A 55,970-nucleotide genomic window follows, 5' to 3' on the forward strand; every position below is an offset into this window, starting at 1 on the left:
ATCCCGCCAATGGCGGCCGGGTCGCGCAGCAGGTCGCTCATCAGCGCTGCCTGGATGTTGCGCAACACCGGCACGCGCAGCCCGTATTCAGGCACGGCGTCGACGATGAACTCAATGGCGTCCTTGTGGTTGAGCAACATGATCGCATCGACATCGTCACCGGGTGATCGCCCTCGGGCAAACAGCGCGCGGGTGTCTAGCAGGCTTTTGCGGTTGCCCTCCAGGCGCGAGGAGTGCCAGGAGAGGTCGATCAGCAACTCTTGGAGGACCGTGCGCGCATAGGTACCCGCGGGCTGCTGCCCTCGGGCGCGGCCCTGTTCGAAGAGGCTTTGCGCAAGCTTGGCGGGGAGCAAGCTGCTGTGGTTGGGTAGGTAGCGTTCGACGAATTCACGTTGATAACCGACTGGCTCACGGGCCCCCAAAGGGGCTTGTAGGGTGATCAGCCGCTCTTGGGCAGCAGCACCGTAAGCGAATGCTCTGCCGGTGGCAGGCGTATTGCCCGCCAACAGATAACGCGTGGAACGGCCAGCGCCGGTGATCAGCAACTGGCCACTTTCAACCAAGGCAGCCAACGCCCGGTTCAGCGTGGGCCTGCTGGCGCCAAGGCCGTTGGCGAGCTCGCCGGCGCTTTGCTCGCCTTGCGCTTCAAGCTGCCGGATAACCTGCTGAGAAAGCTTTGAATCCGGCATGGCAGTGCCCCGATGAGAAGAAAGCCAAAACTTATCACTTTCTTATCAGTAAACGATAATAATCTTATCGTAATCTTATCAAATCTTCTCATCGGCACCCTGGAGCGTGCCATGCCGGCAGCTTTTAGCCCGCCACCTTACTCATCAAAAACGCCAAAAACTGCTGCAACGTCATCTTCTGCCCGTTGAAATCGACCTGGCCGTTCTCATAGTGCAAGTCAGAGCGAATGTCGTTGCCCTCAACCCGCGCCACGCCTTGCAGGGTGGCCAGGGTCGCAACCAGGTTGGCCTGGCCTTCGGCGTTGCGGGCCAGGGCGGCGGCGTCGGTTTCGCCCTGCAGTTGGCCTTGCAGGGTGGTGAGGTCCTGAATGGTCAGCTTTGAGAGCACCAGTTTGGCGTCGAGCCGGCTGACCAGTTGCTGCGCCAGCAGCAGTGGCGGTTGTTCCATGTCGGCCGGTTTGGCGAGGTCAAGCACCAGGCTCAGGTGGCTTTCACCGTTGGCGGTTTTCAGCCCGAGGTTTTCCAGCGCGATGTGCGGCTGGCCGGCGAGCAGGCGCATGCCGCTGGCCTGCAGCTGTAGTTGCTCGGCCTGGGTCAGTTGCGGGTTGTACGGCACACCGGCAGCCGCGGCGGCCTGGGCTTGTGGCTCGATGGTTTCGCGGTAGACCTTCGCCAAGTCGGCGGCGGCGCCGGCGTCGATGTTGGAGAACACCCAGCGCATCTGCGCGCTGCCTGCCGCAGCACCGCCCACGCGGACATCCGGCAGGGTGTAGTCGGTACTGCCCTTGAGCTTGCCGCCCTCTTCTTCAAGGCTGCCCACGCCGAGGAAGCCGTTCAGCTCCAGGGCCGGCTTGTTCGGCATCTGCAGCAGTGCCTTGGTGATTTTCACGCTGCTGTTGCCCAGGTAGAAGCTCGACTGGCCCTTCAGGCCGCCGCTGTTGAGCACCACGCCGCCCAACTGCAAGTGCGCTTCGCCTTCGCGGTTGTGGAAGGCCGCTTCGAGGTTGTCGAGGGTACCGCTCACGTGCAGTTCGCGGCCGTCCTGGGTGCCTTTGACCTGCACGTTCAGGCCGCTGAACGCGCCGCTGCTCTGGGCGTCGCTCCACTGCAGCGGCAACGCTTGCAGGCCGGCTTCGAGAGATTGGTCGTAGCCCAGGGTGGCTTGGCCGGTCACCGGCGCCACGCCTTGGGTGAGGTCGAACCAGCCTTGCAGTTCGCGGCTGTTCTGCAGGGCGAACTGGCTGCTGGCCATGACCGGCAGCAGGTGCAGGGTTTTCACCCGCGACCAGGGGAACGGCCCGTGTTCGATGTGCTCGGCCACGTTCAGGGTGGTGCGCTGGCCGCCAAACAACTGCGGGCTTTGCACGGTGACTTCATAGCGGGCATCGCTGGAGAACAACTGCCGGTCGAACGAAGCCAGGGCCACTTGCGCGCTACGCCCCTGGCCAGCCAGAGACACCGCCAACTGCTGGTTGAGGTCGACCAGCTGCTCACGCAGCAGGGGTTCGATGCGGGTGCCGGTGTACCAGGCGCCGCCGGTGATGGCGGCGCCGGCAATGATGATCACGGCAGCGCCGAGGGTTGCGATCTTGTTCATACAGCGTGGGGTCCTTAAGCGTTTGGCTTCCGTAGCACGTGGCCGTGCTGATTAACCTGTTTGCTGCGCTGGGTCAATGGTGGCCGTACCGGCCACGGCACACTCTGTCACCCAGGCCGTTGCACGTTTGCAGCAGCCGCTCACCCCGCGGCGCGGCGCAACCGCCCTGGCCGGGGCCTTCAGCGCACTGGCCCGGCGCTTGCTCTCATGGCAGGGCGTCAAGACGCGCGTTTTTTCCACAACAAGACTGTTAAGGAAAGACCCATGACTAAAACAATGAAAGCCGCCGTCGTCCATGCTTTTGGCCAACCCCTGCAGATTCGCGAGGTGGCGGTGCCCACCCCGGCCGCCGGGCAAGTACTGGTCAAGGTCGCTGCCTCCGGCGTTTGCCATACCGACCTGCATGCGGCCGACGGGGACTGGCCGGTCAAACCCAACCCACCGTTCATTCCCGGCCATGAAGGCGTTGGGCATGTGGTGGCGGTGGGCGCTGGGGTGACCCACGTGAAAGAAGGCGACCGCGTGGGCGTGCCATGGCTGTACTCAGCCTGTGGCCACTGCGAACACTGCCTGGGGGGTTGGGAAACCCTCTGTGAAAGCCAGCAGAACACCGGCTACTCGGTGAACGGCGGCTTTGCCGAATACACCCTCGCCGATGCCGGTTACGTCGGCAAGCTGCCAGCCAACGTAGGCTTCGTCGAAATCGCGCCGATCCTCTGCGCTGGGGTCACGGTGTACAAGGGCCTGAAGATGACCGACACCCGCCCGGGCCAGTGGGTGGTGATTTCCGGCATCGGCGGGCTGGGCCACATGGCCGTGCAGTACGCCCGCGCCATGGGCCTGAACGTGGCCGCGGTCGACATCGACGACGGCAAGCTGGCCCTGGCCCGCCGCCTCGGCGCGGAGGTCACGGTCAACGCCCGTGAGCTGGACCCGGCCAAGTACCTCAAGGAGCAGATCGGTGGCGCCCATGGCGCGCTGGTCACCGCGGTGTCGCCAAAAGCCTTCGAGCAGGCCATGGGCATGACCCGCCGTGGCGGCACCATCGCCCTGAACGGCCTGCCGCCGGGGGACTTCCCGCTGTCGATCTTCGACATGGTGCTCAACGGCACCACCGTGCGCGGCTCGATCGTCGGCACCCGCCAGGACCTGCAAGAGGCCTTGGACTTCGCCGGCGAAGGCAAGGTCAAGGCCACCGTGGCCAGCGACAAGCTGGAGAACATCAACGCGGTGTTCGACAAGATGCGCGCCGGCCAGATCGAAGGCCGCATCGTGATCGACATGGAGCAGTAAGCGCGGCTCAGTGCCGTACCCGGAACCGCTCCACTTCCTGGCGCAGGCCCTGCGCCAGGCTCTCCAACTCTTGCGCCGTCACGGCCAGCTCACTGACCACCTCGCGCTGCTCGCTGTTGACCTGGGCGATGCTTTGCAGGTTGCCGCTGAGCACCGTGGCGGTGGCGCTCTGCTGCTGGGTAGCGGTGGCAATGCTTGCGAATTGCTCCCCTGCCGCGCGGCTTTGCTGGTCGATGTTCGACAACGCCGCCGCCACCTTGGCGTTGCGCTCCAGCCCCTCGCGCATCAATGAATTGCCCTGTTCCATCGTTTGCACCGCTTGCGCGCTCTGCTGCTGGATGTTGTCGATCATCTGGGAGATTTCATCGGTGGCCTGGCGGGTGCGCGAGGCCAGGCTGCGCACCTCGTCGGCGACCACGGCAAAGCCGCGGCCCTGCTCGCCGGCACGGGCCGCTTCGATCGCCGCGTTGAGCGCCAGCAGGTTGGTTTGCTCGGCGATCGAGGTGATCACGCTGACGATACCGCCGATCTCCTGGGAGCGCTGGCCAAGGGCGTCGATCACCTTGGCGGTTTCGCCCAGGGCCGCGGCGATCTGCTCGAGGGAGCTGGAGGCTTGGTCCATCGACGCGCGGCCCACTTGGGTGTGCTGCATGTTGTCGCGGGCCATGCGCTCGGTGCTGAGCATGTTGTCGGCGATGTGCTGGGAGGTGGCGCTGAATTCTTCAACGGCGCCGGCCATGCTGGTGATCTCGCCGGATTGCTGCTCCATGCCGGCGTAAGCGCCCCCGGAAAGCCCGTTGAGGGCGCCGGCGCGGTGGTTCACCTGCTCGGCGGCGTCGCGAATATGCTGGACCATCCCGGCCAGGGCCTCGCCCATCTGGTTGAAGGCGTTGCCCAGTTGGGCGATCTCATCGTTGCCGTGGGTGCGCGAGCGCGCGCTGAGGTCCCCGGCGCCCAGGGCTTGTGCTTGCGCCACCAGGCCAGCCAGCGGCGCCAGGCGCCGGCGCAGCAGCCACATGGCCATGCCCACGGCGATCAACGTCGCCACCAGGCTGCCGATCACCAGGCGCGTGCCCACGGCCCAGGTCACGTCGGTCATTTCTGCCTCGGGCATGCTCGCCACCACCCGCCACGGCCCTTGGGCAAACGGCACGGCCAGCGAGTAGAACACCTGGCTGCCGTCGTTCCAGAAGCCGCCATCGGCCGCCGCCAGGGCCGGCTGAATGGCCTCCACCGCCTGGTCCGCGGCCTTGACCCCGAACGGCGGCACCAGCCAGTGGTTCTGCGCGTCGAGCAGCGCCAGCGAGCCACTGGTGCCGATGCGGAACTGCCGCAGCTTGGCAAACTGCGCGGCCTGCGCCTCGGTGTAGTCAAAGCCCACGAACAGCACCGCGATCACCTGGCCGCGGGCGTCGCGCACGGGGGTGTACTGGGTCATGTAGTTGCGCCCGAACAGCACCGCGGCGCCCACATAGCTCTGCCCGCCAAGCAGGCGCTGGTAGGCCGGGTGGGCGTGGTCGAGCTGGGTGCCGATGGCGCGGCTGCCATCCTGTTTGGTCAGCGAGGTGCTAATGCGCACGAACTCATCGCCGCTGCGCACGAACACCGTGGCCACGCCTTCGGTCATCTTGCGAAAGTCATCGACCTCGCGGGTGTCGTTGTTGAGCAGCGCCTCGCCGAGCAGCAGGCCCGGAGTATTCACCCCGGCCACGGCTACAGGCTGTTCCGGCTGCAGCGCAAGGCCGGCGGCGAAGCGCGATTCAAACAGCCCGCTGAGGCGCTGGGTGCTGATGCGCAGGGTGTTCTGAAAGGTGTCGAGCTGGTCGGCGAGCAGCCGCGCCTCGCTGGCCATGTGGTCTTCACGGGTGGCGAGGTTGGCGCTGTTCAGCGAACGCAGGGCAAGGGCAGTACTAAGGCTGATCACCACGATCAGAATGGCGGCCAAGGCAAGGCCCAGCTGTGAGGCGATGCGAGCTCGGGGCTGAGTCACGGGAACGGGCTCCTGTCCAGATGCCGGCCTCGGGGCCGGTCTGGTATACGGTAAAAAATAGGTGTAGCGCACAAGGCTGCAAAGGGTGTGTCGGCCGCGCTCGGCAATACCTGAGTCGCGCCCTGCGGCATTAGATTGCCACTACTGGAGGATGTTCACCTCCGGCAACACGGTGGCGGCAACTTCTTGTTGCAAAAATTCACTGAGGCGCTGCAACCGCTCACTTCCCGGGCGGGTGCGCGGCCATACCAGGTAGTAGGTTTCGCCGCTGGCCACGGCGGTCGGCCAGGGCAGCGCCAGGCGCCCTTGGGCGACGTCTTCGGTGACCATCATCAGGTCGCCGATCGACACCCCATAGCCTCGCGCGGCGGCGATCATACCCATTTCGAGCGTATCGAACACCTGCCCGCCCTGCAGCGGCACCTGCTCGGTCAGGCCCATGCGCTTGAGCCAGTGGCGCCAGTCGCGGCGGTCCGGGGTGGGGTGCAGCAGCTCGACGCTGGCCAATTGCGCCGCGCCCCACGGCGGTTGCTCGGCCAGCGCCGGGGCGCCCACCGGGATCAACAGCTCCGGGAACAGCGGGGTGGCTTCCCAGTCCGCCGGGAAGTGCCCGGTGGAGAGCAGCACCGCGCAATCGAACGGCTCGTCGTGGAAGTCCACATGGTCGATGTCCATCCAGGCGCTGGTGAGCTGCACCTCGTTGCCGCTCTGCAGTTGGCGGAAGCGGCTGAGCCGCGCCAACAGCCAGCGCATGGTCAGGGTGGGCGGGGCCTTCATGCGCAGCTCGCCGTGCTCGCCGAGCAACACCGCGCAGGCCCGCTCCAGCGAACCGAAGCCATCGCGCACGCCCGGCAGTAGCGTGCGCGCCGCTTCGGTCAGGCGCAGCTGGCGGCCGCTGCGCAGGAACAGCCGGCAGGCGAAGAAGGTTTCCAGCGTGCGGATGTGCCGGCTGACCGCGCTCTGGGTGATCGCCAGCTCCTCGGCGGCACGGGTGAACGAGCTGTGCCGGGCGGCAGCTTCAAAGGCGCGCAGTGCATACAACGGCGGTAAATGGCGTGGCATCGGCGGCTCCCGGGGTGGCGCATGCATGATTAATACTCATGCCATGCATCGCTATTATCCTTTTGTGCGGGGGCTTGGCAAGGCGCACACTGCCTTCCTCCCAGCCCTGCCCAGTTGATCAGAAACCACGACCATGGCCGCCTCCAAGACCCGCACCGAACTCCTCGCCCTGCTGCGCCTGGCCGGGCCGCTGATCGCCTCGCAACTGGCGCACATGCTGATGGTGCTCACAGACACACTGATGATGGCCCGGCTCAGCCCGCAGGCGCTGGCCGGCGGCGGCCTGGGCGCGGCGTGCTACACCTTCGTGTCGATCTTCTGCTTCGGCGTGATCGCCGCGGTCGGCACCCTGGTCGCCAACCGCCATGGCGCCGCCGACGATGCCGGCGCCGCGCGCCTGGCGCGGGCCGGGTTGTGGCTGGGCTGGATGCTCGGGGTGGTGGGCGCGGTGCTGCTGTGGAACCTCGGCCCGTTGCTGCTGCGGCTGGGCCAAACGGCCGAGAACGTGGCCTTCGCTGAACAATTTTTGCTCATGCTGCCGCTGGCCCTGCCCGGCGCGATGACCTTCATGGCCTTGCGCGGTTTTACCAGCGCGGTGGGCAAGGCCGGGCCGGTGATGGTCATCAGCCTGCTGGCAGCGGGGGCTAACGCGGTACTGAACCTGGCGCTGATCGACGGCTGGTTCGGCCTGCCGCATTTGGGCCTGAAAGGCATCGGGCTGGTCACCGCGGTGGTGTCCACCGGCATGGCGGCCACCCTGGCGCTGTACATCGGTGCCGCCCAGGCCTACCACGCCTACCCGCTGCGCGCCGGGCTCGGCCGGCCAGACTGGGCCAGCCTGGCCGAGCTGTGGCGGTTGGGCCTGCCGATCGGCGGCACCTACGCGGTGGAAATCGGCCTGTTCGCCTTCGCCGCGCTGTGCATGGGCACCATGGGCAGCACCCAGTTGGCGGCGCACCAGATCGCCCTGCAGGTGGTGTCGGTGGCGTTCATGGTGCCAGTGGGGCTCAGCTACGCGGTCACGCTGCGGGTCAGCCGCCATCACGGCGCCGGCGACCTGCGCCAAGCGCGCCGCGCCGGGCGGGTCGGCATCGGCTTCGGCGCGCTGGTGATGCTGTGTTTTTCGCTGTTGTTCTGGGCCGCGCCAGAGGCGGTGATCGGGCTGTTCATCAACGCCCATGACCCCGCCTTCACCCCGGTGTTCACCCTGGCCGTGCAACTGCTGGCGGTGGCTGCCTGGTTCGAGCTGTTCGACGGCACCCAGACCATCGCCATGGGCGCGATCCGCGGTTTGAAAGACAGCCGCCTGACCTTCCTGATCGGCCTGGGCTGCTACTGGCTGATCGGCGCGCCGATCGCCTGGGTGCTGGCCTTCCAGGCCGGCTGGGGCCCGCTGGGGGTGTGGTGGGGCTTGGCCGCCGGGCTGGCCTGCGCGGCCAGCACCTTGACGCTGGGCTTCGAGTGGCGGGTCAACCGGTTGCGGCGTGCTGGCGCTGCTGCAAAAACCCCAGCAACGCCGCCATCGGCAACGGCCTGCTGATCAGGTAGCCCTGCACCTGGTCGCAGCCAAAGCCACGCAGTTGGTCCATCTGCGCCTGGGTTTCGACGCCTTCGGCGACCACTTCCAAGTGCAGGTTATGGGCCAGGTTGACCATCGCATGCACCAGTTGGCGGTTTTCTTCGCGGTCGTCCATGCCAGCGACAAAGCTTTTGTCGATCTTCAGCAAAGCGATCGGCAGGCTGTTGAGGTGCACGAACGATGAAAACCCGGTGCCGAAATCATCCAGGGAGAAGCGCACACCCAACTGGCCGAGCACGTCCATGGTGTGGCGCACCAGGTCGTTGCGGCGCATCACCGCGGTTTCGGTGAGTTCGAACTCCAGCCAGCTGGCATCGATGCCGCGCTCTTTGATCAGCCGGCTGAGGGTAGACAACAGCTGGCTGTCCTGGAACTGGCGGAACGACAGGTTGACCGCCATGTGCAGCGGCGCCAGGCCGGCGGCGGTGAGGTTTTGCATGTCTTGCAGGGCGCGCGAGATCACCCAGTAGCCCAGCGGCACGATCAGCCCGCTTTGCTCGGCCAGCGGCACGAACTCGCTCGGCGGCAGCAGGCCGCGCTCGGCATGGCGCCAGCGCACCAGGGCCTCGAGGCCGACCACTTCGCCGGTGCACAGGTGCAGGCGCGGCTGGTAGTGCAGTTCCAGTTCATCGCGGCGCAGCGCCCGGCGCAGCTCGCTTTCGAGGTCGGCCAGGCTGCGCGCGTTGCGATTGATGCGCTCGTTGAACACATGGTACGTGCAGCCCTGGATGCCCTTGGCCTGCTGCATGGCGATGTGCGCGTGCCACATCAGCGGGTCCGCGCCGGCCTTGGCGCGGCCGTGGGCCACGCCCAGGCTGCAGCCGATCAACAGGCTTTCGCCGTCGATCCAGTACGGCTCGCCCATGGCCTCGACGATCCGCTCGGCCAGGCGCTCGGCGCGCTCAGGGTCGCCGCGGGTGTCGAGCAGCAGGGCGAATTCGTCACTGCCCAGCCGCGCCAGGTGGTCACCGGGCTCCAACTGCGCCTTGAGCCGCGCCACCACTTGCAGGATCAAGCGGTCGCCGGCCTGGTGGCCGAGCGAGTCGTTGGCGTGGCGGAAGTTGTCGAGGTCGAGGTGGCCCAGCGCCAGGCCGCGGCCTTCGGTGCTGGCCAGGCGCCCGGCAAGCAGGGTTTGAAAGCCCTGGCGGTTGGCGATGCCGGTGAGCGGGTCTTCTTCGGCCAGGCGCTGCAGGGTGCTTTCGAGCGAGGCGCGCTCGCGCACATGGCGCAGGCAGCGGCGCAGGGTGTCGGGGCTAAGGGTACTGCGCACCAACCAGTCGCTGGCGCCCTGCGGCGGCTCGGCGGGTTCGTCTTCGAGCAGCAGCACCTGGGCCATCTGGCAGTTGAGGTCTGCCGGCTGCAAGCCGGGGGTGGTCAGCAGCACCGCCTGGCGATCGTGTTCGAACAGGCTGCTGACCACCGCCCAGTTCGGGGCGCTGATCAACACAAAAGCGTCGCCCAAAGGCGCCAGGCACTCATGCAACGTTGCAGCCCAGACCGCCTGCTCGGCCAACAACAACAGGCGGGTAGGTTCTAGCGGCGTAGCCACGCAAGCTCCTTAGCATTCAGTACTGGCGGGTAGAGGGTCCCGGGCCCAGGCGAAAACGCTTGAATGATAATGATTTTCGATAGCGGCTGAAAAGAAAATTTCTAACCGAATGAAAAACTTCCGCTCGCATCCTGAGGCAAAGTAACAAAACGGGCAAATTTTGTTACACGATCTTTTGCGCTACGTCAGGTGGGCGCGGCAAGCGGCCCGGACCCTGTTAAAATGCGCGGCCTTTTTACTGGTCAGAATCCCCCATGTCGCGACTCAACCCCCGGCAGCAGGAAGCCGTGAACTACGTCGGCGGCCCGCTGCTGGTACTGGCCGGCGCAGGCTCCGGCAAAACCAGCGTGATCACCCGCAAGATCGCCCATTTGATCCAGCAGTGTGGCATCCGCGCCCAGTACATCGTGGCCATGACCTTCACCAACAAGGCCGCGCGCGAGATGAAAGAGCGCGTCGGCACCCTGCTGCGTGGCGGCGAGGGGCGCGGGCTGACGGTCTGCACCTTCCACAACCTGGGCCTGAACATCATCCGCAAGGAACACGCGCGGCTGGGCTACAAGCCGGGGTTTTCGATCTTCGATGAGTCCGACATCAAAAGCCTGCTGACCGACATCATGCAGAAGGAGTACTCGGGCGACGACGGGGCCGACGAGATCAAGCACATGATCGGCACCTGGAAGAACGACCTGATCCTCCCTGAGCAGGCCCTGGCCGAAGCGCGCAACCCACGCGAGCAAACCGCGGCGATCGTTTACGCGCACTACCAGCGCACCTTGCGCGCGTTCAACGCAGTGGATTTCGACGACCTGATCCTGCAGCCGGTGAAGCTGTTCCAGGAACACGCCGACGTGCTCGAACGCTGGCAGAACCGCGTGCGCTACCTGCTGGTAGACGAATACCAAGACACCAACGCCAGCCAGTACCTGTTGGTCAAGCTGCTGATCGGCATGCGCCACCAGTTCACCGTGGTCGGCGACGACGACCAGTCGATCTACGCCTGGCGCGGTGCGCGGCCTGAAAACCTCATGCTGCTCAAAGACGACTACCCCTCGCTCAAGGTGGTGATGCTCGAGCAGAACTACCGCTCGACCAGCCGCATCCTGCGCTGCGCCAACACGCTGATCGCCAATAACCCCCACGCGTTCGAAAAACAACTGTGGAGCGAGATGGGCCACGGCGATGAAATCCGTGTGATCCGCTGCCGCAACGAAGAAGCCGAAGCCGAGCGGGTGGCGATGGAAATCCTCACCTTGCACCTGCGTACCGAGCGCCCGTACAAGGATTTCGCCATCCTCTACCGCGGCAACTACCAGGCCAAGCTGATCGAGCTCAAGCTGCAGCACCACCAGGTGCCCTACCGGCTCAGCGGCGGCACCAGCTTCTTTGCTCGGCAGGAAGTCAAAGACCTGATGAGCTACCTGCGCCTGCTGGTCAACCCGGACGACGACAACGCCTTCCTGCGGGTGATCAACGTGCCGCGCCGGGAGATCGGCTCGGCCACCCTCGAGAAACTCGGCAACTACGCCACCGAGCGAGAAGTGTCGATGTACGGCGCCTGCGATGAACTCGGCCTGGCCCAGCACCTCGATGCGCGCTTCGTCGACCGCCTGCAGCGCTTCAAGCGCTGGATGGACAACGTGCGCCAACAGGTGGCCACCAGCGAGCCGATCCAGGCCCTGCGCAGCATGGTGATGGACATCGACTACGAAAACTGGATTCGCCAGAACAGCTCCAGCGACAAGGCCGCCGAGTACCGCATCAGCAACGTGTGGTTCCTGATCGAGGCGCTGAAGAACACCCTGGAGAAAGACGAAGACGGCGAGATGACCATCGAGGACGCCATCGGCAAGCTGGTGTTGCGCGACATGCTCGAACGCCAGCAAGAGGAAGAAGAAGGCGCCGACGGCGTGCAGATGATGACCCTGCACGCCTCCAAGGGCCTGGAATTCCCCTACGTGTTCATCATGGGCATGGAGGAAGAAATCCTCCCGCACCGCTCCAGCATCGAAGCCGACACCATCGAGGAAGAACGCCGCCTGGCCTACGTGGGCATCACCCGCGCCCGGCAAACCCTGGCGTTCACCTTCGCGGCCAAGCGCAAGCAGTACGGTGAAATCATCGACTGCCTGCCCAGCCGTTTTCTAGACGAACTGCCGCCTGACGACCTCGCTTGGGAAGGCCAGGAAGACGCCCCGGTCGAGGTCAAGGCGGCCCGTGGCAACAACGCACTGGCCGACATCCGTGCCATGCTCAAGCGCTGAATTCGAGGGCTTACCGTGCTCGCACTGCAAGAAAAAATCCGTGAAGAAGGCATCGTGCTCTCCGAGCAGGTGCTCAAGGTCGATGCCTTCCTCAACCACCAGATCGACCCGGCGCTGATGCAGGCCATCGGCGATGAGTTCGCCCGCCGCTTCGAGGGCCAGGGCGTGACCAAGATCGTCACCCTCGAAGCCTCCGGCATTGCCCCGGCGGTGATGGCCGGGCTGAAGATGAACGTGCCGGTGATCTTCGCCCGCAAGCACGCCTCACTCACCCTCACGGAAAACCTGCTCACCGCCGAGGTGTATTCGTTCACCAAGCAGGTGAGCAACAAGGTGGCGGTGTCGCCTCGCCACCTGGCGGCCCATGACCATGTGCTGATCATCGACGACTTCCTGGCCAACGGCCGCGCCGCGCAAGCGCTGATTTCGATCATCCAGCAGGCCGGCGCGAGCATCGCCGGGCTGGGGATCGTGATCGAGAAGTCGTTCCAGAGTGGCCGCGCCGAGCTGGATGCCCAGGGGTACCGGGTGGAATCGCTGGCCCGGGTGGGGTCTTTGGCGGGGGGGAAGGTTGAGTTTATTGAGTGATTGAGGGGCCCATCGCCCGGCACAGCCGGCCTCCCACGGGTTCTATGCTGCCTCGTAATTCAGGTACTTACACAGATCTGGTGGGAGGCCGTGGTCCGGCACTCCGGCTGTGCCGGGCGAAGGGCCCTGAAGCTCATGCACAAAATCAGCAGCGCTCACAGATTGATTCCCTCCGGGCCTTCCCTCACTGCGTCAAAAACACCAACGGCTCCGCCGGCCGCGTTGCCTGCAACGCCGCCAACAGCAGCCGCTGGTACAACTCCTCGCGCAACCCATGGGCCTGCATCAACTGCATGCGCTGCAGGTGTTCGGGGTACAGGTTTGGTTCCGGCGCATCCAACGCGGCCTTGCCCAGGTCGAGCAACTCAGTGAGGTGGAACTTGCTCTTCAGCCAGTTCAGCGCCCGTAGCAGGTCCCGCTCCACCGTGGTGAAGTCACTGCCCAGCGGGTACTCCGGAAACAACTGCGGATGGCGGGCGCGCACCGCCTCCAAGCGTTCCGGGGTGTTCTCGGCATAGCGCCGGTCGAGGCGAAAATCACGCGGCAGCTTGCCGGCCATTTGCGCTTGGTCGATCAGCGCCGGCTGGAAGCGTGAGTCGGCGATGTTCACCAGCGCCTCGATCACCTGGGCGTCGGTTTTGCCGCGCAGGTCGGCGATGCCGTACTCGGTGATGACCAGGTCCCGCAGATGCCGGGGGATGGTGCAGTGGCCGTATTCCCAGACGATGTTCGAACTCACCGCCCCGCCGCTTTCGCGCCAGCTGCGCAGCGCCAGCAGCGAGCGCGCGCCCTCCAGCGCGTGGCCTTGCACCACGAAGTTGTACTGCCCACCGACGCCGCTGAGCACCTGGCCGCCTTCCAGTTGGTCGGCCACCGCCGCGCCCAGCAGCGTGGCTTTCACCGCCGTGTTGAAAAACCGCGCGTGCTGGCGCTGCAGGCGTTTGAGCGGCTCATCGCCGTACAGCTCGTTGATGAAGCTGATGGCGGTCATGTCGAACTGCCCGCGCACCTCCAGCGGCATCTCCCGCAGGCGCTCATAGAAGCGCCGCGGGCCGAGGAAGAACCCACCGTGCACCAGCACCCCGCCGGGCACGCTTTCGCCGGCATTGGCCCGCGCCTGATGCTCGGCCTCGGCGTGCACCCGGCGGCGCAACACGCCGGCTTCGGCCAGCACCAGCAGGCCGTTCACGAACATTTCACTGCAGCCGTAGAGGCCCTGGGTGAACGGCGCGGTGCCGCCTTCACGGGCGATCAGCGCTGGGGCGAGGTCCAGCTCATCGAGCAACGCCAAGTAGGCATGGTTATTCGCCTGGCGCGCCAACAATGCCGCGGTAAGGGCATCGCCCATAGCGCCGATGCCGATCTGCAAGGTGCCGCCGTCGCGCACCAGGGTGCTGGCGTACAGGCCGATGAAGTGGTCCTGGCTGCCCACCGGCATGTTCGGGGTGGAAAACAGCGTGCTGCGCTCGGGCTCATCGATCACCAGGTCGAACTGCTCGTGCGCCACTTCGGCCGAGCCGGGCATGTAGGGCAGTTGCTCGTGCACCTGGCCCAGCACCAGCACCGCTTCCCCCGCCGCGCGGCGTTTGCCCAGGCGCGGCAGCAGGTCGAGGGTGAGGTCCGGGTTGCAACTGAGGCTGAACTGCCCGGGCCGTGAGGGCGCCTCGGCGATCAACTGCGCCACCAGGTTCAGCCCGCGGGCGTCGATGTCGCGCGCGGCGTGGCTGTAGTTGCTGCTCACGTAGCTCTGCTGGGCGGTGGCGCAGCCGACCAGCGCCCCGGGCTGCATGAAAAACTGCTCTACCGCGACGTTGGCGGGCAGTTCGTTACGGCGCAGGTCGGCGAGAAAATCCAGCTCCGGGTAATCGCCGTACACCTCTTCAACGAAGGGTTCGAGAAACCGTTTGTGCAGGCCGTCGCCCAGTGGCGGGCGGCCCAGCACCAGGGCGGTGTAGATCGTCAGTTGGCGGCTGGGGAGGGTTTTCAGGCGCGCATACAGCGCGTTAACGAAGCGGTTGGGCTTGCCCAGGCCCAGCGGCAGGCCCATCTGGATGTGGTTGGGCAGGCGTTCCAGCACTGCGTCTACCGCGTGGTCTATCGAGCAGCGTTCCACCGGCTGAGCTCCATTCGGGGTGGTGATGGAGGTTGGACCGGGGGTGGGGGTGGTTGTTCAGCGCTTAGAAATTCGCCGGCGTCGCCGCGCTGATCAACCGCGCTGGCGCCTCGAAGGGGTTCCTGAAGCGGTGCGGCCGGGTGCTTTCGAAGTAGTAGCTGTCGCCCACCTCGAGCACGAAGGTTTCCAGCCCTACGGTCAACTCCAGCCGGCCTTCGATGAGGATGCCGGTTTCCTCGCCGTCATGGGCGAGCATGTCGGCGCCGGTGTCGGCCCCTGGCGGGTAGGTTTCGGTCAAAAAGGAAATCGCCCGGCCGGTGTGGGCCTTGCCGACCAGCTTCATGGTCACCGCGCCGTCGGAGATGTCGATCAGCTCGTTGGCCTTGTAGACGATCTGGGCGGTGTTGTGGGTTTCGAGCTCTTCGGAGAAAAACTCGACCATCGACATGGGAATGCCGCCCAAAACCTTGCGCAAGGAGCTGATCGAAGGGCTAACGCTGTTTTTTTCGATCATCGAGATGGTGCTGTTGGTCACCCCGGCGCGTTTGGCGAGCTCGCGTTGGGACAGGCCTTTGAGCTTGCGGATGGCTTGCAGGCGTTCACCGACGTCCAATGGGGGGCTCCGAGGTGTTGTTGTTCGAGCAGGTATGATGGCAACCCTGTTCGGTATTTACAACAAAGCACCCCGGCGGCGGCTCAACCCTGGTAAACGAGCGGCACCCGGCGCAAGTTACAAAATATCTGGTAGGGGATGGTGCCAGCGGCGCTGGCCACGTCGCTGGCCAGCACCTGGCGGCCCCACAGCTCGACCGGGCTGCCGACCTGGGCGGCGGGTACATCGGTGAGGTCAATGCAGAGCATGTCCATCGACACCCGGCCCAGCAGGCGGCTGCGTTGGCCGGCGACCATCACCGGGGTGCCGGTGGGGGCGTGGCGCGGGTAACCGTCGGCGTAGCCCATGGCCACAACGCCCACGCGCATCGGTTTGTCGGTTATGAAGGCAGCACCGTAGCCCACCGGCTCGCCAGCCTCCAGCTGTTGCACGCAGATCACCTTCGACTCCAGGCTCATCACCGGCTTGAGCTGCGCGGCATTGGCCTGGGGGGCGTCGAACGGCGTGGCGCCGTAGAGCATGATGCCCGGGCGCACCCAGTCGCTGGGCACCTGTGGCCAGCCCAGCACCGCGGGCGAATTGCGCAGGCTCACCGGTGCCTGCAGGCCTTCGGTGGCGGCCTTGAACACCGCCACTTGGTCAAGGCTGGCGGGGCTGCCGGGTTCGTCGGCGCGGGCGAAGTGGCTCATCATCACCACCTCGCTGGCCTTGCCGCTGGCCTTCAGCCGGTTGAACGCAGCGGCGTAATCGCGTGGCGGCAGGCCCACCCGGTGCATGCCCGAGTCGAGCTTGAGCCACACCTGGATCGGCCGGCCGAGGCTGGCCTGTTCGATCGCCTCCAGTTGCCACAACGAGTGCACCACCGTCCACAGCCGGTGCTCGACGATCAGCGCCAGCTCGCTGGCCTCGAAGAAGCCCTCGAGCAGCAGGATCGGCCCCTGAATGCCGGCGGCGCGCAGCTCCAGCGCTTCTTCGATGCAGGCCACGGCAAAACCGTCGGCGTCTTGTTGCAGGGCCTGGGCGCAACGCACCGCGCCGTGGCCGTAAGCGTCGGCCTTGATCACCGCCAACGCGCGGGCGCAGGACAGTTCACGGGCGAGGCGGTAGTTGTCACGCAGGGCTTGCAGGTCGATCAGGGCACGGGCTGGGCGCATGAAAATCTTCTTGAACGCAGGTTACGGGTACGGGCTCAGGAACGGGAGTGCGACGGCTGGGCTTTACCGCCCTCACCTTGCGCGGCCGGCCGCGGTTGCTGGCCATAGCGGAAGATGTCGAGGCCCTCGGCGCTGATCTGCGGCGCCTTGCGCGCGATCAGGTCGGCCAGCAGCCGCCCGGAACCACAGGCCATCGTCCAGCCGAGGGTGCCGTGGCCGGTGTTGAGGAACAGGTTGCGGTACGGCGTGGCACCGACGATCGGCGTGCCATCGGGGGTGGTCGGGCGCAGGCCGGTCCAGAAGGTCGCTTCCTGCAGGTTCCCGCCGCGAGGATAAAGGTCGTTGACGATCATCTCCAGCGTTTCCCGGCGGCGCGGGTTGAGGCTGAGGTCGAAACCGGCGATTTCGGCCATGCCGCCCACGCGGATACGGTTGTCGAAGCGGGTGATGGCGACCTTGTAGGTTTCATCGAGGATGGTCGAGGCCGGCGCCATGGCGGCGTCGACGATCGGGATGGTCATTGAGTAGCCCTTGAGCGGGTACACCGGCGCCTTGATGCCCAGCGGCTTGAGCAACTGTGGCGAGTAGCTGCCCAGCGCCAGCACGTAGCGGTCGGCGGTTTCCAGCTTGCCGTCGATGACCACGCCATTGATGCGATCGCCAGCGAAGTCCAGGCGCTCGATGGTTTGCCCGAAGCGGAACTGCACACCCAGGCCGCGGCACAGTTCGGCCAGGCGGGTGGTGAACATCTGGCAGTCGCCGGTTTGATCATTCGGCAGGCGCAGGGCGCCGGCGAGCAGGTCGCCGGTGGCGGCCAGGGCCGGCTCGACGCGGGCGATGCCGGCGCGGTCGAGCACTTCGAAGGGCACGCCCTCACGCTCGAGCACGGCGATGTCCTTGGCGGCGTTGTCGAGCTGCTCCTGGGTGCGGAACAGCTGGGTGGTGCCCAGCGCGCGGCCTTCGTAGCTGATGCCGGTGTCGGCGCGCAGCTCGTCGAGGCAGTCGCGGCTGTATTCGGACAAGCGCACCATGCGCTCTTTGTTCACCGCGTAGCGGCTGGCGGTGCAGTTGCGCAGCATCTGCGCCATCCAGACGTATTGGTCGAGGCTGCCGGTGGCCTTGATCGCCAACGGCGCATGGCGCTGCAGCAACCACTTCATGGCCTTGAGCGGGATGCCCGGGGCGGCCCAGGGCGAGGCGTAGCCTGGCGACACCTGGCCGGCGTTGGCGAAGCTGGTTTCCATGGCCACACCGTCCTGGCGGTCGACCACCACCACTTCGTAGCCCTGGCGGGCCAGATAATACGCACTGGTGGTGCCAATCACACCACTGCCCAATACCAGCACACGCATACTCACCCCTTGCACGGCCTGGCGTGCGGAAAAGTCTGATAACCCATTCGATGGCGGCAGTATAAAAAGCGCAGCGCAGTGCTATTCACTATATAAGCAGCTATATTTGGCGATAATTCTCGGCCAAAATGGCTTTTTCGGAGGGGCATCGCCTATGAGAACCCAGCATCAGAGCAAACGGGAACTCGATAAGATCGACCGCAACATCTTGCGCCTGTTGCAGGCCGATGGTCGGTTGTCGTTCACCGAGCTGGGCGAGAAGGTCGGCCTGTCGACCACCCCCTGCACCGAGCGGGTTCGCCGGCTCGAGCGCGAGGGCATCATCATGGGCTACTACGCCCGGCTCAACCCGCAGCACCTCAAGGGTAGCCTGTTGGTGTTCGTCGAGATCAGCCTCGACTACAAATCTGGTGACACTTTCGAAGACTTCCGCCGCGCGGTGCTCAAGCTGCCCCATGTGCTGGAGTGCCACCTGGTCTCGGGCGACTTCGATTACCTGGTGAAGGCGCGGATTTCCGAGATGGCGTCGTACCGCAAGCTGCTGGGCGACATCCTCCTGAAGCTGCCCCATGTGCGGGAATCGAAGAGCTACATCGTCATGGAAGAGGTCAAGGAAAGCCTTAACCTGCCGGTTCCGGACTGATCACGGGTTGCCCCGTGGCAGGCCGCGCGCTTAAGCTCCGTTAAATTTTACAAACACCTACAGGATGTACCCATGAGCGCCCCGCTCGCGGCGAACTCGCACGCAGCCTCTTATTACGCCGCCAGTGCCGGCCCCCTGCCCCAGTACCCCACGCTGCAAGGTGAGGAACAGGCCGATGTGTGCATCATCGGCGGCGGCTTCACCGGTTTGAACACCGCCATCGAGCTGGCCGAGCGTGGCCTGCGGGTGGTGTTGCTCGAGGGCCGGCGCATCGGCTGGGGCGCCAGCGGCCGCAACGGCGGCCAGTTGATCCGCGGCGTGGGCCATGAGCTGGAGCAGTTCGAAGGCGTGCTGGGTAAAGAGGGCGTGACCGAACTCCAGCGCATGGGCCTCGAGGCCGTGGGCATCGTGCGCCAGCGCATCCAGCGCTACGCCATCGACTGCGACCTGGTGTGGGGCTATTGCGACCTGGCCAACCGCGCCCAGGAGTACGACGCCTTCGCCGGCGAACTGTGCGGCCTGCGCCAGTTGGGCTACGAGCAGGACATGCGCCTGGTGCCGCCCGAGGAGTTGCCGGGTTTGATTGCCTCCAATGCCTATGCCGGGGCACTGTTCGACGGCGGCTCCGGCCACCTGCACCCACTCAAGCTGGCCTTGGGCGAGGCCAACGCCGCCAGCCAGTTGGGGGTGCGGTTGTTCGAGCAGTCGATGGTCACGCGCATCGAGCACGGCGCCAGCGTGCGCGTGCACACCGCCGCCGGCGTGGTCGCCGCCCAGCACCTGGTGGTGGCCTGCAACGCCTACCTGGGCGACCTGGAGCCGCACCTGGCGGGCAAGGTGCTGCCGGCCGGCAGCTACATCATCGCCACCGAGCCGCTGGGGGCCGAACGCGCCCAAGCGCTGTTGCCGCAGAACACGGCGATGTGCGACCAGAAGCTGATCGTCGATTACTTCCGCCTCTCGGCCGACCACCGCCTGCTGTTCGGCGGCGCCTGCCACTACTCCGGGCGTGACCCGAAAGACATCGCCGCCTACATGCGGCCGAAGATGCTGCAGGTGTTCCCGCAACTGGCGGGCGTGGCGATCGGCTTCCACTGGGCTGGGATGATTGGCATCGGCGCCAACCGGCTGCCGCAGATCGGCCGGCTGGGCAAGCACAGCAACGTGTATTACGCCCAGGCCTACGCCGGCCACGGCCTGAACGCCACCCACCTGGCGGCAAGGCTGGTGGCCGAAGCCATCGCCGGCCAGGCCGGTGGGGGCTTCGACCTGTTCGCCAAGGTGCCGCACATCACCTTCCCAGGGGGCCGCTACCTGCGCTCGCCATTACTGGCGCTTGGGATGCTGTGGCATCGGTTCAAGGCGTTGGGCTAGGTTTTTTACCGGCCCTCACTCCCGCCAAAACGGCTTACCCCCCTCACCCACCGCATCGGCGCGGCTCAGGCCCAGGTCCTTGAGCTGCTCCGGCCCCAGCTGCAGCAATTGTTGCCGGGTGCGCCAGCGGTGCACCCAGCGGCCCAGCCAGCTCAGCCCGGGCGGGCCTTCGGCGGCCGGGGTTACCACCTGAACGCGCGGCCGCGCCAGTTCCTGGTTGTGCAGCCTTGCGTGCAACTCGCCTACCTGGGCCATGGTGCTTCCCTCCAACGCTGATCTGTATGGAAAGCAATCATGGTTTTTTTAAACAATTTGATACAGACTCACCCAGACGGGATATTCACCATACAGATGCCGCCTCGCGCCGCCTGTATGGTCAAAAAATGCCTCATCTGTATGGGAGCCTGCCTGCATGACCCTTTACGTTCACCTCGCCCAACTGCTGGGCGAGCGCATCGAGCAAGGCCTGTACCGCCCCGGCGACCGCCTGCCGTCGGTGCGCGCGCTGAGCGCTGAGCATGGGGTCAGCCTGAGCACCGTGCAGCAGGCCTACCGGGTGCTGGAAGACAACGGCCTGGCCGCGCCACGGCCCAAGTCGGGCTTTTTCGTGGCCGAGGGCAAGGCGCTGCCCGAGCTGCCCGCGGTGAGCCAGGCCACCCAGCGGCCGGTGGATATTTCCCAGTGGGACCAGGTGGTGGAGATGGTCCGCGAGGCACCGAACAAACAGATGGTCGCGCTGGGCCGCGGCATGCCCGACGTCAGCAGCCCGACCCTGAAGCCGCTGCTGCGCAGCCTGGCGCGGTTGAGCCGGCGCCAAGACATGCCCGGCCTGTATTACGACACCCTGCAAGGCAACCGCGCCCTGCGCGAGCAGGTGGCGCGCCTGCAGGTGGACTCCGGCTGCCGCCTGAGCGCGGATGACCTGCTGATCACCGCCGGCTGCCACGAGGCGCTGTCGTGCAGCGTGCGCGCCATCTGCCAGCCCGGCGACATCGTTGCGGTCGACTCGCCGAGCTTCTTCGGCTCGATGCAAACCCTGCAGGGCCTGGGCCTGAAGGCGCTGGAAATCCCCACCGACCCGCTCACCGGCATCAGTGTGCAAGCCCTGGAACTGGCGCTGGAGCAGTGGCCGATCAAGGTGATCCAGCTCAACCCCAACTGCAATAACCCGTTCGGCTACATCATGCCGGAGGCCAACAAGCGCGCCCTGCTCACCCTCGCCCAGCGCTACGACGTGGCGATCATCGAAGACGACGTGTACGGCGAGCTGGCCTATGACTACCCACGCCCGCGCACGATCAAATCCTTCGACAGCGATGGCCGCGTGCTGCTGTGCAGTTCGTTCTCGAAAACCCTGGCGCCTGGCCTGCGCATCGGCTGGGTGGCCCCTGGGCGCTACCTGGAACGGGTGGCCCACATGAAGTACATCGGCAGCGGCTGCACCGCGCCGCAGGCGCAACTGGCGATCGCCGACTTCATCAGCGCCGGCCACTACGACCCCCACGTGCGGCGCATGCGCCACCAGTACCAGCAGGGCCGCGATGAGATGACCGCCTGGGTGCGCCGTTACTTCCCTGCTGGCACCCGTGTCAGCCGCCCGCGCGGCGGCTTCATGCTGTGGCTGGAGCTGCCCGAGCACTTCGACTCGGTCGCCCTGAACCAGGCGCTGAAGGGCCAGAACGTGCAGATTGCGGTGGGTAGTATCTTTTCTGCCTCAGGCAAATACCGCAATTGCCTGCGGATGAACTTCGCCTCGCGGCCCACCGCGCAGATCGAAGACGCCGTGCGCAAGGTCGGCCAGGCGGCGGCGCGCTTGCTTGAAAGCGCCGCGGCCGGGTAACTTGCGGGCCGTTTCGCTGTCACACGCCCACCCAGCCAAGGCGAGCCCCCGCGTGAAACTCCTGACGCCCCTACTGCTGCTGCTCGCGCTGCTCTCCGGCTGCGCCAGCCAACCCGGCCCCCGGCAGGCCAGCGAGATGATCCCGGCGCAGCAATCGAGCCTGGGCCGGTCGATCTTCGCCGCCTCCGACGCCCACGGTGGGCAGTCCGGCTTTTACCTGTTATCGGGCAGCGGCTCGGCGTTCCGCGCGCGCGCCGAATTGATCCGTAACGCCCAGACCAGCATCGACCTGCAGTACTACATCGTGCACGACGGGCTGAGCACCCGCGCGCTGCTCGATGAGCTGATCAAGGCCGCCGACCGCGGCGTGCGGGTGCGTATTCTGCTCGACGACACCACCAGCGATGGCCTCGACGACCTGCTCGCCACCGTGGCCAGCCACCCGCGCATTCAGATCCGCCTGTTCAACCCGCTGCACCTGGGGCGCGGCAGCGGCATCACCCGTGGCGTGGGCCGGCTGATGAACCTCAGCCAGCAACACCGGCGCATGCACAACAAGCTGTGGGTGGTCGACGGCAGCGCGGCGATCGTCGGCGGGCGCAACCTGGGCGATGAATACTTCGACGCCGAGCCGAACTTGAACTTCACCGACATCGACTTGCTGGGCATGGGCCCGGTGGCCCGGGAACTGGGCTATAGCTTCGACCAGTACTGGAACAGCCGCCTCAGCCGGCCGATCGGCGAGGTGTACGGCGAGGCCGGCGGCAAGGCGCTGGAGAACCTGCGCCAGACCCTGCGGGCCTCGTTGGCCGAAGCGAGCGTAAAGCGCAAGGCGCTGTATGAGCGGCTGATGCGCTACCAGCAACAACCGCAACTGGCGACCTGGCGCAGCCAATTGATCTGGGCCCACAGCCGGGTGCTGTGGGACGCCCCGAGCAAGATCCTCTCTCAGGGCGAGCCAGACCCACACCTGCTGCTGACCACCCAGTTGGCCCCCGAGCTGCTGGCGGTCAACCACGAGCTGATGTTGGTGTCGGCGTACTTCGTGCCGCGGGAAACCGGCCTGTTGTACCTCACCGGCCGGGCCGATGCCGGGGTGCACGTCAGCTTGCTGACCAACGCCCTGGAAGCCACCGACGTGCCCGCGGTGCATGGCGGCTACGCGCCCTACCGCAAGGCCCTGCTCGAACACGGCGTGCAGTTGTACGAGCTGCGCCGCCAGCCGGGCGACAACAACGCCTTCCGCCTGCCGCTGCACGGCAACTCGGACTCCAGCCTGCACAGCAAGGCGATCATCCTAGACCAGCGCAAGGTGTTCCTCGGCTCGTTCAACTTCGACCCACGCTCGGTGCTGTGGAACACCGAGGTCGGCGTGCTGGTCGACAGCCCGGCGCTGGCCCAGGCCACCCGCGCCCTGGCCCTGCAAGGCATGGCGCCGGGGCGCAGCTACCAGGTGAAAATCGAGGGCGGCCAGTTGGTGTGGGTGACCGAAGACAACGGCCAGATGCACACCCTCAGCCGCGAACCTGGAGGCTGGTGGCGGCGCCTCAACGCCTGGGTGAGTAAGGCGGTGGGGCTGGAGAAAATGCTTTAGGCCACCTGGCCCACCGGCCGCGCCCGCGCCAACAACACCAGCACGAACGCGCCCACGGCCATCATCCACGGCAGCGCATGGCCGCTGACCCACTGGCTGCCGGCGCCGGCCACCAGCGGCCCCACCAGGCAACCCACGCCCCACAGTTGCGCCACATGGGCATTGGCGCGCACCAGCTCGTCGTCGCGAAAGCGCTCGCCGATCAGCACCAGCGACAGGGTGAACAGCCCGCCAGCGCTGGCGCCGAACAGCACCCACACCGGCCAGATCAACACGCTGTGCAGCAGCACCGGCACCAGCACGCTGGTGACCATCAGGGTGGCCGCGCAACCGAGGAACAGCCCGCCGCGGGAGATACGGTCCGCCAGCGCGCCGATCGGCAGTTGCAACAGCGCATCGCCCACCACCACCGCGCTGACCATGTACAGCGCCATCGAGGTCGAGAAACCCTGCTGCACGCAGTACACCGGCAGCAGGGTCAGGATCAGCGCCTCGAAGCCGGCGAACAGGGCGATCGCCCAGGCAATCATCGGCATGCGCTGGCAGAAACCGAACAGGTCGGCGAAGGTCACCCGCGAAGCCTCGGTACTGGGCGCGCCGCTACGGCCCACCAGCAACAGCGGCGCGGCCAGCAGCAACGCCGTGGCCAGCCAGAAGCCGTAGTCATGGGCGGTGCCGATGGCCCCCAGCAACAGTGGCCCGGCCAGTTGGCTGAGGGCATAGCTGCTGCCGTACAGCGCCACCAGGCGGCCGCGCCAGTGCTCGACCACCAGGGTGTTGATCCAGCTTTCGCCGAGGATGAACACGATGGTGAGGATGCTGCCGATCATCAGCCGCAGCAGCACCCACACCGGGTAATAGGGCAGCAGCGCGAGCAGGCCGATGGCCAGGGCACCGCCGGCCAGGCAACCACGCATCAAGGCGGCGGTGCCGAAACGTGCCGCCAGCCGGCTGGCCATCGACGCGCCAAGCAGCACGCCCACCGCCGGCATTGCGGCCATGACGCCGATGGCGAAGGGGCCGTAGCCCCAAGCCTCGAGGCGCAGGGATACCAAGGGCATGCTCATGCCCAACGCCAGGCCGACGCTCAACACCGACGCCAGCACGGCGAAATAGGTACCCCAACGCATGTATGAATTCCGCTTTTTGCCAGTATTTGAAGGCCCTTCGCCCGGTACAGCGGTAATGCTGTTCACTTAAGCAATCAGAGCGCGAAGTCGAGGTTCAAAAGCCCTGGTCTCTCCCGGAGGTTTTACCAAGCGCATGAGCTGACTGGCCCATCGCCCGGCACAGCCGGCCTCCCACCAGATTTGTGTAAGTGCTTGATTTACGCGGCAACACAGAGCTGGTGGGAGGCCGGCTGTGCCGGGCGATGGGCCCTCAGGCCAAACCTACAGCTTGATCCAGGTCGCCTTCAGCTCGGTGTACTTGTCGAAGGCGTGCAGCGACTTGTCACGGCCGTTGCCCGACTGCTTGAAGCCGCCGAACGGCGCGGTCATGTCGCCGCCGTCGTACTGGTTGACCCACACGCTGCCCGCGCGCAGCGCCTTGGCGGCCAGGTGCGCCTTGGAGATGTCCGAGCTCCACACCGCCGCGGCCAGGCCGTACTGGGTGTCGTTGGCGATGGCGATGGCTTCGTCGAAGGTGTCGAACTCGATCACCGACAGCACTGGGCCGAAGATCTCTTCCTTGGCGATGCGCATGGCGTTGTTCACGCCCGCGAAAATGGTCGGCTCAACGTAAGTGCCGCCGGTCTCCTGCAGGATGCGCTTGCCGCCCACCAGCAGCTCGGCGCCGTCGCTATGGCCGGCCTCGATGTAAGACAGCACGGTGTTCATCTGCTGGCTATCGACCAGCGCGCCGACGGTGGTGGCAGGGTCCAGCGGGTTACCCGGGGCCCAGCCCTTGAGCGCCTCGACCACCATCGGCAGGAAGCGCGCCTTGATCGAACGCTCGACCAGCAGGCGGGAACCGGCGGTGCAGACCTCGCCCTGGTTGAAGGCGATGGCGCTGGCGGCAGCCTCGGCGGCGGCCTGCAGGTCAGGGGCGTCGGCGAACACGATGTTCGGGCTTTTGCCACCGGCCTCGAGCCACACGCGCTTCATGTTCGACTCGCCCGAATACACCAGCAGCTGCTTGGCGATCTTGGTCGAACCGGTGAACACCACGGTGTCGACGTCCATGTGCAGGGCCAGGGCCTTGCCCACGGTGTGGCCGTAGCCGGGCAGCACGTTGAGCACGCCCTTCGGCAGGCCGGCTTCCACCGCCAGTTGGGCGATGCGAATGGCGGTCAGCGGAGATTTTTCCGAAGGCTTGAGCACTACTGAGTTGCCGGTGGCCAGCGCCGGGCCGAGCTTCCAGCAGGCCATCATCAGCGGGAAGTTCCACGGTACGATGGCGGCGACCACGCCGACCGGCTCGCGGGTGACCAGGCCGAGCTGGTTATGCGGGGTGGCCGCCACTTCGTCGTAGAGTTTATCGATGGCCTCGCCGCTCCAGGCCAGGGCGTTGGCCGAGCCCGCCACGTCGATGTTCAGCGAGTCACTGATCGGCTTGCCCATGTCGAGGGTTTCGAGCAGGGCGAGTTCTTCGGCGTGCTCACGCAGCAGCGCGGCGAAGCGGATCAGCGTAGCCTTGCGCTTGGCCGGGGCTTGGCGCGACCAGGTGCCGGCTTCGAACACCTGGCGGGCATTGGCCACGGCAAGGTTGGCGTCTGCTTCATCGCAACTGGCGACGGTGGCCAGCAGCCGGCCGTCGACCGGGCTCAGGCATTCGAACACGGCCTTGGCGGCGGCGTCCTGGTATTGCCCGTTGATGAAGGCGCGGCCTTCGATCTTCAGCTGGGTAGCACGTTGTTCCCAATCGGCGCGGGTCAGGGTGGCCATCGCAGGAGTCTCCTTGTGTAGGTGCGAACCGTGGCAGTTTCAAGCTGACACAGCTTAGTCGATCTACCCTAATGCACAGCCCTTGAGTTATCAATATATTTGACACTCGATAGATGAAAACCTTCGGGTGTATGATTTATTAAACACTGGAGCCCCACCGATGAACGTCAGCAGCCTTATCGATTTCGCCGCCAACACCCCCGCGCCCGAGCGCTACCTGCCCACGGCGGAGAAAATCCTCGCCGGGCAACCCGAGCAAACCGTGTACAACCACTATTCCAGCCCCCAGGGCGAGTTCTCCGCCGGGGTGTGGGAGGGTGAAGTGGGCCAGTGGCAGGTGAACTACACCGAACACGAATATTGCGAAATCGTGCAGGGCGTGTCGGTGATCCGCGACCAGGACGGCAATGCGCGCACGGTGCGGGCGGGCGACCGTTTCGTGATCCCGGCGGGTTTCAGGGGCACCTGGGAGGTGCTGGAGGCGTGCCGCAAGGTGTACGTGATCTACGAGCCCAAGTAACCGCGGGCAAACGCCGGAAACAAAAAACCCGCTCAGGTGAGCGGGTTCTTCGTGGTAGCCAGGATCAATTACTTGATCTTGCCTTCCTTGTAGATCACGTGCTTACGAACGACCGGATCGTACTTCTTGATTTCGATCTTGTCGGGGGTAGTACGCTTGTTCTTGTCGGTGGTGTAGAAGTGGCCAGTACCGGCGCTCGACACCAAACGGATCAATTCACGCATGATTTACTCCCTTAGAACTTCACGCCAGCGCGGCGCATGTCGACCAGAACGGCCTCGATGCCACGCTTGTCGATGATACGCATGCCTTTAGCGGAAACGCGCAGGCGCACGAAACGCTTCTCGGACTCGACCCAGAAGCGATGATGCTGCAGGTTCGGCAGGAAACGACGACGGGTTTTGTTGTTTGCGTGGGAAATGTTGTTCCCGGTTACCGGACCCTTACCGGTAACTTGACAGACTCTCGACATGCCTCAGCCCTCTAAACCACATGCCCAACCCGGCATGGGTTGGCCGCTTGATCTCTCTCAATCATTGGCGCCAAGGCGCCGTAATCCGGGGGCCGAAACAGGCTCGCCACCTGCGCGAACGCGGTGGTCCCGGAAAAGAGCGCTGCTTTATACCAGAAACCCCCCAGCACAACAACAGCGAGCACCGCGGAAAACTTAAGCGCAGCGCCCGCGGTCCATGCCTGGGCGGGTTCGGCGCGCCTGACCATTCGTCGCCAAAAAAACCCGGCTGCCCGTGGCCAATTCCGGCAAACCGCACTACGGTAGAGGTTTTCCCCAGACTGCACCGGCAGATGGCCACACCTTTGCCCCCTCAAGGACCCTTACGCCCATGCGCTACGCGACCGTGCCCCTGCTGCTGGCCACCCTGGCCCTTCCGCTGCTGGCCCAGGCCAAGCCACTGACCGTTTGCACCGAGGCCAGCCCGGAAGGCTTCGACGTGGTGCAGTTCAACTCGCTGACCACCACCAACGCCTCGGCCGACGTGCTGATGAACCGCCTGGTCGATTACGACGCCAGCGCTGGCAAGCTGGTCCCAAGCCTGGCCGAAAGCTGGAACATTTCCGCCGATGGCACCGTGTACACCTTCAAGCTGCGCGGCAATGTGGCCTTCCACAGCACCGATTACTTCAAGCCCAGCCGGCCGCTCAACGCCGAAGACGTACTACTGAGCTTCCAGCGCATGCTCGACCCAGCCAACCCCTGGCACAAAGTCGCCCAGAGCGGCTTCCCCCATGCCCAGTCGATGCAATTGCCCAGCCTGATCAAAGCCATCGACGCGCCAGACCCGATGACCGTGCGCTTTACCCTGGCACACCCGGACGCCACCTTCCTGGCCACCCTGAGCATGGGCTTCGCCTCGATCTACTCCGCCGAGTACGCCGCCCAACTGCTGGCCGCCGGCACCCCAGACAAACTCAACAGCCAGCCGATCGGCACCGGGCCGTTCGTGTTCGGCCGTTACCAGAAAGACGCGATCATCCGCTACAAGGCCAACCCGGCGTACTTTGCCGGCAAACCGGCGGTCGACCCGCTGATCTTCGCCATCACCACCGACCCGACCGTGCGCCTGCAACGGCTGAAGGCCGGCGAGTGCCAGATCGCCCTGTCGCCCAAGCCACAAGACATCGCCGCCGCCCAGGGCGACAGCCACCTCAAGCTCGTGCAAACGCCGGCCTTCATGACCGCCTTCGTGGCCCTGAACAGCCAGCACCCACCGCTGGACAAACCCGAGGTGCGCCAGGCGATCAACCTGGCCTTCGACAAGGCCAGCTACCTCAAGGCGGTGTTCGAGGGCACCGCGCAGCCGGCCAGTGGCATCTACCCACCCAACACCTGGGGCTACGCCAAAGACCTTCCCGGCTACCCCTACGACCCGGCCAAGGCCCGCGAACTGCTGGCCAAGGCCGGCTTGAAGGGCGGCTTCAGCACCACGATCTGGACCCGCCCCAGCGGCAGCCTGCTCAACCCCAACCCGGCCCTTGGCGCGCAAATGCTCCAGGCCGACCTCGCCAAGGTCGGCATCAAGGCCGACATCCGTACCATTGAGTGGGGCGAGCTGATCCGCCGCGGCAAGGCCGGCGAGCACGACCTGCTGTTCATGGGCTGGTCGGGCGACAACGGCGACCCGGATAACTTCCTCACCCCGCAGTTCAGCTGCGCGGCGGTGCAATCGGGGACCAACTTCGCCCGCTACTGCGACCCCGCGCTCGATAAACTCATCAGCAGCGGCAAAACCACCGCCGCCCAGGCCGATCGCGCCAAGCTGTACCACCAGGCGCAGGCGTTGATCCAGCAGCAAGCGCTGTGGCTGCCGCTGGCGCACCCGGTGGCGGCGGTGCTCACCCGCAGCAACGTCGAGGGCTACCAGCCGAGCCCGTTCGGCCGCCAGGACCTGACCAAGGTCAAGGTCGACTGAGGCTCACAACAGGCCCTGGTCACGCATCGACAGCGGCTCGCCATCGCCGACGATGAAGTGGTCGAGCAGCTTGACGTCGATGAACGCCAGGGCGTCGCGGATCTGCCGGGTCAGGGCGAGGTCCGCGGGGCTGGGGTCGGTGACACCCGAAGGGTGGTTGTGGCAAAGGATCAAACCCGCGGCGTTGTGCGCCAGGGTGCGCTTGATCACCTGCCGCGGGTACACGCTGGCGCTGTCGATGGTGCCGTCGAACAGCGCCTCGTAGGCCAGCACCCGGTGCCGGGCATCGAGAAACAAACAGGCAAACCGTTCGTGGGGTTCGTGGCGCAGCTTGGCCTTGAGAAAGGCCCGCACGCAGGCCGGGTCGGCCAGCACATCGCGCAGGCCCAGCGGCGTGGCCAGGTGCCGCCTGGCCATTTCCAGCACCGCCTGCAGTTGCGCATACTTCGCCTCGCCCAGGCCGCGCTCGGCGCAAAAGCTCTGGGCGTCGGCCTCGAGCAGGCCGCGCAGGCCGCCAAAGCGCGTGAGCAGGTCACGGGCGAGGTCCACCGCGCTGCGCCCGGGCAGGCCGGTGCGCAAAAAGATGGCCAGCAATTCGGCGTCTGACAACACCGCCACACCGTGCATGAGCAACTTCTCCCGCGGGCGCTCCGCCGCGGGCCAATCCCTGATCGCCATGGTACCTCCTTGTACCCCTGGGTGCCGCGCTGTTGCGCGCCTTGTGCTGTGGTATCTTAGCGGAACATTTTCCCCGCTGCCGGTGCCGGCGCGGCCCACTCAAACGATCCAAGGCAGGCCTATGCAGCGGCTGTATCGGAAACGCATCGTACTTGGCGTGGGCGGTGGCATTGCCGCCTACAAAAGCGCCGAACTGGTACGGCGCCTCCTCGACCATGGCGCCGAGGTGCGCGTGGTCATGACCCGCGGCGGCAGTGAGTTCATCACCCCACTGACCCTCCAAGCGCTCTCTGGCCACCCGGTGCACCTCGACCTGCTCGACCCAGCCGCCGAAGCGGCCATGGGGCACATCGAGCTGGCCAAATGGGCCGACCTGGTGCTGGTCGCCCCGGCCACCGCAGACCTGATGGCGCGCCTGGCCCAAGGCCTGGCCAATGACCTGCTGACCACCCTGGTGCTGGCGACCGACGCGACCGTGGCGCTGGCCCCGGCGATGAACCAGGCGATGTGGCGCGACCCTGCCACCCAGGCCAACCTCGAGGTGCTGCAACGGCGCGGCTTCAAGCTGTTCGGCCCGGCCGCCGGCAGCCAGGCCTGCGGCGACGTGGGCCTGGGGCGCATGCTCGAGCCCACCGAGCTGGCGCTGTGCGCCGCCGAGTGTTTCCAGCGCCAGGCGCTGACCGGCAAAACCGTGCTGATCACCGCCGGGCCGACCCAGGAAAACATCGACCCAGTGCGCTACATCACCAACCACAGCTCCGGCAAGATGGGCTTTGCCCTGGCCGAGGCCGCGGCCGAGGCCGGTGCCCGCGTGACGCTGGTCACCGGCCCGGTGCACCTGCCCACCCCTGACCGAGTACAGCGGGTCGATGTGGTCAGCGCCCGCGACATGCTCGCCGCCTGCGAAGCGGCCATGCCCTGCGACATTTTCATCGCCTCCGCGGCCGTGGCCGACTACCGCCCGGAAGTCGTCGCCGCGCAAAAGCTCAAGAAAGACCCAAACAGCGGCGACGGCCTGCTGCTGCAGATGGTGCGCAACCCCGACATCCTCGCCACCGTCGCGCGCCGCGCCGACCGCCCCTTCAGCGTCGGCTTCGCCGCTGAAACCGAACACCTGCTCGACTACGCTGCACGCAAGCTCAAGGACAAAAACCTCGACCTGATCGTCGCCAACGATGTGGCCAACCCCAGCATCGGCTTCAACAGCGAAGAGAACGCCTGCAGTGTGATCGACCGCGAGCTGAACACCAGCGTGTTCGCCCAAAGCAGCAAGGGCAAGATCGCCCGCCAACTGATCACCTTCATCGCCGACCGTATTCACCCAGCCGGATAACCCATGCACGCACTGCAAGCCAAAGTCCTCGACCCCCGCCTGGGCAGCGAATTCCCGCTGCCGGCCTACGCCACCCCTGGTTCCGCCGGGCTCGACCTGCGCGCCATGCTCAAAGAGAGCACCGTGCTCGGCCCCGGCCAAACGGTGCTGATCCCTACCGGCCTGGCGATCCACATCGCCGACCCGGGCTTGGCCGCCATGGTGCTGCCGCGCTCGGGCCTGGGCCACAAGCACGGCGTGGTGTTGGGCAACCTGGTCGGGCTGATCGACTCTGACTACCAGGGCGAACTGATGGTCTCGTGCTGGAACCGCGGGCAAACGCCATTCACCATCGAGGTGGGCGAGCGCATCGCCCAGTTGATCCTGGTGCCGGTGGTGCAAGCCCAGTTCGAGGTGGTCGAGCACTTCGACAGCAGCCAGCGCGGCAGCGGCGGCTTCGGCCACTCCGGTACGCGCTGAACCCCAATCGCTTCACATGTTTTCAGGATGAACCTCGCGGAGATGGCTGTGTGAAAGCGACCAAAGGCAGTGCCAAACCCACGCAACAAGCAGTTGAACAAGCCCCCTCCGCCAGCAATGCCAGCCTCGCCCGGCCCGGCTTGATCACCGCGGTGATCGGCGTGCTGGTCGCCGCGGCGCTGGTCTGGATTGGCCTGCCCGGCCCGTCGCAGCAAGCCTGGCGCTGGCAGCTGGCGCAGGCCCAGGGCGCGGCCCAGGCCGGCGCGCTGCGCCAGGCCATGCAGCAGTTGGGCGCCGGCACCCAGGCGCAAGCCCGCGACCCGGCCCTGGTCGCGACCCTGCAAAGCGGCGACAGCGCGCGCCTGCGCAACGCCGAAGGTGCCTTGAAATACCGCGACGGGCTGGTCGATGCCCAGCTCACCCCGCTCGGCCAGGGCACTCCGGACGACACCCGCGCAGCACCGATCACCTACGCCACCCTCGACCTGCTGCGCCGCGCCGAGGCCGGCACCGCGGTGCCGCTGGAAGCGCGCCGGGTCGGCGAGCGCTGGGTGGTATTGAGCGTGGCCGCGGTGCGCGATAGCGGTAACCGGGTGGTCGGCACCCTGCTGCAAGCCTTTGACTTCGCCCGCCTGCAACGCGCCCTGCCGCCGCTGGCGCCAGGCGCCGGCGTGCTGCGGGTGCAGCAGCAGTTCCCCGGCGCGGCGCCAGTGGCGCTGCTGCAGGCTGGCGATAGCCCGGCCGGCCCCACCAGCGACTACGACGTCGGCAACCCCAACTGGAAGGTGCAGTTCACCGCCGGCAGCGCCTTTGAAGCGCCGGTGCCGTGGCTATCGATCGCGTTGATGGCCGCCGCGGTGCTGGTCGCCCTGGCGGCGTTCTGGGCCGGGCTGGGCATTGCCCTGCAAGGGCTGCGCGCGCTGGTGCGCGAAGACGCCCGACAACTGGCCCAGTTGATTGAAGAACTATCCGGCGGAAAGGCCGTCAAAGCGTTCAGCCTGCGGCTTGCGGAGCTGAACGGTTTGGCTGTGCGCCTTGCCCGTTTTTCTGTTCGCGAGCGCCATGGCGTACCCGCCGCCTCCGCGGCGGCCAAGGAACCCGATGGCACTGAAGCCCCGGGCACCCCGCCAGCGAGCTGGGTCAACCCGACGTTTAAAGATACTGACATCCTCGACGTCGATATTGTCGATGCCGATCAGGGCATCTCGCGAATGGAGCACCTCCCTGCTATGAACAGCATTGCACAAGTCGCACCCACGCTACCCGCCAGCATCTTCCGCGCCTATGACATCCGCGGCATCGTGGGCGATACGCTGACCGCCGAGACCGCTTACTGGATCGGCCGGGCGATCGGTTCGCAAAGCATCGCCGAGGGCGAGCCCCATGTAGCGGTCGGCCGTGATGGCCGCTTGTCCGGCCCCGAGCTGGTCGCGCAATTGATCCAGGGCATCGCCGAAAGCGGCTGCCACGTCAGCGACGTGGGCATGGTCCCGACCGGCGCGCTGTACTTCGCCGCCAACGTGCTCAAGGGCAAGTCGGGGGTGATGCTCACCGGCAGCCACAACCCGTCGAACTACAACGGCTTCAAGATCATCATCAATGGCGACACCCTCGCCAACGAGCAGATCCAGGCCCTGTACCAGCGCATCGTGAACAACGACCTGAGCACCGGCAAGGGCAGCGTCGAGCAGGTCGACATCCTCAGCCAGTACTACGACTACATCCAGAAAGACATCGCCCTGGCGCGCAAGCTCAAGGTGGTGGTCGACTGCGGCAACGGCGTGGGTGGGGTGATCGCGCCCAAGCTGATCGAAGCGCTGGGCTGCGAGGTGATCCCGCTGTTCTGCGACGTAGACGGCAACTTCCCCAATCACCACCCAGACCCAGGCAAGCTCGAGAACCTCGAAGACCTGATCGCCAAGGTCGAGCAGACCGGCGCCGACCTGGGCCTGGCCTTCGACGGCGATGCCGACCGTGTGGGCGTGGTCACCAACAAAGGCAACGTGGTGTTCCCTGACCGCCTGCTGATGCTACTGGCCAAGGACGTGATTTCGCGCAACCCCGGCGCGGATGTGATCTTCGACGTTAAATGCAGCCGCCGCCTGACCCCGCTGATCAGCGGCTGGGGCGGCCGCCCGGTGATGTGGAAAACCGGCCACTCGCTGATCAAGAAAAAGATCAAGGAAAGCGGCGCTCTGCTGGCCGGCGAAATGAGTGGCCACATCTTCTTCAAGGAGCGCTGGTTCGGCTTTGACGACGGCGTTTACGCCGCCGCCCGCCTGCTGGAGATCCTCAGCCAGGAAAACGGCACCCTCGAAGACGTGTTCGCGACCTTCCCGAATGATGTTTCTACCCCGGAAATCAACATTAATGTGACCGAGGAGAGCAAATTCAGCATCATTGATGCACTGCAAAGCAACGCACAGTGGGGCAATGCCAACCTGACCACCATCGACGGTGTGCGGGTCGACTATCCCAAGGGTTGGGGCCTGGTTCGCGCCTCCAATACCACCCCGGTACTGGTGCTGCGCTTTGAAGCCGACGACCAAGCCGAGCTGGACCGGATCAAGGAAGTATTCCGTGGCCAGCTCAGCGCCGTGGCGCCGGATATCAAAATCCCGTTCTGACCTCTCCAGGAGCCCTGCATGACCCTCGATCGCGATGCCGCCGCCAATGTTGCCAAGGTACTCTCCGAAGCGTTGCCGTATATCCGCCGCTTCGTCGGCAAAACGCTGGTGATCAAGTACGGCGGCAACGCCATGGAAAGCGAAGAGCTGAAAACCGGCTTCGCCCGTGACGTGGTGCTGATGAAGGCCGTGGGCATCAACCCGGTGGTCGTGCACGGCGGCGGCCCGCAGATCGGCGACCTGCTCAAGCGCCTGGAAATCGAAAGCCACTTCGTCGACGGCATGCGCGTGACCGATGCCAAGACCATGGACGTGGTCGAGATGGTACTGGGCGGCCAGGTGAACAAGAGCATCGTCAACCTGATCAACCGCCACGGCGGCAGCGCCATCGGCCTGACCGGCAAGGACGCCGAGCTGATCCGCGCGCGCAAGCTCACCGTGACCCGCCAAACCCCTGAAATGACCACGCCGGAAATCATCGACATTGGCCATGTGGGCGAAGTCAGCGGGGTCAACACCGACCTGCTGAACATGCTGGTGAAGGGCGACTTCATTCCGGTGATCGCGCCGATCGGCGTGGGCTCGGAGGGCGAGTCGTACAACATCAACGCCGACCTGGTGGCGGGCAAGGTGGCCGAGGCCCTCAAGGCCGAGAAGCTGCTGCTGCTGACCAACATCGCCGGCTTGATGGACAAGGAAGGCAAGGTACTCACCGGCCTGACCACCGAGCAAGTGAACGCGCTGATCGCCGACGGCACCATCTACGGCGGCATGCTGCCGAAGATCCGCTGCGCGCTGGAAGCGGTACAAGGTGGGGTGAACAGCTCGCACATCATCGACGGCCGGGTGCCGAACGCGGTGCTGCTGGAGATCTTCACCGACAGCGGCGTGGGTACCCTGATCAGCAACCGCAAGCGCCACTGATTCTGTAACGCCCTTCGCCCGGCACCGCCGGCCTCCAGCACAGGGGAGGCCGGCGGTGCCGTAATGCTGTTCACTTAAGCCATTTCACGGCTTTACGGAAGAGATCAATCTGTGAGCTCTGCTGATTTTGTGCATGAGCTTCAGGGCCCATCGCCCGGCACAGCCGGCCTCCCACCAGTTCTGTGTTGCCCCTTAAATCAAGTACTTACACAAATCTGGTGGGAGGCCGTGGTCCGGCACTCCGGCTGTGCCGGGCGATGGGCCAGTCAGGTCATGCGTTCAGTAAAACCACTTGAAGAAATCAGGGCTTTTTAACCCCGATTTAGCGCTCTGATTGCTTAAGTGAGCAGCATTACGGCTGTGCCGGGCGATGCTTTTTTACTGCCCCAACAACTCCGCCAGCCGCGCCCTCTGCTGGTCGAACTGCGCCGCCAGCGCGAGCTTGTTCTGCTGGGTGGCGGCAATCTGTTGGGTGACGGCGTCTTGCTGCTTGCGCACCGCGTCGATCTGCTGCACCAGCGCGGCCGGCACCGGCTGGCCGTTGCGCTCGATCCCGGCGGCCTGGCCTTGCAACGAATCCTGCTGCTGCTTGAGCACCAGCAGGTTGTTGTTGGCCAGGCCGACCTGGGCGTCGGCCTCGGCCAGGCGCCGGGTTTTTTCGCGGTCGAGGTCGGCCAGGGAGCGGTAGTTCTGCAGCAGGGCTTGGTCCTGCTGGCTTTGCGCGGCCTGGGTTTGCTGGGCCTTGAGCTCGTCGGCGGTGGGTGCCGGCGGCACGGTCTGGATCACCCGCCCTTGCTGGTTGAGCACCTGGTAACCCTTGGCGATGTACTCGCTGGGCACCCCCTGGGTACTCATCACCGTCACGCCACGGCTGTCGACGTAGCGATACAGGCGGATGCCGGGGTTGCCCGGCGTGGCGGCCAGCGCCGCCGCCGGCAGCGCCGCGGCGAACAGCAGGCACAGGGCGGCGCGGCGCAAAGGCAGGCTAGATGCCGTACTGGGCACGGTAGGCTTCGACGGCCGGCAGGTGTTTTTTCAGTTCCGCGTCGCCCTGCAGGTACTCGAGCACCTGGTTCAGCGAAACGATGCTGACCACCGGGATGCCGTAGTCGCGTTCGACCTCCTGAATCGCCGACAGCTCACCCTTGCCGCGCTCCTGGCGGTTCAGGGCGATCAGCACCCCGGCGGCCTTGGCGTTTTGCGCGGCGATGATCTGCATCACCTCGCGGATGGCGGTGCCCGCGGTGATCACGTCGTCGATGATCAGCACGTTGCCTTCGAGCGGCGCGCCCACCAGGCTGCCGCCTTCACCGTGGTCCTTGGCTTCCTTGCGGTTGAAGCACCAGGGCACGTCGCGCTGGTGTTGCTCGGCCAGCGCCACCGCGGTGGCCGACGCCAGCGGGATGCCTTTGTACGCGGGGCCGAACAGCACGTCGAAGGCCAAACCGCTTTCCACCACGGCCGCGGCGTAGTATTTACCCAACTGGGCCAGCGCCGTACCGGTGTTGAACAGGCCGGCATTGAAGAAGTAAGGACTGGTGCGCCCAGACTTCAGGGTGAACTCGCCGAAGCGCAGAACGCCCCGTTCGATGGCAAAACGAATGAAGTCGCGCTGATAGGCGTGCATTTAAAAGTCCCGGATACCACGGATTTAGCTAATTAAGTTGACCTCGGGTATCATACACGCACGAGATTTATGGGGCCATTTATGCGGATCATCAGTGTGAACGTCAATGGGATTCAGGCGGCAGTCGAGCGCGGTCTGCTCAGTTGGCTGCAAGCCCAGAATGCCGACGTCATCTGCCTGCAGGATACCCGCGCCTCCGCCTTTGAACTAGACGACTCAGCCTACCAGCTGGACGGCTATTTCCTGTACGCCGCAGACGCCGAAGTGCCCGCCCAAGGCGGCGTGGCGCTTTACTCGCGGTTGCAGCCCAAGGCGATCATCAACGGGCTGGGTTTTGAAACCTGCGACCGTTATGGGCGCTACCTGCAAGCCGATTTCGACAAAGTCAGTATTGCCACGCTGCTGTTCCCGTCCGGGCGCGGTGGCGACGAAGAACTCAATCAGAAATTCAAACTGATGGACGACTTCGCGCGCTACCTCGACAAACAGCGGCGCAAGCGCCGCGAATACATCTACTGCGGCTCGCTGTATGTGGCCCAGCAGAAGCTCGACATCAAGAACTGGCGCGACAGCCAACAGTCGCCCGGCTTCCTGGCGCCCGAGCGGGCCTGGATGGACGAGATCGTCGGCAACATGGGTTATGTCGATGCACTGCGTGAAGTCAGCCGTGAAGGCGAGCAATACAGCTGGTGGCCCGACAGCGAACAGGCCGAGATGCTCAACCTGGGGTGGCGCTTCGACTACCAACTGCTCACCCCCGGCCTGCGCCGCTTCGTGCGCAGCGCGCGGCTGCCGCGGCAACCGCGCTTCAGCCAGCACGCGCCGTTCATCGTCGACTACGACTGGACACTGACCATCTAAGCGGCAAGCCCGAAGGCACGAGCGGCAAGCCGGTTGGCCTGCCGCCCGCGGCGGTTACTCGGCCAATGCCGCCTGCTGCACTTCGAGCAGGCCATTGATGCCCTGCTGGGCCAGCGCCAGCATGGCGTTCAGCTCGACCGGCTGGAACGCCGCGCCTTCGGCGGTGCCCTGCACTTCGATGAAGCCACCGGTGCTGGTCATCACCACGTTCAGGTCGGTTTCGGCGGCGGAGTCTTCGAGGTAGTCGAGGTCGAGCACCGGCTCGCCCTGGTACATGCCCACGGACACGGCAGCGATCATCTGCTTGATCGGGTCGCCGCCCTTCAGGCCGCCGCGCTTCTTGACCACCTTCAGGGCATCGACCAGCGCGACCATGGCGCCGGTGATCGACGCGGTGCGGGTGCCGCCGTCGGCCTGGATCACATCGCAGTCGACGTACAGGGTGATGTCGCCCAGCTTGCTCATGTCGAGCGCGGCGCGCAGCGAACGGCCGATCAGCCGCTGGATTTCCAGGGTGCGGCCGCCTTGCTTGCCCTTGCTGGCCTCGCGCTGATTACGCTCGCCGGTGGCGCGTGGCAGCATGCCGTACTCGGCGGTCAGCCAGCCTTGGCCCTGGCCTTTGAGGAAGCGCGGCACGCCGTTCTCGACGCTGACGGTGCACACCACCTTGGTATCGCCGAACTCCACCAGCACCGAGCCTTCGGCGTGCTTGGTGTAGTGGCGGGTGATGCGGATCGGGCGGAGCTGATCGGCGGCGCGACCACTAGGACGTTTCATCTGGACACCTGTGTACTGGCTGAAAACTGGCCGACAGTATAGAACCGCTGTGCCCGAGGGCCCAGCACAATCGCCCCGCGCTGGTGCAATGCTTTGACACAGCACCGTTTGGGGACGCCGCGCCCCTGCGCTACACTGACGCCCTGCAGCCGCTGCCCAGGATGGCGCAGCGCCCTCACGTTCCGGGAGACCACCTTATGATTCGCAGCATGACCGCGTTCGCCAGGGCCGAGCGAGCAGGCGGCGACGGCACGCTCAGCTGGGAGGTTCGGTCGGTCAACCACCGCTACCTCGAACCCCACCTGCGCCTGCCCGAGGCGCTGCGCGACCTCGAAGGCCCGGTGCGCGACGCCTTGCGCCAGCAGCTGTCGCGGGGCAAGGTCGAGTGCACGCTGCGCTTCAGCGAAGCCACCGCCAGCCAGGCGCTGCATGTCGACCGCGAGCGCGCCGCGCAGGTGGTCGCCGCCGCCGAGGTGGTGGCCGGGCTGATCAACCAGCCCGGCCCGCTCAACCCGCTCGAGGTGCTCGCCTGGCCCGGCGTGCTGGCCAACCGAGACCCAGACACCCAGGCCCTGAACCTGCAGGCCCTGGCACTGTTCGACCAGGCCCTGGCCGAACTCAAGGCCGGGCGCGAGCGCGAGGGCACCGAGCTGGCCCGCCTGATCAGCGAACGCCTCGACGCCATGGCCCAGGAAGTACAGGCCTTGCGCGCCCTGGTGCCACAGATGCTGGCCCTGCAGCGGCAGAAAATCCTCGACCGCTTCGCCGAACTGAAGGTCGAGGCCGACCCTCAGCGCCTGGAGCAGGAGCTGGTGCTGCTGGCACAAAAAAGCGATGTGGCCGAAGAACTCGACCGCCTCGCCACCCACGTGGGCGAAGTGCGCCGCGTGCTCAAGGCCGGCGGCGCCGCCGGCCGGCGCCTTGATTTCCTTATGCAGGAACTCAACCGCGAAGCGAATACCCTGGGGTCGAAAGCCTTCGACCCCCGCAGTACCCAAGCAGCGGTCAACCTCAAGGTGCTGATCGAACAAATGCGCGAACAAGTGCAGAACATTGAGTAAGGTTCATACACCCATGGCCCACACCAGCGGTACCCTCTATATCGTTTCGGCGCCTTCGGGCGCAGGCAAGACCAGCCTGGTCAAGGCACTGATCGACGCCCAGCCGAACATCCGTGTGTCGGTGTCGCACACCACCCGCGCCATGCGCCCGGGCGAGGTGAACGGCGTGAACTACCACTTCACCCAGCGCGAAACCTTCCTCGAGATGGTCGGCCACGGCGACTTCCTCGAGCACGCCGAAGTGTTCGGCAACCTCTATGGCACCTCGCTGAGCACCCTGGAGCAAAGCCTGAAGGAAGGTTTCGACCTGATCCTCGAAATCGACTGGCAGGGCGGCGAGCAAGTGCGCCGGCTGATCCCCGGCACCCGTTCGATCTTCATCCTGCCGCCTAGCCAGCAGGCTTTGCGCCAGCGCCTGACCAACCGCGGCCAGGACAGCGACGAAATCATCGAGGGCCGCATGCGCGAAGCCGTCAATGAGATGCGCCACCACGTCGAATACGACTACCTGGTGATCAACGACGATTTCGCCACCGCCCTCGAAGACCTCAAGGCGATTTTCCGCAGCAACCGCCTGCAACATGGCCAACAGGCCGAACGGCACGCCCATTTGCTGCAAGAATTGCTCTGAACCGGATCACCGGCCGCCTCGGTTGCCCCGGGGCCCTTCCCTTAATGCCGGGGTTTTCTTAGACTATCGAGTCCGCTCGCCCAAACTGGGCGCTGCCCACTGTATTTGTAACGAGGAACACCATGGCCCGCGTGACCGTTGAAGACTGCCTAGACCACGTCGATAACCGCTTCGAGCTGGTCATGCTCGCGACCAAGCGTTCCCGCCAACTCGCCACCGGCGGCAAAGAGCCCAAGGTCGGCTGGGAAAACGACAAGCCTACCGTCGTTGCCCTGCGCGAAATCGCTGCCGGCCTGATCGACTACGACGTGATCGCCGAAGCTGAAATCGTCGATGAAGAGCCGCTGTTCACCGCCTTCGAGGACGAGTCCAGCGAGGCACTCTAAGCCATGCCCAGTCGACCGCATACGGCGAAGGCGCCGCTACGGCAGGAGTATTGATCTTGCCCGCCATAGACGTTCTCGCCGATCGTTTGTCGACTTACTTGGGTAAGGACCAGGTCAACCTGGTCCGCCGCGCTTACTATTACGCCGAGCAGGCCCACGATGGGCAGCGCCGCCGCAGCGGCGAGCCCTACGTGACCCACCCGCTCGCCGTGGCCAACATCCTGGCCGACATGCACATGGACCATCAAAGCCTGATGGCCGCCATGCTGCACGATGTGATCGAAGACACCGGCATCGCCAAAGAGGCGCTCAGCGCGCAATTCGGCGAAACCGTGGCCGAACTGGTCGACGGGGTGAGCAAGCTCACCCAGATGAACTTCGAGACCAAGGCCGAGGCCCAGGCGGAAAACTTCCAGAAAATGGCCATGGCCATGGCCCGGGACATTCGCGTGATCCTGGTCAAGCTGGCCGACCGCCTGCACAACATGCGCACCCTCGAGGTGCTGTCCGGTGAAAAACGCCGGCGCATCGCCAAGGAAACCCTCGAAATCTACGCCCCCATCGCCAACCGGCTGGGCATGCACAATGTGCGCGTCGAATTCGAAGACCTTGGCTTCAAGGCCATGCACCCGATGCGCTCCGAGCGCATTCACCAGGCGGTCAAGCGCGCCCGCGGCAACCGCAAGGAAATCGTCGCCAAGATCGAGCAGTCGCTCAAGCACTGCCTGGCGGTAGACGGCATCGAAGGCGACGTCAGTGGCCGGCAAAAGCACCTGTACGGCATCTACAAGAAGATGCGCGGCAAGCGCCGGGCGTTCAACGAGATCATGGACGTGTACGCCTTCCGCATCGTGGTCGACAAGGTCGACACCTGCTACCGCGTGCTCGGCGCCGTGCACAACCTGTACAAGCCGCTGCCGGGGCGCTTCAAGGATTACATCGCGATCCCCAAGGCCAACGGCTACCAGTCGCTACACACCACGCTGTTCGGCATGCACGGGGTACCGATCGAAATCCAGATTCGCACCCGCGAAATGGAAGAAATGGCCAATAACGGCATCGCCGCCCATTGGCTGTACAAATCGGACGACAACGAGCAGCCCAAGGGCAGCCATGCCCGGGCGCGCCAATGGGTCAAGGGCATCCTCGAACTGCAGCAGCGCGCGGGTAACTCGCTGGAATTCATTGAAAGCGTCAAGATCGACCTGTTCCCTGACGAAGTCTACGTGTTCACCCCCAAAGGCCGCATCATGGAGCTGCCCAAAGGGTCGACCGCGGTGGATTTCGCCTATGCCGTGCACACCGACGTGGGCAACAGCTGCATCGCCTGCCGCATCAACCGCCGCCTGGCGCCGCTGTCCGAACCGCTGCAAAGCGGCTCCACCGTCGAGATCGTCAGCGCCCCTGGCGCGCGGCCGAACCCGGCCTGGCTGAACTTCGTGGTCACCGGCAAGGCGCGCACGCACATCCGCCACGCGCTGAAGCTGCAACGCCGCTCCGAGTCGATCAGCCTGGGCGAGCGCCTGCTGAACAAGGTGCTCAACGGCTTCGAAAGCGCGCTGGACAAAATCTCCCCGGCCCAGGTGCACGCCGTGCTGGCTGAGTACAAGGTCGAGGTGATCGAAGACCTGCTCGAAGACATCGGCCTGGGCAACCGCATGGCCTATGTGGTGGCGCGGCGCTTGCTGGCCAACGAAAACGACCGCCTGCCCAGCCCCGAAAGCCCCCTGGCGATTCGCGGCACCGAGGGCCTGGTGCTCAGCTACGCCAAGTGCTGCACGCCGATCCCCGGAGACCCGATCGTCGGCCACCTGTCGGCCGGCCGCGGCATGGTCGTGCACCTCGAGAACTGCAAGAACATCAGCGAAATCCGGCAGAACCCGGAAAAATGCATCCAGTTGTCGTGGGCCAAGGACGTGACCGGCGAGTTCAACGTCGAACTGCGGGTCGAGCTCGAACACCAGCGCGGGCTGATCGCCCTGCTGGCCAGCAGCGTCAACGCCGCCGACGGCAACATCGAGAAAATCAGCATGGACGAACGCGACGGGCGTATCAGCATCGTCCAACTGGTGGTCAGCGTGCATGACCGCATCCACCTCGCCCGCGTGATCAAAAAGCTGCGCGCGCTTACCGGCGTGGTGCGCATCACCCGCATGCGCGCCTGAACCACGCCCACCCCCTTCAAGGAGAACCACATGACCAAGTCCGTTATCCACAGCGACAAAGCCCCCGCGGCCATCGGCACCTACTCCCAGGCCATCAAGGCGGGCAACACCGTGTACATGTCCGGGCAGATCCCCCTCGACCCGGCCACCATGGAGCTGGTCGAAGGCTTCGAGGCCCAGGCCGTACAAGTGTTCGAGAACCTCAAGTCGGTGGCCGAAGCCGCGGGCGGTTCGCTCAAGGACGTGGTCAAGCTGAACATCTTCCTGATCGACCTGGGCAACTTCGCCACCGTCAACGAAGTGATGGGCCGCTACTTCCAGCAGCCGTACCCGGCGCGCGCCGCCATCGGCGTGGCCGCCCTGCCGAAAGGCTCGCAGGTCGAAATGGACGCCATCCTGGTCATCGACTGATCGCACTGCGGGGCGGCCCGCCGCCCCGCGCTCCCTGTTTCGAAGCGCAAGGACCCTTCCCATGCGTCACTCGCTGCCCGCCCTCGCCCTGCTGGCCCTGCTCAGTGGCTGCGCCAGCCACAACGACCGCGACCCTGGCGGTACCTGGGTCAACCAGCAAGCCATCGACGATGCCGTGAAAACCGGCAACCTGCGCAAAGCGCTGCTGGCCGACGGGCCGAACCTGGAATGGAAAATCGACAGCAAGGCCGGCGAAGCCACCTTCAGCAATGGCTTCGAGCTGGGTGAGGGCACCTTCAAGCCCGGCCCCGGCAAAGGCCAGTGGCAGGTAGACATTTACGGCAGCGGCCAGGAAACCCTCAGCCTCAGCGGCAATGAGCTGACCCAGGCCGCGACGGACTCCGGCCCCGAGCAAACCTTCGCCCGGCCAGCCGCGCAGCCGGAGGGCGAACTGCCCCCCGGGGCGGCCTTCGAGCGCCAGTTGTATGGGGCGTTCATGGGCGGCAACTGGAAGATCGTCGACGGCCAGGGCAGCGGCGCCACCGTGACCTTCGGCGCCGACGGCCAGGTCACCGGCCTGCCCGGCCTGGACCGCTACGCCCTGTGCCTGGGCGGCGATTGCGCGGCCATGAGCGGCGAGTACGACAGCCTCTGGCTGGAGCGGCAGAAGGTGGGCAATGCGTACATCTTCCGCCGCGACGGCAAGCGCCTGGAGATCCTCGAAGCGGTGAACACCGCGGGCGCCGATGAAATGCCGAGCTTCCAACCCGGCGCGCGCCGCTGGCTGTTGCAGCGCTAACCGGCCCTACAGCAACGCCGAATACCCCTCACGGTAGCTGGGGTAGCGCGGCGCCCACCCGGCCGCCCGCGCCAGGCCGTTGCTGCAACGCTTGCTGCCGGTACGGCGCACAAAGGCCTCGGCCTTGAGCTGGGTCACGCCCAGTTGCCCCCGCAGCCATTCGAACACCTCAGCCAACCCCACTGGCGCGTCATCCACCCCCAGGTAACACGGCGCCAACGGCTGGCCTTGCTGGTCAGCCAGCAGCAGGTGGGCAAGCAGCCCGGCGGCATCGTCGGCGTGAATGCGGTTGGCGTACATCGGCGGCTGCGCCGCCACCTGGTAGCCCTCGCGCACCTGGCTGAGCAGGCGCTCCCGCCCAGGGCCGTAGATACCGGCCAGGCGCACCACGGTAGCCGGCACGCCACTGCCGTGGGCCAACGCCTCGGCCTGTAGCATCAACCGCCCGGAAAACCCCGCCGGCTCAGTGGCGGCCTGTTCATCGACCCATTCCCCCTCGGCCTGGCCGTACACACTGGTGCTGGACACGAACACCAGCCGCCGTGGCCGCTGCCCGTGGGCGGCCAGCCAACCCAGCACATGGCGCAAGCCCTGCACATAGGCGGCTTGGTAGCCGGCTTCGCTGTGGCTATCAGCGGCCACGCAATACACCAGGTAGTCCAACGGGCCGCTGGGCCAGGCCGCCGGGCAGTTGGGCTGGGCGAGGTCGGCCGCCAACGGCAACACCCCAGCCGGCACCTGGCTGGCGTTGCGGCGCAGCCCGTGTACCGCCCAACCCCGCGCCAGCAGCAGGCTTGCCAGGCGCCCGCCGATGTCGCCACACCCCGCCAATAACGCTGTCGCCACGTGGTTCTCCTGCCGCCCGGCCAACATTTGATTGCAAATCAGCCGCATTAAAGTGAAAAAAAGCCCTGTAACAACTTTTGTTAACAAGAATTACTTGCAATAATACGCGCCCATTTGTCCCGGCGCTCGGGTGCCGAAGCAAGGACAGCCAAACCTCTTTTTCGCTATTCAGGTCCGGCCAGCATGACAAACCACCGCCACTTTGCATCGCCCTCCCAGCCATCAGGCCAGTTCCGTGCATGGCGGGCTGTCGCAGCGCTGCTGCTGGGCCTTGCCCTTGCACCGGCCGCCTTCGCCGAAGAGCCCAACACCGCCACCAGCGCACCGGCCGCCAGCGCGCCCGCAGCTGCGCCGGCTGATGCCAGACCGGCCCACGACGCCAACAGCCTGCCGGCCGCCGACGGCGCCAGCAGCGATGCGCTGCCGCCGCTGGCGCAAGATACCACGCTGGGCATGGGCCATGACCTGTCGCCCTGGGGCATGTACCAGAACGCTGACGTCGTGGTGAAAGCCGTAATGATCGGCCTGGCCCTGGCCTCGATCATCACCTGGACCATCTGGATCGCCAAAGGCCTTGAGCTGCTGGGCGCCAAGCGCCGCCTGCGCCGTGAAATCGTGCAACTCAAGCAGGCCGCCACCCTCAAGGCCGCCAGCGAGGTTGCAACCCGCAAAGGCACCCTGGCGCACACCCTGGTGGACGACGCCATGGAAGAAATGCACCTGTCGGCCAACGCCCGTGAAATCGAAGGCATCAAAGAGCGCGTGAGCTTCCGCCTCGAGCGCCTGGTGGCCGCCAGCGGCCGCAGCATGAGCGCCGGCACCGGCGTACTCGCCACCATCGGTTCGACCGCGCCGTTCGTGGGCCTGTTCGGTACCGTGTGGGGCATCATGAACAGCTTCATCGGCATCGCCAAAACCCAGACCACCAACCTCGCCGTGGTCGCCCCGGGCATCGCCGAAGCGCTGCTGGCCACCGCCATCGGCCTGGTCGCGGCGATCCCCGCCGTGGTGATCTACAACGTCTTCGCCCGCTCCATCACCAACTACAAGGCGATGGTCTCCGACGCCAGCGCTCAGGTGCTGCTGCTGGTCAGCCGTGACCTCGACCACCAGCCCGTTGGGGAGCGTACTGCCCAGCGGCCCATGGTGAAGGTGGGTTGAGCCATGGGCCTGCATCTTAAAGAGGGTGCCGGCGACGAGCTGGCGGAAAACCACGAGATCAACGTCACGCCCTTCATCGACGTGATGCTGGTGCTGTTGATCATCTTCATGGTCGCGGCGCCGCTGGCCACGGTCGACATCAAGGTTGACCTGCCGGCCTCCACCGCCAAGCCGCAGCCGCGCCCTGAAAAACCGGTGTTCCTCAGCGTAAAGGCCGACAAAAACCTTTACGTGGGCGACGACGCGGTGAAAAAGGAGCAGCTGGGCCAGTTCCTCGACACCAAGACCAAGGGCAAGAAAGACACCACGATTTTCTTCCAGGCTGACAAAGGCGTGGATTACGGTGACCTGATGGACGTGATGAACACCCTGCGCGCCGCCGGTTACCTGAAGGTCGGCCTGGTGGGCCTGGAAACGGTCGGTAAAAAATGAACCCGACCCCTCGCCAGAACATTGCTCGCTATGGCGGCGGCCTGGCCCTGGTGCTGGGTGTGCATGCCGCGGTGATCATCATCGCCCTCAACTGGCCGGGCCCCAAGCCCGTCGAGTTGCCGCCGGCGGCGATGGTCGTGGAACTGCCACCGCTGCCAGAGCCGCCGGCGCCACCGCCGCCGCCCAAGGTGGTGCAGCCGCAGCCCCCGGCCCCGGTCGAAGAGCCGCCACTGCCAAAGCTCGCTGAAGCGCCCACGCCGAAGATCGCCGTGCCCAAGCCGGTGAAGCCCAAGGCCAAGCCGCAGCCCAAGCCGGAAGAGAAAAAGCCCGAGCCGCCCAAGGAAGTACCGCAGGAAGTGGCCAAAACCGCGCCGACGGACTCCGAAAAGGCTGCCGCGCCCAAGCCGGCACCGCCGCAGCCGGCCGCGCCGCCGTCCAACAGCGAAGCCAAGCGCACCTGGCAAAGCGATTTGCTGCAGCACCTGGCCAAGTACAAGGAATACCCACGCATGGCGCGGATGCGCCGCAACGAGGGTACGGTGATCCTGGAGTTCACCCTGGACAGCGACGGCAAGCTGCTCGACGTGGCCGTTTCGATGAGCTCCGGCAGCAGCCTGCTCGACGAAGCCGCCCTCAAACAGGTGCGCAAGGCCACGCCGATGCCCAAGCCGCCCGCCGAGTTACTCAGCGGTGGCACGGTCAAGCTCAAGGCCCCGTTCAACTTCAACCTGACCGACCCGCGCTGATTGTTTTTTGTCATGATTGAGCGCGGCTGATAACGTGCGTCTATCGAAGGTACCGGCTATGCTGGGCCCGCCACTTCCCGGACGCACGTTATGACCCTCACTGAATTGCGCTATATCGTCACGCTCGCCCAAGAGCAGCACTTCGGCCATGCGGCCGAACGTTGCCACGTCAGCCAGCCCACCCTGTCGGTTGGGGTGAAAAAGCTCGAAGACGAACTGGGCGTGCTGATTTTCGAGCGCAGTAAAAGTGCCGTGCGCCTGACCCCGGTCGGTGAAAGCATCGTCGCCCAGGCGCAAAAGGTGCTGGAGCAAGCCCAGGGCATCCGTGAACTGGCCCAGGCCGGCAAGAACCAGCTCACCGCCCCGCTCAAGGTCGGCGCCATCTATACCGTCGGCCCTTACCTGTTCCCGCATCTGATCCCGCAACTGCACCGCGTGGCGCCGCAGATGCCGCTGTACATCGAAGAGAACTTCACCCACATCCTGCGCGACAAACTGCGCAACGGCGAGCTGGACGCGGTCATCATCGCCCTGCCCTTCGCCGAGGCCGATGTACTTACCCTGCCGCTGTACGACGAGCCCTTCCAGGTGCTGATGCCCAGCGACCACCCCTGGACCCGCAAGGAAACCATCGACCCGGCCCTGCTCAACGACAAGAGCCTGCTGCTGCTTGGCGAGGGCCACTGCTTCCGCGACCAGGTGCTCGAAGCCTGCCCCACCCTGAACAAGGGTTCGGAGGCCTCGCGCCACACCACGGTCGAATCCAGCTCGCTCGAAACCATCCGCCACATGGTCGCCTCGGGCCTGGGGGTGTCGGTGCTGCCGCTCTCCGCCGTGCACAGCCACCATTACGCCCCCGGCGTGATCGAAGTGCGCCCGATGACCTCCCCGGCTCCGTACCGCACCGTGGCCATCGCCTGGCGCGCCAGCTTCCCGCGGCCGAAGGCGATTGAAATTCTCGCGGACTCCATCCGCCTGTGCTCGGTGGCCAAGGCCCCGGCCCAGGAAAAAGTCGCGGTATGACCGAACTCGCCAGCGTACCGGTCACGGTACTCAAGGGCGTGGGCGAGGCGATGGCCGAAAAGCTGGCCCGGGTAGGGCTCGACACCCTGCAAGACGTACTGTTCCACCTGCCCCTGCGCTACCAGGACCGCACCCGCGTGGTGCCGATTGGCCAGCTACGCCCGGGGCAGGACGCGGTGGTAGAAGGCACCGTCACCGGCGCCGACGTGGTGATGGGCCGGCGCCGCAGCCTGGTGGTGCGGCTCAACGATGGCAGCGGCGCGCTGAGCCTGCGCTTTTACCACTTCAGCAACGCGCAAAAAGACGGCCTCAAGCGTGGCACCGCGGTGCGCTGCTACGGTGAGGTGCGCCCCGGTGCTTCAGGGCTGGAAATCTACCACCCGGAGTACCGCGCGCTGACCGGCGACGAACCGCCACCGGTCGAGCAAACCCTTACGCCGATCTACCCGCTGACCGAAGGGCTGACCCAACAGCGCCTGCGCCAGCTGTGCCAGCAAAGCCTGGCACTGCTCGGCCCGAGTAGCCTGCCCGACTGGCTGCCGGAGGAACTGGCCCGCGATTACCAGTTGGCGCCCCTGGCAGATGCCATCCGCTACCTGCACAACCCGCCGGCCGACGCGGATGTAGAAGAGCTGGCCCTGGGGCACCACTGGGCGCAACACCGGCTGGCCTTCGAAGAACTGCTCACCCACCAGTTGTCGCAGCAAAAGCTGCGCGAAAGCCTGCGCGCGCGCCGCGCCCCGGCATTGCCCAAGCCGCGCGCGTTGCCGCAGCGCTACCTGGCCGGGCTGGGCTTCCAGCCAACCGGCGCGCAGCAGCGGGTCGCCGCCGAGATCGCCTACGACCTGGCCCAGCCCACGCCGATGATGCGCCTGGTGCAGGGCGACGTCGGCGCGGGCAAAACCGTGGTGGCGGCGCTGGCGGCATTGCAGGCGCTGGAGGCCGGCTACCAGGTGGCGCTGATGGCGCCCACCGAAATCCTCGCCGAGCAGCACTACATGACCTTCCAGCGCTGGCTCGAGCCGCTCGGCATCGAAGTCGCCTGGCTGGCGGGCAAGCTCAAGGGCAAGGCCCGCGCCTCGGCGCTGGAGCGGATTGCCGGCGGCGCGCCGATGGTGGTGGGCACCCATGCGCTGTTCCAGGATGAAGTGCGCTTCAGCCGGCTGGCGCTGGCGATCATCGACGAACAACACCGCTTCGGCGTGCAGCAGCGCCTGGCCCTGCGCCAAAAGGGCGTAGACGGCCGCCTCAGCCCGCACCAGTTGATCATGACCGCCACGCCGATCCCGCGCACTCTGGCGATGAGTGCCTATGCAGACCTCGACACCTCGATTCTCGACGAACTCCCCCCCGGGCGCACCCCGGTGAACACCGTTCTGGTCGCCGACAGCCGCCGCGCCGAAGTGGTCGAGCGGGTGCGCGCGGCCTGCGCCGAAGGGCGCCAAGCGTATTGGGTGTGCACGCTGATCGAAGAGTCCGAAGAGCTCACCTGCCAGGCCGCCCAAGGCACGTTCGAAGACCTCAGCCTGGCCCTCGGCGAACTGCGCGTGGGGTTGATCCACGGGCGCATGAAGCCCGCGGAAAAAGCCGAGGTGATGGGCCAGTTCAAGGCCGGCGAGCTGCAGCTGCTGGTGGCCACCACGGTGATCGAAGTGGGGGTAGACGTACCCAACTCCAGCCTGATGATCATCGAAAACCCCGAGCGCCTGGGCCTGGCCCAGTTGCACCAGCTGCGCGGCCGGGTGGGCCGGGGCAGCGCCGCCAGCCACTGCGTGCTGATGTACCACCCGCCGCTGTCGCAGATTGGCCGCGAGCGGCTGGGTATCATGCGTGAAACCAACGACGGCTTCGTGATCGCCGAAAAAGACCTCGAGCTGCGCGGCCCCGGCGAAATGCTCGGAACCCGACAGACGGGCCTGCTACAGTTCAAGGTGGCAGACCTGATGCGCGACGCCGATCTGCTACCATCAGTGCGCGACGCCGCGCAGGCGCTCATCGCACGCTGGCCCGATCACATCAGCCCTTTGATGCATCGTTGGCTGCGCCATGGGCAGCAATACGGCCAGGTTTGACGCAAACACAACTGCAAAGCATTCCAGCCCCTGTACAAGGGATGGGTATACTGGCGTCCTTGTATAGGTTCGGATACAGCAAATGACTGAAGTAGCCCTGGAAACCGCGGTACCGCACGCCCCATTGGTGGTGCAGCAGCACCTCGACAAGTTGGGGGTCACATGGAGTGAAGTCATCGATTCGCCCGCCATCGAGGCTGGGCGCAAGGCGCAGGCAGTGCTGCTGGGCGACGCCGTGGGCACCCTGATGGTGCTGATGACCCAGGACCAACTGCTCGACCTCAACCGAATCGCCGAGCTCACCGGGCGCACGCTCACCGCGGTGCCGACCGAACGCCTGCGGCGCATGCTCGACCCTCACCAATTGGCCAGCCTGCCGGCGTTGCCGTCGCTGATCGCCGCGCCGTACCTGTACGACGAACGGTTGCTTGACCAGCCCACCCTGCTGATCGCCTCCGGCACGCCCGGCGTGCTGCTGGAAATCGCCAGCGAGCAACTGCGCAAAACCCTGGCCAACGGCAGTGCCGCGCGCTTTGGCGAGTCGATGAAAATGGCCCGCCTGAGCCACGCCGCCCTGCCCGCTTCCACGGCGGAAGTCAGCAAGCAGGTGCAGGCCTTCACCGCCCGGCGCATCCAGCAGCGCCTCGAGTCGACCATCGAGATCCCGCCGCTGGCCAAGACCGCGCAAAAAATCATCAAGCTGCGGGTTGACCCGAACGCCTCGGTCGACGACATCGCCGGCGTGGTCGAAACCGACCCGGCGCTGGCCGCGCAAGTCGTCAGTTGGGCAGCCTCGCCCTACTACGCTTCGCCCGGCAAGGTGCGCTCGGTCGAAGACGCCATCGTGCGGGTGCTGGGCTTTGACCTGGTGATCAACCTGGCACTCGGCTTGGCCCTGGGCAAAACCCTGAGCCTGCCCAAAGACAACCCCCAGCACGCCACGCCGTACTGGCAGCAGTCGATCTACACCGCCGCGGTGATCGAAGGCCTGACCCGCGCCATCCCCCGAGACAAGCGCCCGGAAGCCGGCCTGACCTACCTCGGCGGCCTGCTGCACAACTTCGGCTACCTGCTGCTGGCGCACGTGTTCCCGCCGCACTTCTCGCTGGTGTGCCGCCACCTCGAGGTGAACCCGCACCTGAACCACAGCTTGGTCGAGCAGCACCTGCTGGGCCTGAGCCGCGAGCAGATCGGCGCCTGGTTGATGAGCTACTGGGACATGCCCGACGAGTTGGCCACCGCGCTGCGCTTCCAGAACGACCCGGACTACGAGGGCGAACACGCGATGTACGCCAACCTGGTGTGCCTGGCGGTCAACCTGCTGCACGCCCGTGGCATTGGCTCGGAGCCGGCGGCAGAGCTGACGCCGGCGTTCTTCGAGCGGGTGGGCATCACCCGCGAGAAGGCCGAAGAAGTGGTGGCCAAGGTGCTCGAAGCCGAAAAACTGCTACGCGAACTGGCCCACCAGTTCGGCTGATCAACGCAGCAACAGCGCGTAGCCCAGCGCCATCAAGGCCCAGGCCAGCAGCGGGTGGAACATCACCCGCCAGGCCAGGGCGCGGGGCACGAAGCCCACGCCATGAATGAACCCACCCGCCACGCCCCACATCACCAGCATGAGCAGGTTGTGGCTGTACTGGCCCTGCTCGTCGAGCATGGCCGCGGGGGTAATCAACAGCACTAACGCCATGGGCGCCGCCAGCAACAGCGAGCCCACGCGCCCGGCCGCCTGCCAGCGGCCGGGGCGCGGCAGGTCAACCGCGCTCATGGCCGCACTCATCGAGGCTGCCCGAGCTTTCGAGCCACAGGGCGTTGATGATGCCGAAGCTGCAGGCCAGCAACACGCCGAGAATCCAAGCGAAATACCACATGTTCGAAACTCCTGGGCTCAGTAGAGGCCGTGCGGGTTGTTATCGATGTGCGCCGGGGTGACCTTGCCCCACATCTTGAAGTAGCACCACGAGGTGTAGGCCAGGATCAACGGCACGAAGATCGCCGCCGCGCAGGTCATGATCACCAGCGTGGTACGGCTTGAGACAGCGTCCCAGACGGTCAGGCTGGAGGCCGGGTCGAGGCTGGACGGCATCACGAAGGGGAACAGCGCAAAGCCCGCGGTGAGGATCACCCCGGTGATCGCCAGGCTGCTGCCCAAGAACGCCGTGCGCGCCTTGCTCATCGAAGCCCCCAGCAGCGCCAGCAGGCCGCCGACGATGCCCAGCACGGGCGCCAGCGCGGTGAGCGGGTAGGCCTGGTAGTTGGCCATCCAGCCCGGGTTGGTCAGCGCCACGGTTTTATCCAGTGGGTTGAGCGCGGCGCCGGCCTCGAAGGTAGAGGTGATCACCATGCCCTGGATGTTGCCCAGTTCCAGCCACACGCCACAGCCAGCAAACGCCAGCAGCAGCACCAGCGCCAGCAGTTGCGCCGAGCGCCGCGCGCGTTGGGCCAGCGCGCCTTCGGTGCGCATCATCAGCCAGGTGCCGCCGTGCAGCGCCAGCATGCTCAGGCTGACCACCCCAGCAAGCAGGCCGAACGGGTTGAGCAGGCCCCAGAAGTTGCCGTGGTAGCTGGCGCGCAGGGTTTCATCGAACTGGAACGGCACCCCTTGCAGCAGGTTGCCAAAGGCCACGCCGAACACCAGCGACGGCACCACCGCGCCGATGCACAGCGCCCAGTCCCAGCTTTGCCGCCAGCGGGTGTTCTCCAGCTTGCTGCGGTAGTCGAAGCCCACCGGGCGCACGAACAGCGCGAACAGCACCAGCAGCAAGGCCCAGTAAAAGCCCGAGAACGCCGCCGAGTACACCAGTGGCCAGGCGGCGAACAACGCGCCGCCGGCGGTGATCAACCACACCTGGTTGCCGTCCCAGTGCGGCGCGATGGTGTTGATCACCACCCGCCGCTCGGTGTCAGTGCGGCCCACCACGGGCATCAGCAGCGCCGCGCCCAGGTCGAAGCCGTCCGTCAGGGCGAAACCGATCAGCAACACGCCGACCAGTACCCACCAAATCAGTTTGAGTGTTTCGTAATCGAACATCGTCAGTTCCTCAGGCCAGGGCCGGGGCAGCAGGGGCGGCCGGCTGGGCTTGCTCGAAGTGGTAGCGGCCGGTGTGCAGGCTGCTCGGGCCCAGGCGGGCGAACTTGATCATCAGGTACATCTCGATGATCAACAGCACGGTGTAGAAGCCCACCAACGCCAGGATCGAGCCGATCACATCGCTGCTGGCCAGGGTCGAGGCCGAGAGGTGGGTGGGCAGCACTTCACCGATCGACCACGGCTGGCGGCCGTGCTCGGCCACCCACCAGCCGGTTTGCGTGGCCACCCAGGGCAGCGGCAGGCTGAACAGCGCCCATTTGAGCAACCAGCGCTTCTTGAACTCGTTCTTGCGCGCCGAGGCGTAGAAGGCGCAGGCGAACAACAACAGCATCAGCACGCCGCTGAGCACCATCAGGCGGAAGGTCCAGAAGATCGACGCCACGTGGGGGATGGAGTCCAGCGCGGCCTGCTTGACCTGCTGGTCGTTGGCGTCGACCACGTTGCTGGTGTACTTCTTCAGCAACAAGCCGTAGCCGAGGTCTTTTTTCACCTCGTTGAAGGCCGCCACGGTTTCAGCACCCTTGTCGCCGCTGCGCAGCTTGCTCAGCAGCCCGTAGGCGACCATGCCATTGCGGATGCGCCCCTCGTGCTCGGTGACCAGGTCTTTGATGCCGGTGACCTGTTTATCCACTGAACGGGTAGCGATGATGCCCATCACGTAGGGGATTTTCACCGCGTAGTCGGTGCGCTGGGTTTCCTGGTTGGGCAGGCCGAACAGGGTGAAGGCGGCCGGGGCCGGCTCGGTTTCCCACTCGGCTTCGATGGCGGCGAGCTTGGTTTTCTGTACGTCGCCAATCTCATAGCCGGACTCATCCCCCAGCACGATCACCGAGAGGATCGAGGCCATGCCGAACGCCGAGGCGATGGCGAACGAGCGCCGGGCGAAGCCGATGTCGCGGCCCTTGAGCAGGTACCAGCTGGAGATGGCCAGCACGAAGATCGCCCCGGTCACGTACCCGGAAGCCACAGTGTGGACGAACTTCACCTGCGCCACCGGGTTGAAGATCAACGCGCTGAAGCTTTCGAGCTCCATGCGCATGGTGGTGAAGTTGAACTCGGCACCCACGGGGTTCTGCATCCAGCCGTTGGCGATCAGAATCCACAGCGCCGAGAGGTTCGAGCCCAGCGCCACCAGCCAGGTCACGGCCAAGTGCTGCACCCGGCTGAGGCGGTCCCAGCCGAAGAAGAACAAGCCGATGAAGGTCGACTCGAGGAAGAACGCCATCAGGCCTTCGATCGCCAGCGGCGCGCCGAAGATGTCGCCCACGTAGTGGCTGTAGTAGGCCCAGTTGGTGCCGAACTGGAACTCCATGGTCAACCCGGTGGTGACACCCAGGGCGAAGTTGATGCCGAACAGCTTGCCCCAGAACTGGGTCATGTCCTTGTACACCTGCTTGCCGGTCATCACGTAGACCGACTCCATGATCGCAAGCAGGAAGGCCATGCCCAGCGTCAGCGGCACGAACAGAAAGTGGTACAGCGCCGTCATGGCGAACTGTAGCCGTGAGAGATCGACGACCGATTCGGAGATCATTTTGGGAGGTTCTCAGGCGTTACGGAGGGGGGTGCGAGCAGGTGCTGGCCAACCGCCGTGCTGCTCTGAACCTGCGGCGGAGTGCTGAACCACAGGCTTTTGATGCCCATGATCAACACCAGCTTGAGCAGCAGGATCACAGCGATTTCCTTCGCCAGGGGGGACTTGAGAAATGCGAAGTGCGCGGCCATTGTCAGTCACTCAGGTTTTGCAGGGATTTTCCCAAGCCCGGCGCGCCGGACCTTGACCGGCATCAATGCGTTCCGACAACGTGCCGCGGCAGGTTGTCGCAGGGGCACCCCAGGGGATTTTTTACCGCCAGTACCTGACTAAAGTGGATAGCCCAGAGCCCAGGCGCACGTATGAAAATCATCGATCAGGTGTACCGAACGCTAAACCCGGAAACCAACCCGGCCCTGCAGACCGCCTTCGAGCGCAGCGCTCAGCAACTGCCCACGGTGTGGCTGCTGGGCAAGACCGGCGCGGGCAAAAGCTCGATGATCCGCGCCCTCACTGGCCTGGACCGGGTCGAGGTGGGCTCGGGTTTCAAGCCCTGCACCATGACCTCGCAGCAATACGCCTACCCCACAGACACCCCAGTGCTGGCGTTCATGGACACCCGTGGGCTGGCAGAAGCCGACTACGACGCCAGCGCCGACATCGCCAACTGCGAAAGCGCCAGCCACGCCCTGCTGGTGGTGATGAAAGCCGAAGACCCAGAACAATCCCAGGTGCTCAAGGCCCTCAAGCAGATCAAACGCTCCGGGCGCATTCGCGAGCTGCTGCTGGTGCACTCGGGCATCTACCAGGTGCACGATGAGCTCGAGCGCCAGCGCTGCATCCGCCATAACCAGCAGCAGGTCGAAGAGGTGTGGGGCGGCCGGGTGGATGCGCTGAGCGTTGACTTCAACGCCCCCGAAGGCCTCGAATCCAACCTGCAGGGCCTGAAAGACAAACTCGGCCAGCGCTTGCCGATCATTCGCGAGCTGTTTCAGGACCAAGGCCATAACGACGCCGAGGAGCATAACTTCCAGCAGCTCAAGAGCGAGGTGATGTGGTACGCCGGCGCCGCCGGGGCCTGCGACGCGCTGCCCGGGGTGGGGTTGATCGCCGTGCCCACGGTGCAATTGAAGATGCTCCACAGCCTGGCCAACCAGTACGGGCTGGAGTACACCCGCCGCCTGCTGGGTGAGTTCGC

The 55,970-nt window shown here is 65.6% G+C and carries 52 protein-coding genes and 1 pseudogene (2 of these 53 running past the window's edge); 28 read left to right on the forward strand and 25 right to left on the reverse strand.

From position 1 onward, the window contains the following. Together ACFZCE_RS04050 and ACFZCE_RS04055 are read right to left on the reverse strand one after the other, a co-directional pair. Nucleotides 1-689 carry the 5' portion of a Fic family protein gene (locus ACFZCE_RS04050; protein WP_390936292.1) on the reverse strand. 628 nt of this gene lie to the left of the window's left edge, so only the first 689 of its 1,317 coding nucleotides appear in the window; its start codon is at nt 687-689; its stop codon lies beyond the left edge, outside the window. A gap of 124 nt (nt 690-813) precedes the next feature. Further along, a complete protein-coding gene (locus ACFZCE_RS04055) occupies nt 814-2,286 on the reverse strand; it encodes a DUF945 family protein (RefSeq protein WP_390936294.1) in 1,473 nt (490 codons plus the stop codon). Between the two features lie 264 nt (nt 2,287-2,550). Here ACFZCE_RS04055 and adhP point away from each other — a divergent pair, with 264 nt between their 5' ends. After that, entirely contained in the window at nt 2,551-3,579 is a 1,029-nt protein-coding gene (adhP, locus tag ACFZCE_RS04060; protein WP_390936296.1) for an alcohol dehydrogenase AdhP, read from the forward strand. Nucleotides 3,580-3,586: 7 nt separating this feature from the next. Here the strand turns inward: adhP and ACFZCE_RS04065 are convergent, their stop codons facing one another. The 3 genes and pseudogenes from ACFZCE_RS04065 to ACFZCE_RS04075 all read right to left on the reverse strand — a co-directional run bounded on the left by ACFZCE_RS04065 (nt 3,587) and on the right by ACFZCE_RS04075 (nt 6,631). Next, nucleotides 3,587-4,456: a methyl-accepting chemotaxis protein gene (locus ACFZCE_RS04065; RefSeq protein WP_390936452.1), complete on the reverse strand. Its 870-nt coding sequence runs from the start codon at nt 4,454-4,456 to the stop codon at nt 3,587-3,589. Next, nucleotides 4,454-5,431 (reverse strand): annotated as a pseudogene (locus ACFZCE_RS04070) (Cache 3/Cache 2 fusion domain-containing protein); the annotation flags it as partial. The gene ACFZCE_RS04065 and the pseudogene ACFZCE_RS04070, both read right to left, overlap by 3 nt. A 279-nt stretch (nt 5,432-5,710) precedes the next feature. Beyond that, nucleotides 5,711-6,631 carry a LysR substrate-binding domain-containing protein gene (locus ACFZCE_RS04075; protein ID WP_390936298.1) on the reverse strand — a complete coding sequence of 307 codons (921 nt, stop codon included), beginning with the start codon at nt 6,629-6,631 and terminating at the stop codon, nt 5,711-5,713. Between the two features lie 133 nt (nt 6,632-6,764). Between ACFZCE_RS04075 and ACFZCE_RS04080 the strand changes: the two genes are divergently transcribed. Beyond that, a complete protein-coding gene (locus tag ACFZCE_RS04080; protein ID WP_390936300.1) occupies nt 6,765-8,171 on the forward strand; it encodes a NorM family multidrug efflux MATE transporter in 1,407 nt (468 codons plus the stop codon). Here ACFZCE_RS04080 and ACFZCE_RS04085 read toward each other — a convergent pair. After that, nucleotides 8,101-9,759: an EAL domain-containing protein gene (locus ACFZCE_RS04085; RefSeq protein WP_390936302.1), complete on the reverse strand. Its 1,659-nt coding sequence runs from the start codon at nt 9,757-9,759 to the stop codon at nt 8,101-8,103. The genes ACFZCE_RS04080 and ACFZCE_RS04085 overlap by 71 nt on opposite strands. 254 nt (nt 9,760-10,013) lie before the next feature. Between ACFZCE_RS04085 and rep the strand changes: the two genes are divergently transcribed. Both rep and ACFZCE_RS04095 read left to right on the forward strand, forming a co-directional pair. Next, nucleotides 10,014-12,023, forward strand: a complete 2,010-nt coding sequence (gene rep / locus ACFZCE_RS04090) for a DNA helicase Rep (RefSeq protein WP_390936303.1) — start codon at nt 10,014-10,016, stop codon at nt 12,021-12,023. A gap of 15 nt (nt 12,024-12,038) precedes the next feature. Continuing rightward, entirely contained in the window at nt 12,039-12,611 is a 573-nt protein-coding gene (locus tag ACFZCE_RS04095) for a xanthine phosphoribosyltransferase (RefSeq protein ID WP_390936305.1), read from the forward strand. A gap of 184 nt (nt 12,612-12,795) precedes the next feature. Here the strand turns inward: ACFZCE_RS04095 and ACFZCE_RS04100 are convergent, their stop codons facing one another. The 4 genes from ACFZCE_RS04100 to dadA form a co-directional block, all read right to left on the reverse strand. Beyond that, the gene (locus ACFZCE_RS04100; protein ID WP_390936454.1) at nt 12,796-14,658 is read right to left on the reverse strand and encodes an acetyl-CoA hydrolase/transferase C-terminal domain-containing protein; all 1,863 of its coding nucleotides are present in this window, start codon (nt 14,656-14,658) and stop codon (nt 12,796-12,798) included. A 130-nt stretch (nt 14,659-14,788) separates the two neighbouring features. After that, the gene (locus ACFZCE_RS04105) at nt 14,789-15,337 is read right to left on the reverse strand and encodes a cupin domain-containing protein (RefSeq protein WP_390936306.1); all 549 of its coding nucleotides are present in this window, start codon (nt 15,335-15,337) and stop codon (nt 14,789-14,791) included. Nucleotides 15,338-15,420: 83 nt separating this feature from the next. Beyond that, nucleotides 15,421-16,491 carry an alanine racemase gene (gene alr / locus ACFZCE_RS04110; RefSeq protein ID WP_390936308.1) on the reverse strand — a complete coding sequence of 357 codons (1,071 nt, stop codon included), beginning with the start codon at nt 16,489-16,491 and terminating at the stop codon, nt 15,421-15,423. A gap of 35 nt (nt 16,492-16,526) precedes the next feature. Beyond that, nucleotides 16,527-17,843, reverse strand: coding sequence for a D-amino acid dehydrogenase (gene dadA / locus ACFZCE_RS04115; protein WP_390936309.1), 1,317 nt, complete (start codon nt 17,841-17,843; stop codon nt 16,527-16,529). A 154-nt stretch (nt 17,844-17,997) separates the two neighbouring features. Between dadA and ACFZCE_RS04120 the strand changes: the two genes are divergently transcribed. Together ACFZCE_RS04120 and ACFZCE_RS04125 are read left to right on the forward strand one after the other, a co-directional pair. Then, on the forward strand, nt 17,998-18,486 hold the full coding sequence (locus ACFZCE_RS04120; RefSeq protein ID WP_390936310.1) for an Lrp/AsnC ligand binding domain-containing protein: 489 nt from the start codon (nt 17,998-18,000) through the stop codon (nt 18,484-18,486). Nucleotides 18,487-18,558: 72 nt separating this feature from the next. Next, nucleotides 18,559-19,860 (forward strand): FAD-dependent oxidoreductase, encoded by a 1,302-nt coding sequence (locus tag ACFZCE_RS04125; protein WP_390936312.1) that lies wholly within the window; start codon nt 18,559-18,561, stop codon nt 19,858-19,860. A 15-nt stretch (nt 19,861-19,875) separates the two neighbouring features. On the opposite strand, the gene ACFZCE_RS04130 is transcribed toward ACFZCE_RS04125, so the two are convergent. Next, a complete protein-coding gene (locus ACFZCE_RS04130) occupies nt 19,876-20,115 on the reverse strand; it encodes a DUF1127 domain-containing protein (RefSeq protein WP_390936314.1) in 240 nt (79 codons plus the stop codon). A gap of 157 nt (nt 20,116-20,272) precedes the next feature. On the opposite strand from ACFZCE_RS04130, the gene ACFZCE_RS04135 reads away from it, so the two are divergent. Together ACFZCE_RS04135 and ACFZCE_RS04140 are read left to right on the forward strand one after the other, a co-directional pair. Beyond that, nucleotides 20,273-21,700: an aminotransferase class I/II-fold pyridoxal phosphate-dependent enzyme gene (locus ACFZCE_RS04135; protein ID WP_390936316.1), complete on the forward strand. Its 1,428-nt coding sequence runs from the start codon at nt 20,273-20,275 to the stop codon at nt 21,698-21,700. Nucleotides 21,701-21,752: 52 nt separating this feature from the next. Next, a complete protein-coding gene (locus ACFZCE_RS04140; RefSeq protein WP_390936317.1) occupies nt 21,753-23,294 on the forward strand; it encodes a phospholipase D-like domain-containing protein in 1,542 nt (513 codons plus the stop codon). Here the strand turns inward: ACFZCE_RS04140 and ACFZCE_RS04145 are convergent. Beyond that, nucleotides 23,291-24,424 (reverse strand): MFS transporter, encoded by a 1,134-nt coding sequence (locus tag ACFZCE_RS04145; RefSeq protein ID WP_390936319.1) that lies wholly within the window; start codon nt 24,422-24,424, stop codon nt 23,291-23,293. The genes ACFZCE_RS04140 and ACFZCE_RS04145 overlap by 4 nt on opposite strands. Before the next feature lie 261 nt (nt 24,425-24,685). After that, nucleotides 24,686-26,179, reverse strand: coding sequence for an aldehyde dehydrogenase family protein (locus ACFZCE_RS04150; protein ID WP_390936320.1), 1,494 nt, complete (start codon nt 26,177-26,179; stop codon nt 24,686-24,688). Nucleotides 26,180-26,339: 160 nt separating this feature from the next. Between ACFZCE_RS04150 and ACFZCE_RS04155 the strand changes: the two genes are divergently transcribed. After that, on the forward strand, nt 26,340-26,699 hold the full coding sequence (locus tag ACFZCE_RS04155; RefSeq protein ID WP_390936322.1) for a cupin domain-containing protein: 360 nt from the start codon (nt 26,340-26,342) through the stop codon (nt 26,697-26,699). A gap of 68 nt (nt 26,700-26,767) precedes the next feature. Here the strand turns inward: ACFZCE_RS04155 and rpmG are convergent, their stop codons facing one another. Together rpmG and rpmB are read right to left on the reverse strand one after the other, a co-directional pair. Then, nucleotides 26,768-26,923, reverse strand: a complete 156-nt coding sequence (gene rpmG, locus ACFZCE_RS04160; RefSeq protein WP_390936324.1) for a 50S ribosomal protein L33 — start codon at nt 26,921-26,923, stop codon at nt 26,768-26,770. Between the two features lie 11 nt (nt 26,924-26,934). Then, nucleotides 26,935-27,171 (reverse strand): 50S ribosomal protein L28, encoded by a 237-nt coding sequence (gene rpmB, locus ACFZCE_RS04165; RefSeq protein WP_390936326.1) that lies wholly within the window; start codon nt 27,169-27,171, stop codon nt 26,935-26,937. Between the two features lie 370 nt (nt 27,172-27,541). On the opposite strand from rpmB, the gene ACFZCE_RS04170 reads away from it, so the two are divergent. Further along, nucleotides 27,542-29,128, forward strand: coding sequence for an ABC transporter substrate-binding protein (locus tag ACFZCE_RS04170; protein WP_390936328.1), 1,587 nt, complete (start codon nt 27,542-27,544; stop codon nt 29,126-29,128). A gap of 3 nt (nt 29,129-29,131) precedes the next feature. On the opposite strand, the gene radC is transcribed toward ACFZCE_RS04170, so the two are convergent. After that, complete coding sequence (radC, locus tag ACFZCE_RS04175) at nt 29,132-29,806, reverse strand: DNA repair protein RadC (RefSeq protein WP_390936330.1); 675 nt, start codon at nt 29,804-29,806, stop codon at nt 29,132-29,134. Nucleotides 29,807-29,927: 121 nt separating this feature from the next. On the opposite strand from radC, the gene coaBC reads away from it, so the two are divergent. The 4 genes from coaBC to argB all read left to right on the forward strand — a co-directional run bounded on the left by coaBC (nt 29,928) and on the right by argB (nt 35,149). Then, nucleotides 29,928-31,139, forward strand: coding sequence for a bifunctional phosphopantothenoylcysteine decarboxylase/phosphopantothenate--cysteine ligase CoaBC (gene coaBC / locus ACFZCE_RS04180; RefSeq protein WP_390936331.1), 1,212 nt, complete (start codon nt 29,928-29,930; stop codon nt 31,137-31,139). 3 nt (nt 31,140-31,142) lie between these two features. Continuing rightward, entirely contained in the window at nt 31,143-31,598 is a 456-nt protein-coding gene (dut, locus tag ACFZCE_RS04185) for a dUTP diphosphatase (RefSeq protein WP_390936333.1), read from the forward strand. A gap of 1,229 nt (nt 31,599-32,827) precedes the next feature. After that, on the forward strand, nt 32,828-34,225 hold the full coding sequence (locus tag ACFZCE_RS04190) for a phosphomannomutase/phosphoglucomutase (RefSeq protein WP_390936456.1): 1,398 nt from the start codon (nt 32,828-32,830) through the stop codon (nt 34,223-34,225). Between the two features lie 18 nt (nt 34,226-34,243). Next, the gene (gene argB / locus ACFZCE_RS04195; protein ID WP_390936335.1) at nt 34,244-35,149 is read left to right on the forward strand and encodes an acetylglutamate kinase; all 906 of its coding nucleotides are present in this window, start codon (nt 34,244-34,246) and stop codon (nt 35,147-35,149) included. A gap of 378 nt (nt 35,150-35,527) precedes the next feature. Here argB and ACFZCE_RS04200 read toward each other — a convergent pair whose 3' ends face one another. Then, complete coding sequence (locus tag ACFZCE_RS04200) at nt 35,528-36,154, reverse strand: DUF4124 domain-containing protein (protein WP_390936337.1); 627 nt, start codon at nt 36,152-36,154, stop codon at nt 35,528-35,530. Then, nucleotides 36,135-36,776 carry an orotate phosphoribosyltransferase gene (gene pyrE, locus ACFZCE_RS04205; protein WP_390936339.1) on the reverse strand — a complete coding sequence of 214 codons (642 nt, stop codon included), beginning with the start codon at nt 36,774-36,776 and terminating at the stop codon, nt 36,135-36,137. The genes ACFZCE_RS04200 and pyrE overlap by 20 nt, the downstream gene beginning before the upstream one ends. 81 nt (nt 36,777-36,857) lie before the next feature. Here pyrE and ACFZCE_RS04210 point away from each other — a divergent pair, with 81 nt between their 5' ends. Continuing rightward, the gene (locus tag ACFZCE_RS04210; RefSeq protein ID WP_390936341.1) at nt 36,858-37,637 is read left to right on the forward strand and encodes an exodeoxyribonuclease III; all 780 of its coding nucleotides are present in this window, start codon (nt 36,858-36,860) and stop codon (nt 37,635-37,637) included. Between the two features lie 54 nt (nt 37,638-37,691). On the opposite strand, the gene rph is transcribed toward ACFZCE_RS04210, so the two are convergent. Further along, nucleotides 37,692-38,414 (reverse strand): ribonuclease PH, encoded by a 723-nt coding sequence (gene rph / locus ACFZCE_RS04215; protein WP_390936343.1) that lies wholly within the window; start codon nt 38,412-38,414, stop codon nt 37,692-37,694. Nucleotides 38,415-38,611: 197 nt separating this feature from the next. On the opposite strand from rph, the gene ACFZCE_RS04220 reads away from it, so the two are divergent. From ACFZCE_RS04220 to ACFZCE_RS04245, 6 genes are all read left to right on the forward strand, one after another. Further along, nucleotides 38,612-39,475, forward strand: a complete 864-nt coding sequence (locus tag ACFZCE_RS04220; protein WP_390936344.1) for a YicC/YloC family endoribonuclease — start codon at nt 38,612-38,614, stop codon at nt 39,473-39,475. A gap of 13 nt (nt 39,476-39,488) precedes the next feature. Further along, the gene (gmk, locus tag ACFZCE_RS04225) at nt 39,489-40,106 is read left to right on the forward strand and encodes a guanylate kinase (protein WP_390936345.1); all 618 of its coding nucleotides are present in this window, start codon (nt 39,489-39,491) and stop codon (nt 40,104-40,106) included. Nucleotides 40,107-40,228: 122 nt separating this feature from the next. Next, entirely contained in the window at nt 40,229-40,492 is a 264-nt protein-coding gene (rpoZ, locus tag ACFZCE_RS04230) for a DNA-directed RNA polymerase subunit omega (RefSeq protein WP_390936346.1), read from the forward strand. A gap of 56 nt (nt 40,493-40,548) precedes the next feature. Then, nucleotides 40,549-42,657 carry a bifunctional GTP diphosphokinase/guanosine-3',5'-bis pyrophosphate 3'-pyrophosphohydrolase gene (gene spoT, locus ACFZCE_RS04235; RefSeq protein WP_390936348.1) on the forward strand — a complete coding sequence of 703 codons (2,109 nt, stop codon included), beginning with the start codon at nt 40,549-40,551 and terminating at the stop codon, nt 42,655-42,657. A 30-nt stretch (nt 42,658-42,687) separates the two neighbouring features. Further along, entirely contained in the window at nt 42,688-43,068 is a 381-nt protein-coding gene (locus ACFZCE_RS04240) for a Rid family detoxifying hydrolase (RefSeq protein ID WP_390936350.1), read from the forward strand. Nucleotides 43,069-43,129: 61 nt separating this feature from the next. Further along, entirely contained in the window at nt 43,130-43,867 is a 738-nt protein-coding gene (locus tag ACFZCE_RS04245) for a hypothetical protein (protein WP_390936352.1), read from the forward strand. A gap of 6 nt (nt 43,868-43,873) precedes the next feature. Here the strand turns inward: ACFZCE_RS04245 and ACFZCE_RS04250 are convergent, their stop codons facing one another. Beyond that, nucleotides 43,874-44,713 carry an NAD-dependent epimerase/dehydratase family protein gene (locus tag ACFZCE_RS04250; RefSeq protein ID WP_390936353.1) on the reverse strand — a complete coding sequence of 280 codons (840 nt, stop codon included), beginning with the start codon at nt 44,711-44,713 and terminating at the stop codon, nt 43,874-43,876. A 183-nt stretch (nt 44,714-44,896) separates the two neighbouring features. Between ACFZCE_RS04250 and exbB the strand changes: the two genes are divergently transcribed. From exbB to ACFZCE_RS04280, 6 genes are all read left to right on the forward strand, one after another. Then, nucleotides 44,897-45,874, forward strand: a complete 978-nt coding sequence (exbB, locus tag ACFZCE_RS04255; protein ID WP_390936356.1) for a tonB-system energizer ExbB — start codon at nt 44,897-44,899, stop codon at nt 45,872-45,874. Nucleotides 45,875-45,877: 3 nt separating this feature from the next. Then, complete coding sequence (exbD, locus tag ACFZCE_RS04260) at nt 45,878-46,306, forward strand: TonB system transport protein ExbD (protein ID WP_390936358.1); 429 nt, start codon at nt 45,878-45,880, stop codon at nt 46,304-46,306. Beyond that, entirely contained in the window at nt 46,303-47,052 is a 750-nt protein-coding gene (locus ACFZCE_RS04265; protein WP_390936361.1) for a TonB family protein, read from the forward strand. The genes exbD and ACFZCE_RS04265 overlap by 4 nt, the downstream gene beginning before the upstream one ends. A 90-nt stretch (nt 47,053-47,142) precedes the next feature. Further along, the gene (locus tag ACFZCE_RS04270) at nt 47,143-48,075 is read left to right on the forward strand and encodes a LysR substrate-binding domain-containing protein (protein ID WP_390936363.1); all 933 of its coding nucleotides are present in this window, start codon (nt 47,143-47,145) and stop codon (nt 48,073-48,075) included. Next, nucleotides 48,072-50,147 (forward strand): ATP-dependent DNA helicase RecG, encoded by a 2,076-nt coding sequence (gene recG / locus ACFZCE_RS04275; protein ID WP_390936365.1) that lies wholly within the window; start codon nt 48,072-48,074, stop codon nt 50,145-50,147. Before ACFZCE_RS04270 ends, recG begins: the two co-directional genes overlap by 4 nt. A gap of 82 nt (nt 50,148-50,229) precedes the next feature. Beyond that, nucleotides 50,230-51,624 carry an HDOD domain-containing protein gene (locus ACFZCE_RS04280; protein ID WP_390936366.1) on the forward strand — a complete coding sequence of 465 codons (1,395 nt, stop codon included), beginning with the start codon at nt 50,230-50,232 and terminating at the stop codon, nt 51,622-51,624. Here ACFZCE_RS04280 and ACFZCE_RS04285 read toward each other — a convergent pair whose 3' ends face one another. From ACFZCE_RS04285 to cydP, 5 genes are read right to left on the reverse strand one after another with little or no spacing between them, the layout of a single operon-like run. Then, nucleotides 51,625-51,915 carry a cyd operon YbgE family protein gene (locus tag ACFZCE_RS04285; protein ID WP_390936367.1) on the reverse strand — a complete coding sequence of 97 codons (291 nt, stop codon included), beginning with the start codon at nt 51,913-51,915 and terminating at the stop codon, nt 51,625-51,627. It lies immediately after the preceding gene. Further along, on the reverse strand, nt 51,902-52,018 hold the full coding sequence (gene cydX / locus ACFZCE_RS04290) for a cytochrome bd-I oxidase subunit CydX (RefSeq protein ID WP_390936368.1): 117 nt from the start codon (nt 52,016-52,018) through the stop codon (nt 51,902-51,904). Before cydX ends, ACFZCE_RS04285 begins: the two co-directional genes overlap by 14 nt. A 17-nt stretch (nt 52,019-52,035) precedes the next feature. Next, nucleotides 52,036-53,178, reverse strand: coding sequence for a cytochrome d ubiquinol oxidase subunit II (cydB, locus tag ACFZCE_RS04295; protein WP_390936370.1), 1,143 nt, complete (start codon nt 53,176-53,178; stop codon nt 52,036-52,038). A gap of 10 nt (nt 53,179-53,188) precedes the next feature. Next, entirely contained in the window at nt 53,189-54,772 is a 1,584-nt protein-coding gene (locus ACFZCE_RS04300; protein WP_390936372.1) for a cytochrome ubiquinol oxidase subunit I, read from the reverse strand. Continuing rightward, the gene (gene cydP / locus ACFZCE_RS04305) at nt 54,769-54,963 is read right to left on the reverse strand and encodes a cytochrome oxidase putative small subunit CydP (protein ID WP_390936373.1); all 195 of its coding nucleotides are present in this window, start codon (nt 54,961-54,963) and stop codon (nt 54,769-54,771) included. The genes ACFZCE_RS04300 and cydP overlap by 4 nt, the downstream gene beginning before the upstream one ends. 171 nt (nt 54,964-55,134) lie before the next feature. On the opposite strand from cydP, the gene ACFZCE_RS04310 reads away from it, so the two are divergent. Then, nucleotides 55,135-55,970 carry the 5' portion of a GTPase gene (locus ACFZCE_RS04310; RefSeq protein WP_390936375.1) on the forward strand. 274 nt of this gene lie beyond the right edge of the window, so the window shows 836 of its 1,110 coding nt (coding positions 1-836); the start codon lies at nt 55,135-55,137; its stop codon lies off the right edge, out of view.

It is taken from the genome of Pseudomonas sp. NPDC007930, from assembly GCF_042958985.1.
Taxonomy (GTDB): domain Bacteria; phylum Pseudomonadota; class Gammaproteobacteria; order Pseudomonadales; family Pseudomonadaceae; genus Aquipseudomonas.

Excerpts from the sequence above, each read along its gene's own strand:
- ACFZCE_RS04055 (WP_390936294.1), bottom strand. The coding sequence starts at position 2,286 with ATGAACAAGATCGCAACCCTCGGCGCTGCCGTGATCATCATTGCCGGC.
- adhP (WP_390936296.1), top strand. The coding sequence starts at position 2,551 with ATGACTAAAACAATGAAAGCCGCCGTCGTCCATGCTTTTGGCCAACCC.
- ACFZCE_RS04065 (WP_390936452.1), bottom strand. The coding sequence starts at position 4,456 with ATGGGCGAGGCCCTGGCCGGGATGGTCCAGCATATTCGCGACGCCGCC.
- ACFZCE_RS04075 (WP_390936298.1), bottom strand. The coding sequence starts at position 6,631 with ATGCCACGCCATTTACCGCCGTTGTATGCACTGCGCGCCTTTGAAGCT.
- ACFZCE_RS04080 (WP_390936300.1), top strand. The coding sequence starts at position 6,765 with ATGGCCGCCTCCAAGACCCGCACCGAACTCCTCGCCCTGCTGCGCCTG.
- rep (WP_390936303.1), top strand. The coding sequence starts at position 10,014 with ATGTCGCGACTCAACCCCCGGCAGCAGGAAGCCGTGAACTACGTCGGC.
- ACFZCE_RS04100 (WP_390936454.1), bottom strand. The coding sequence starts at position 14,658 with ATGGGCCTGCCGCTGGGCCTGGGCAAGCCCAACCGCTTCGTTAACGCG.
- alr (WP_390936308.1), bottom strand. The coding sequence starts at position 16,491 with ATGCGCCCAGCCCGTGCCCTGATCGACCTGCAAGCCCTGCGTGACAAC.
- dadA (WP_390936309.1), bottom strand. The coding sequence starts at position 17,843 with ATGCGTGTGCTGGTATTGGGCAGTGGTGTGATTGGCACCACCAGTGCG.
- ACFZCE_RS04120 (WP_390936310.1), top strand. The coding sequence starts at position 17,998 with ATGAGAACCCAGCATCAGAGCAAACGGGAACTCGATAAGATCGACCGC.
- ACFZCE_RS04125 (WP_390936312.1), top strand. The coding sequence starts at position 18,559 with ATGAGCGCCCCGCTCGCGGCGAACTCGCACGCAGCCTCTTATTACGCC.
- ACFZCE_RS04130 (WP_390936314.1), bottom strand. The coding sequence starts at position 20,115 with ATGGCCCAGGTAGGCGAGTTGCACGCAAGGCTGCACAACCAGGAACTG.
- ACFZCE_RS04135 (WP_390936316.1), top strand. The coding sequence starts at position 20,273 with ATGACCCTTTACGTTCACCTCGCCCAACTGCTGGGCGAGCGCATCGAG.
- ACFZCE_RS04145 (WP_390936319.1), bottom strand. The coding sequence starts at position 24,424 with ATGCGTTGGGGTACCTATTTCGCCGTGCTGGCGTCGGTGTTGAGCGTC.
- ACFZCE_RS04150 (WP_390936320.1), bottom strand. The coding sequence starts at position 26,179 with ATGGCCACCCTGACCCGCGCCGATTGGGAACAACGTGCTACCCAGCTG.
- ACFZCE_RS04155 (WP_390936322.1), top strand. The coding sequence starts at position 26,340 with ATGAACGTCAGCAGCCTTATCGATTTCGCCGCCAACACCCCCGCGCCC.
- rpmG (WP_390936324.1), bottom strand. The coding sequence starts at position 26,923 with ATGCGTGAATTGATCCGTTTGGTGTCGAGCGCCGGTACTGGCCACTTC.
- rpmB (WP_390936326.1), bottom strand. The coding sequence starts at position 27,171 with ATGTCGAGAGTCTGTCAAGTTACCGGTAAGGGTCCGGTAACCGGGAAC.
- ACFZCE_RS04170 (WP_390936328.1), top strand. The coding sequence starts at position 27,542 with ATGCGCTACGCGACCGTGCCCCTGCTGCTGGCCACCCTGGCCCTTCCG.
- radC (WP_390936330.1), bottom strand. The coding sequence starts at position 29,806 with ATGGCGATCAGGGATTGGCCCGCGGCGGAGCGCCCGCGGGAGAAGTTG.
- coaBC (WP_390936331.1), top strand. The coding sequence starts at position 29,928 with ATGCAGCGGCTGTATCGGAAACGCATCGTACTTGGCGTGGGCGGTGGC.
- dut (WP_390936333.1), top strand. The coding sequence starts at position 31,143 with ATGCACGCACTGCAAGCCAAAGTCCTCGACCCCCGCCTGGGCAGCGAA.
- ACFZCE_RS04190 (WP_390936456.1), top strand. The coding sequence starts at position 32,828 with ATGAACAGCATTGCACAAGTCGCACCCACGCTACCCGCCAGCATCTTC.
- argB (WP_390936335.1), top strand. The coding sequence starts at position 34,244 with ATGACCCTCGATCGCGATGCCGCCGCCAATGTTGCCAAGGTACTCTCC.
- pyrE (WP_390936339.1), bottom strand. The coding sequence starts at position 36,776 with ATGCACGCCTATCAGCGCGACTTCATTCGTTTTGCCATCGAACGGGGC.
- ACFZCE_RS04210 (WP_390936341.1), top strand. The coding sequence starts at position 36,858 with ATGCGGATCATCAGTGTGAACGTCAATGGGATTCAGGCGGCAGTCGAG.
- rph (WP_390936343.1), bottom strand. The coding sequence starts at position 38,414 with ATGAAACGTCCTAGTGGTCGCGCCGCCGATCAGCTCCGCCCGATCCGC.
- ACFZCE_RS04220 (WP_390936344.1), top strand. The coding sequence starts at position 38,612 with ATGATTCGCAGCATGACCGCGTTCGCCAGGGCCGAGCGAGCAGGCGGC.
- gmk (WP_390936345.1), top strand. The coding sequence starts at position 39,489 with ATGGCCCACACCAGCGGTACCCTCTATATCGTTTCGGCGCCTTCGGGC.
- rpoZ (WP_390936346.1), top strand. The coding sequence starts at position 40,229 with ATGGCCCGCGTGACCGTTGAAGACTGCCTAGACCACGTCGATAACCGC.
- ACFZCE_RS04240 (WP_390936350.1), top strand. The coding sequence starts at position 42,688 with ATGACCAAGTCCGTTATCCACAGCGACAAAGCCCCCGCGGCCATCGGC.
- ACFZCE_RS04245 (WP_390936352.1), top strand. The coding sequence starts at position 43,130 with ATGCGTCACTCGCTGCCCGCCCTCGCCCTGCTGGCCCTGCTCAGTGGC.
- exbB (WP_390936356.1), top strand. The coding sequence starts at position 44,897 with ATGACAAACCACCGCCACTTTGCATCGCCCTCCCAGCCATCAGGCCAG.
- exbD (WP_390936358.1), top strand. The coding sequence starts at position 45,878 with ATGGGCCTGCATCTTAAAGAGGGTGCCGGCGACGAGCTGGCGGAAAAC.
- ACFZCE_RS04265 (WP_390936361.1), top strand. The coding sequence starts at position 46,303 with ATGAACCCGACCCCTCGCCAGAACATTGCTCGCTATGGCGGCGGCCTG.
- ACFZCE_RS04270 (WP_390936363.1), top strand. The coding sequence starts at position 47,143 with ATGACCCTCACTGAATTGCGCTATATCGTCACGCTCGCCCAAGAGCAG.
- recG (WP_390936365.1), top strand. The coding sequence starts at position 48,072 with ATGACCGAACTCGCCAGCGTACCGGTCACGGTACTCAAGGGCGTGGGC.
- ACFZCE_RS04280 (WP_390936366.1), top strand. The coding sequence starts at position 50,230 with ATGACTGAAGTAGCCCTGGAAACCGCGGTACCGCACGCCCCATTGGTG.
- ACFZCE_RS04285 (WP_390936367.1), bottom strand. The coding sequence starts at position 51,915 with ATGAGCGCGGTTGACCTGCCGCGCCCCGGCCGCTGGCAGGCGGCCGGG.
- cydX (WP_390936368.1), bottom strand. The coding sequence starts at position 52,018 with ATGTGGTATTTCGCTTGGATTCTCGGCGTGTTGCTGGCCTGCAGCTTC.
- cydB (WP_390936370.1), bottom strand. The coding sequence starts at position 53,178 with ATGTTCGATTACGAAACACTCAAACTGATTTGGTGGGTACTGGTCGGC.
- ACFZCE_RS04300 (WP_390936372.1), bottom strand. The coding sequence starts at position 54,772 with ATGATCTCCGAATCGGTCGTCGATCTCTCACGGCTACAGTTCGCCATG.
- cydP (WP_390936373.1), bottom strand. The coding sequence starts at position 54,963 with ATGGCCGCGCACTTCGCATTTCTCAAGTCCCCCCTGGCGAAGGAAATC.